Below are 54,180 nucleotides of genomic sequence, written 5' to 3'. Positions count from 1 at the left end.
GAGCTTTCCACCACCAGGGATGCCCCCGATGGTCATATCCGGTATTAGACCCCGTTTCCAGGGCTTGTCCCAGAGTGCAGGGCAGATTGCCCACGTGTTACTCACCCGTTCGCCACTAATCCCCTCCCGAAAGAGGTTCATCGTTCGACTTGCATGTGTTAAGCACGCCGCCAGCGTTCGTCCTGAGCCAGGATCAAACTCTCCGTGAATGCTTCCCCGTAATCGGGGCGAACACATCACGAGAGCGGAACCAGGAAGAGGAATAGTCTCCCCGGTCCACAGCGTCCTCGCTGTGTTATTCAAAGGAACCACGACCAACCGAACCGAAAATGATCCGGATGGACGGGGTTATCAACATATCTGGCGTTGACTTTTGGCACGCTGTTGAGTTCTCAAGGAACGGACGCTTCCTTCGTACTCACCCACAGAACACTCTCTGAGGCTTTCCTCCGGGCGCTTCCCTTCGGTTTTTCCAGCTTAGCAGATCCGATTTCCGTCTCCGCCACCCGCCGGACCGGGCTCCCGGGCCGTTCCTCCGCTTCCGCGAATTCCCTTTCCGGTGGTTCCGACTCTATCAGACCCTCTCGGGCCCGATTCCCAGTCGAACGGGATTGTCTTCCGGCCACCAGGCCGTTCCGACGAGTGAGACTTTAGCGGAATCACCATCCCCGACGCTAATCGGGGTGCGCCCATTCGAACGCGGATTCCTCATTTCGCAAAAGCGCACGGAAAGCGAGGCGACAGTACGTCGCTCGCTTGGAGTGGTTCTTGCGGGTTGGCTGTCCGGGGCCGACCTGGGTCGGTGCTCACGTCGGACAACCCGAAGGACTATACGGACCGGCGATTTGCGTGTCAACCCCGCTCCTGCGGCGTAGTCTCCAGGCATGACCACGCACGCGTGCACCTTCCAGTGGTGGGCCGCCTGACGGCGGCCGGCAGTCACGCGCGCATCCACGGCCGCCGCCTCGGCGGCCGTTCTCGTTCCTCCTCCGAGGAGCCCGGCCGGCCGGTCGCGGCGGCTCCTGCAGGAGAGGGAGAGGACCTATGAAGCGGACGTTCAGCGGGGTCAAGCCGACGGGGCATCTGACGCTCGGGAACTACCTCGGTGCCGTGCGCCGGTGGGTCGGGACGGACCAGCACCGGTCGGACGCGCTGTTCTGCGTCGTGGACCTGCACGCCCTGACCGTGCAGCACGATCCGGCGCGGGTTCGCAGGCTCAGCAGGCAGGCGGCCACGCTGCTGCTGGCGGCGGGCCTGGATCCGGAGCTGTGCACCGTGTTCGTGCAGAGTCATGTGGACGAACACGCCCGGCTCTCCTATCTGCTCGAGTGCACCGCCACGGACGGCGAGATGCGGCGGATGATCCAGTACAAGGAGAAGGGCGCACAGGCGAGGGCCGCGGGGGCGAGCGTGCGGCTCTCCCTGCTCACGTACCCGGTGCTGATGGCGGCGGACATCCTGGCGTACGCGACGGACGAGGTCCCCGTGGGCGACGACCAGGCACAGCACGTGGAGCTGACCCGCGATCTCGCGGTCCGGTTCAACCAGCGCTACGGGCACGTCTTCACGCTCCCCAGGACCGTGCATCCACGGGTGGCCGCACGGGTGATGGATCTGCAGGATCCGGCCTCGAAGATGGGCAAGTCCTCGGACGGCGGGGTGGGCACCGTCTACCTGCTGGACGACCCGGACGCGGTCCGGCGCAAGATCATGCGCGCGGTGACCGACAGCGGTCAGGACGTCGTCTACGACCGGGAGACCCGGCCCGGGGTGGCCAATCTGCTGGAGATCCTCGCCGCGTGTGAGAACGGGGAGCCGGAGGGTCTGGCCGGTGCGTACGAGTCCTACGGCGCGCTCAAGAAGGACACGGCCGAGGCGGTGGTGGAGCTGCTGAGGCCGCTGCGGGAGCGGCACGCGGAGCTGGCGGCCGACCCGGCGTACGTGGACGAGGTGCTGACGGCGGGAGCCGCGCGGGCCAGAGGGATCGCCCGTCCTCTGGTGGATCGCGCCTATCGGGCGATCGGGCTGCTTCCGCCCCGCTGACGGAAGGCCGCCCGGTAGTCGCGCGGGCTGGTGGCGAGGTGGCCGGCGAAGTGCTGGCGCATGGTCACCTCGCTGCCGAATCCCGTGCGGCGGGCGACCTCGGAAATGGGGTGGTCGGTGAGTTCGAGCAGTTTCCGGGCTGCGGCGACGCGCTGGGTGATCAGCCAGCGGAGAGGAGTGGTGCCGGTGGTGGCCTGGAAGTGACGGGCGAAGGAGCGCGGCGACATGCCCGTGCGGGCGGCGAGCGAGGCGACGGTGTGCGGCTCGGCGAGGTGGGCGAGGGCGTAGGCGCGGACGGCGGCGAGCGCGTCGGCGTCGCGATCCGCCCGGGGAGTGGGGTGCTCGATGAACTGGGCCTGGGTGCCCGTGCGGAAGGGGGCGGTGACCATCGAGCGGGCGATGGCGGCGGCCGCTTCGGCGCCGTGGGTGACGCGGACCAGATGGAGGCAGAGATCGATGCCGGCCGCGGTGCCGGCGGAGGTCCAGATGTTGCCGTCCTGGAGGAAGAGCGCGTCGGGAACGACGGCGACCCCGGGGTGGTGCTTGCGCAGGAGGTCGGTGAGGTTCCAGTGGGTGATCGCACGGCGGCCGTCGAGCAGGCCCGCCTGGGCGAGGGTGAAGGCCCCGCCGCAGAGGGCGGCGATCGGAGTGCCCCGGTCGTGCGCATGGCGGAGGGCGTCGAGGACCGGTGAGGGCGCGGGGGTGAGGTGGTCGTCGAGGCCGGGCACGACGACGAGGTCGGCGCGGCGGAGCCAGGCGAGGGTGCGGTCGGGGGTGAGGCTGAGGCCGCCGCGCATGGTCACCGGTGCGCGGTCCGCGGCGGCGCGGCGGAGTTCGAAGGCGGGCACGCCGCGTTCGGTGCGGTCGACGCCCCACACCTCGTTGATGACGGAGACGTCGAAAGCCCGGACGCCGGGGAAGGCGAGGAGGGCGATGCGCTGGGGTGCCGCTGCCGTCGAAGGCGCCATGTCTGGCAGTAAACCATCGGTCGCCGTCTTTTGTGCCTCTGTGGCGCCGTTCGGCGCCGGGGCAGCATGGCGGACATGGAGATCGCGGAGAACGCAGCGCTGGTCGTCGTGGACGTGCAGAAGGGGTTCGAGGAGGAGGAATTCTGGGGACGGCGGAACAACCCGGGGGCGGACGGGAACATCGCCTCACTGATCGACGCGTGGCGGGACGGCGGCCGCCCGATCGTGTACGTGCGGCATGACTCGTCGAGCGCGGGGTCCCCGCTGCGGCCCGGCCACCCGGGCAACGGGTTCAAGGACTACGTGGAGCGGAGACGAGGGACCGGCGACGGACCGGAGCTGCTGGTCACGAAGACCGTGAACTCGGCGTTCTACGGGACGCCGGATCTGGCGGAGTGGTTCGGCTCCCAGGGGGTGCGGCAGTTCGTGGTGGCCGGGATCCAGACCAACATGTGCGCGGAGACCACGGCGCGGATGGGCGGGAACCTGGGGTACGAGGTGCTGTTCGCGCTGGATGCGACGTACACCTTCGACCTCGAGGGGCCCTTCGGCTGGCGCCTGGGGGCCGACGAGCTGGCGCGGGCCACCGCCGTGTCGCTGCACGGCGGCGGGTTCGCGACGGTGGTGGCGACGGACGCGGTGGTGGCAGCCGCCGGGAAGTGAGCGCCGGCCGCGGGGCGTGCGGCCCGGTCGGACGTCGGGCAGCCTGGGAGACGGCCTGCCGCTCCCGCCCCGTCGCGGGGTTGGTCGGACCGCAGGCGTGAGGGGAGGTCCGCCCGAGCGGATGACCTCCTCGCTGCGGAGCGTGCGCCGTCCTCGCGTCGTGCGACGGGCCGTTGCCGGCAGCGGCTCCGCGGCCGCCGTACGTCAGCCGTTGCCGGAGGCGAGTTCGCGGCTGCGGTCGCGGGCCGCTTCGAGTGCGGCGATGAGGGCGGCGCGGACGCCGTGGTTCTCGAGTTCCCGGATGGCGTTGATGGTGGTGCCCGCGGGGGAGGTGACGGCTTCGCGGAGCTTCACCGGGTGCTCGCCGGAGTCGCGCAGCATCACCGCGGCCCCGATGGCGGCCTGGACGATCAGGTCGTGGGCCTGCGCGCGGGGCAGGCCGAGGAGGATGCCCGCGTCGGTCATGGCCTCGACCAGGAAGTAGAAGTAGGCCGGGCCGGAGCCGGAGAGGGCGGTGGCGGCGTCCTGCTGGGACTCGGGGACCCGAAGGGTCTTGCCCACTCCGCCGAAGATCTCCTCGGTGTGCGCCAGGTGCTCGGCGGTGGCGTGGCTGCCGCCCGAGATCACGGACATGCCCTCATCGACGAGGACGGGGGTGTTGGGCATGACGCGGACGACGGGGGTGTCGGGGGCGAGCCGGCTCTCGATGGTGGCGGTGGTGATACCGGCGGCGGCGCTGATCACCAGGCGGTCGGCGGAGACATGGGGGGCGAGCTCGTCGAGGAGCCGGTTCATGTCCTGGGGCTTGACGGCCAGGATCAGCGTGTCGGCGCGCTTGGCGGCGTCCGCGTTGGTGACGGCTTCGACGCCGTAGCGGGTGCGGAGCTCCTCGGCCCGGTCGGCCCGGCGGGTGGTCACCAGCAGGGCCGAAGCGGGCCAGCCGGCCCGGATCATGCCGCTGAGCAGGGCCTCGCCGATCTTGCCGGTGCCGAGGACTGCGACTGTCTGGGTCATGCGGGTCACCTCGCCGGGGGTGGTGCGCGTGCGTGTGGGGGTCGTCCGGGTCCGTGGCCGGTCGCTCCCGGTGTTTCCACGGACAGGGACATCCTCGCACCGGGCCCGCCGTGGTGTCGGCGCCGTCCGAGGAGCGGTCACGCGGTGCGGCGGCGGAGCGTGGCCGCGCCGAGGGAGAGGACGAGGAGCGCGCAGAGGGAGACGACGAGGACGTCGCGGACGAAGTCGGCGGTGACGTCGGCGTGGCGGAGGACCTCGTTCATGCCGTCGACGGCGTACGACATGGGCAGCACGTTCGAGATGCCCTCGAGGACGGGTTGCATGGTGTCCCGGGCGGTGAACAGGCCGCAGAGGAGGAGCTGGGGGAAGATCACGGCGGGCATGAACTGGACCGCCTGGAACTCGGACGCGGCGAAGGCGGAGACGAACAGGCCGAGGGCCGTGCCGAGCAGCGCGTCCAGCAGCGCGACGAGGAGCAGCAGCCAGGCCGAACCGACGACGTCGAGGCCGAGGAACCAGACCGAGAGCCCGGTCGCGAGGGCGGACTGGACGACGGCGAGCAGGCCGAAGGCCAGGGCGTAGCCGGCTATCAGGTCGGCCTTGCCGAGGGGCATGGCGAGCAGGCGTTCGAGGGTGCCGGAGGTGCGCTCGCGCAGCGTGGCGATCGAGGTGATCAGGAACATCGTGATCAGCGGGAAGATGCCGAGCAGCGAGGCGCCGATGGCGTCGAAGGTCTGCGGGCTGCCGTCGAAGACGTAGCGCAGCAGGAAGAGCATCAGGCACGGGACCAGGAGCATCAGGGCGATCGAGCGGGGATCGTGCCGCAGCTGCCGCAGGACCCGGGCGGCGGTGGCGAGGGTGCGGGACGGGGACAGCGCGGTACGCGGCTCCGGGGCGGCGGCGAGCCTGGGCGCGGGGGACGGGCCGGTGTTCATCGGGCCTGCTCCTTGAGTGCGTCGGCGGTGTCGACGAGGTGGAGGAAGGCCTCTTCGACGGTGGCGGTGTCGTTGCGGCGGCGGAGGGCCTCGGGGGTGTCGTCGGCGAGGAGTTCGCCCTGTCGCAGCAGGAGCAGGCCGTGGCAGCGCTCGGCCTCGTCCATGACGTGCGAGGAGACGAGGATGGTGGTGCCGCGTTCGGCGGCGATGCGGTGGAAGAGGTCCCACAGGTCGCGGCGCAGCACCGGGTCGAGGCCGACGGTGGGTTCGTCGAGGACGAGCAGTTCGGGCGTGCCGAGGAGGGCGACGGCGAGGGAGACGCGGCTGCGCTGCCCTCCGGAGAGCCTGCCCGCGAGCGAGCCGGCGTGGGCGGTGAGGTCCACGTCGGTGAGGGCCTGGGAGACGTGGCGCCGGCGGCGTTCGGCGGCGGCACGGCCCGGGTCGAGGACCGCGGCGAAGTAGGCGAGGTTCTGGCGGACGGTCAGGTCGTCGTAGACGGAGGGGGCCTGGGTGACATAGCCGATGCGGGAGCGCAGCGCGGCGTGGCCGGCGGGCCGGCCGAGGACGTCGAGGGTGCCGGTGACCTTGGCCTGGGTGCCGACGACGGCGCGCATCAGGGTGGACTTGCCGCAGCCGGAGGGACCGAGGAGTCCGGTGATCCGGCCAGGCGGCACGTCGAAGTCGAGGTTGCGCAGGACGGGTCGGGGGCCGCGGACGACGGTGAGGGAGCGGGCGTGGACGGCCGGTGCCGGAGTACCCACCGCGGATGGATTATTCATCACGCGATGAATAATCCATCCGGAGGGGGTGGCCGTCAAGGTGCCGTGTGGGGAGTCAGGACATGCCCGGCGTCAGCGGGATGACCCAGGGGCGACGGGCGGCGATCCGCAGCAGACCGACGGTGGAGCGGACGACCTGCTCCTTGACCCGGGCGGCCGGACGCCCCGTCAGAAAGCGGTCGCGCGGGGAGTCGTCCGCGCGGACGAACTGGACCAGCCCCTCCCGGCGGCCGAGACTGACGCACTGGGTCAGGAAGCCGTAGTCGAAGGTGCGCGGCTCCCGTCCGCGGAACTCGGAGATGATCGAGGCGGCGGCGTGCGAGCCCATGGGCATGGCGGTCGCGCAGGCCATGCGCAGCGCGCCGGCCCTGGCCGAACTCGCCGCGGCGGCGTCCCCCGCGACATACACCTCGGGGAACGCCGTCGAGCGCAGGGCGCCGTCGACCCGGACGCGGCCCGAGGGGTCCAGCGGGAGACCGGCCGCCGCGGCGAGCTCGGTGTTCGGGACCATCGAGGCCGCCCAGACCACCTCGTCGGCGTCGACCGAGTCGGGCTCCGCGATCCGCCGGCCCTGCTCGATCCGCACGCCCCGCGCCCTCAGCACGCCCAGGGCGTGGTCACGGGCGCGCGGCGTGAAGCCCGACCCGACCCGACCCTCCGAGTGCAGGCTCACGCGCCACTCGGGCCGGGACTCGGCCAGTTCGGCGGCGAGTTCGATTCCGGTCAGCCCGCCGCCGACGACCGCCACCGAGCCCGGGCCGTCCTGCAGCCGCTTGGACAGGCCGGCGGCGGTCTCGGCGGTGTGGGCGCGTTCTCCCGCGGGCGCGGTGCGGCTGCCCAGGGCGTAGACGAGCCGGTCGTACGGCAGCCTCCGGCCGTCGTCCGTCGTGACCGTGCGGGTGGCCGGGTCGATACCGGTGGCCCGTGCCGCGATGTGCTCGATCCCCGCCGGGCGGAGGAAGTGGGAGAGCGGGTGGCTCACGTCGGGGCGGACTCCCGCGGCCAGTTCGTGGAGCCGTACGCGCTCGGTGAACCGGTCGCTGGGGTCGACGAGGCTCACCCGGGCGTGCGGGGCCAGCCGGAGGGCGGCCATGAGCCCGGCGTAACCGGCGCCGAGGACGAGGACGTGGGGGCGATCGCCGCTGCTGTGTGTCGTCATACCCATGAGACGGCGCGGCTCCGCCGGATGTGACACGGGAGGGAACCGGATGTGACACGGGAGGGGAGAGGCCGTCGGCCGGACCGCCGGCGACCGGACCGCGGGGGCACGGCTCGCCGGAGCCCACGATGGACCGGACCGCGGGCGGCGCGGATCCGCCCGGTCACCTGCGCCTGGGTTTCCTCCGGGCCGCCGGGTTCCCGGTGCGGGCGCCGTGGCGCTTCTCGTACCGGGCGAGGGCCGTCTCGTACTCCCCGCGCCGCAGCTTCTCCCCCGGCGCCTCGGCGAGGGAGCGCAGGAAGTAGGCGAGCAGCACCCCGATGAAGCCGATCATCCGCAGGCTGCGCAGGGACTCCTCGCGGGCGGGGTCGGCCGGTCGGCGCGAGAAGCCCTCCCAGGTCTTGCGGAAGGCGACGGCGCTGCACACCGAGAACGTCACGATCACGAGCAGGTCCACGAAACCGCCGACCCGGGCGGTCTCCAGGCCCTGGTAGGCGAACCGCAGGACGAGGCACCCGGCGACCGCCGCCAGCAGCGATCCGGCCGCGACGGCGACGCGGCGGAGACCGTAGCCGCCGTCGTGGTCGACCCAGGTGGTGCCGAAGAACCGGATCTCCTCGGGCTTCGGCCCGGCTCCGGGGCGGGGAACGCCGCCCGGCCGGTTGTCGGGACCGGCCGCGGAGCCGGGTGTACGGCTGCGGCGGGGGCTGTCTTCGCGGGGCTCGCTCACGCACCCGATTATCCCCGGCCGCCCGGCGCCCGGGCGGGGCCCGTGACGTGCGGGCCCCGGCGCGGTCAGGCGCAGCGCACGGCGACGTAACCGTCGCTGCCCGTGTTCACATAGGCGTCGGACACGAACTGGCCGTTGCCGATGTTGTCCCACAGGTCCGACGTGCCGTACGGGCCCGTCACCCTCTCCCCCGGCTTCTGGCAGTGGACGGGCACCCGCGCGCCGTACGGCAGCACCCTGACGACCTGGTACCCGGTCCCCGGCCCGCTGCGGACGTTCACCCGGTAGCCGGGGGCGACCGGGTAGCGTCGTGCGGCGCGCGGCTCGGCGAGGGTCTCGGGCCCCGCCCCGTGCACGTTCTCGTTTCCTTCGACGGCCATGACGGCCTCCCCCCGTGGTCCGACGGACCTGCCCGCTGCTCGAGCCCGCAGGCTAGCAAGCCCCCGCCGGCTCGCACGCACCATCGACTAGGCTCCGTGCGTCGCGCTCGCGGGCCGAGAACACGGGGAAGCACGGGGAAACACGGGGGAACACGGGGGGTGGACGATGCCGCCGCTGCGCAGCACCGGGCCCGTCCCGGAAGCGGAACATCCTGAGTACGCCGGGCAGTACCGCCTGGAGCGGCGTCTGGGTTCGGGCGGTATGGGCGTCGTGCACCTGGCCGCTTCGGCGTCCGGACTGCGCCTCGCCGTCAAGGTGGTCCATCCGCAGCACGCCACGGACCCGGAGTTCAGGGCCCGTTTCCGGCAGGAGGTGGCCGCTGCCCGCAGGGTGAGCGGCGCCTTCACCGCGCCCGTCGTGGACGCCGACCCGGAGGCCGGGCGCCCCTGGATGGCGACGCTGTTCATCGAGGGGCCGACTCTCTCCGAACGCGTCAAGCGGAACGGCCCGTTGGGCCTCGACGAGCTGCGCAGGGTGGGCGCCGGGCTCGCGGAGGCGCTGCGCGACATCCACCGCGCGGGTGTCGTCCACCGCGACCTCAAACCGGGCAACGTGATGCTCGCGGCCGACGGGCCCAAAGTCATCGACTTCGGCATCTCCCGTCCCTCGGACAGCGATCTGCGCACGGAGACGGGGAAGCTGATCGGCACCCCGCCGTTCATGGCGCCGGAGCAGTTCCAGCGACCCCGGGACGTCGGGCCCGCGGCCGACCTGTTCGCGCTGGGCGCGGTACTCGTCCACGCGGCGACGGGACGGGGGCCGTTCGACTCCGGCAGCCCCTACGTCGTCGCCTACCAGGTCGTGCACAACGAGCCGGACCTGACCGGGGTGCCCGCGGAGCTGGTGCCGCTCCTGACCCGCTGTCTGGCCAAGGATCCCGCCGAGCGGCCGGCGCCCGACGAGGTGATGGCCGAACTGCGCACCCCGGTGGGGGAGGTGGCGACGGAGTCCCTCCGGCCTGGACGGGCGGCCCGTCGGGCGCCCGGCGAGTGGTCCGCGGGCGAGGGCCCCGGCCCCGCGCGGGCGGAAGGGCCGGATCGGGCGCCAGCTGGGACTCCGGGTCGGGCATCGGGTCGGGCACCGGGTCGGGCGCCAGCTGGGACTCCGGATCAGGCATCGGGTCGGGCACCGGGTGGGGCACCGGGTCGGGTGTCGTGGCCGCGCCGGCGCCTCGTGAGGTTCGCCGCCGTCGGCAGTCTCGTCGCCGGACTGCTGGCAGGCGCGTACGCCGGAATCCGCGTGGCGCCGGACGGCGGCGCCCGCCCCGCGGGTCCCCCGGCCGCCCGCCCTGGAGCGCCCGCCTTCGCTCCCTGGCAGACCACCCTCTCGCGGGGCCGGGACGCCCTGCGGACGCCCGCCTGCGCCGCCCAGGGCGACTCCCTGTACTGCACGGCGCCGGGCGTGGCGGCGACCCGCCTCGACGCGGCCGACGGAAGGCCGCTGTGGACGCGGCGGACCGACGGGGCCGGGGCCGGGGCGGGTGCAGAGGCGGAGGCGCAGGCGGCGGCAGAGGCTCAGGCTCAGGCGGAGGGGGGCACGTCCTACGAGGCCAGGGCCCCCGTGCTCTCCGCCGGGCTCCTGCACATCACCACGGCCGGCGGCAAGCGGCTCGAAGCCCTGGATCCCGAGTCGGGCACCACCCGCTGGACGGCGGCCGCCGGTTCGTACGCGACGGTCGCCCACGCCGGGGGGTGTGTCCTCCTCGCGGGAGCGGACGGGGACGTACGGGCCCTGGACGGTGCGACCGGCGAGGAACTGTGGCGGGCACGACGGGGTGCGCCGGGCACCCAGTGGGCGCCCGCCCCGGACGGTTCGGGAACCGTCTTCGCCGTCACTCCCGGCGCCGACGGAGACGGCACTCTGGTCCGGGCCGTCGGCACCCGTGACGGGCGGGTGCGCTGGGAGAAGCTCCTGGACGGCTCGCTGTCCCCGGTACCGTCGTCGCCTCCGGCGGAAGGCGCGCTGTTCCTCCTCGCGGCCGACACCGACGACTTCACCACCGCCGTCGTACGCCTGGACACCGCCACCCGCGAGGTCCACCGCGTCCCGCTGCCGGTCGACGTCGACCAGGCCCAGGCCGCGGTGTCCGGCGGCACGGTCTACCTGGTGGGTACGGGCGGCTCGTTGCTCGCCGTCGGCACCGAGGGCGGCAGCGGTGGTGGTGGTCAGCGCTGGCGGCTGGAGACGTATGCGGCCCGGTCCTCGCGGCCGCTCGTCGACGGCGGCCGGGTCTATCTGAGCGGTGCCGACGGGCGGCTCCTGGCCGTCGACGCGCGGCGCGGCGTGCAGCTCGGCCAGACGGATCCGCGGATGGGGGCGGGCCGCTTCACCCATGCGCCCGTCGTGCCGGCTCCCGTCGCCGCCCCCGGCAGGGTCTTCGCGACCGCTCCCGACGGGAGCGTGTTCGCCGTGGACGCGGCGGACCCGTCGCGCTGGTAGGTGGCCGGGGCCACGGAGCCCCGACGGTGCCGTCCAGGGCGCCGGAGTGACCCGGCCGCCGGGGTGACCAGTGCGCCGGGGTGACCCGGCCGGCGTCGGCGAGGCCGCCGGGGTGACCAGCGGCCGCGGAGCCCCGCCGGGACTTGCCCGCGGGGCCGCCGCGCCGGCCGGTGTCAGCCGAGCCTGTCCACGTCCCGCACCGCGCCCTTGTCCGCGCTCGTCGCCATCGCCGCGTACGCCCGCAGCGCAGCGGAGACCTTGCGCTCGCGGTTCCTCGGCGCGTAGACGCCGCCCAGGGCCTCGCGGCGGGCGGCGAGCGTGGCGTCGTCGACGAGGAGCTCGATGGAGCGGTTCGGGATGTCGATACGGATGCGGTCGCCGTCCTCGACGAGGGCGATCGCGCCGCCGGACGCGGCCTCCGGGGAGGCGTGGCCGATGGACAGGCCCGAGGTGCCGCCGGAGAAGCGGCCGTCGGTGATGAGCGCGCAGGCCTTGCCCAGGCCGCGGCCCTTCAGGAAGGAGGTCGGGTAGAGCATCTCCTGCATGCCGGGGCCGCCGCGCGGGCCCTCGTAGCGGATGACGACGACGTCGCCCTCCTTGACCACCTTGGAGAGGATCTTGTCGACCGCCTCCTCCTGCGACTCGCAGACGACGGCCGGGCCCTCGAAGGTCCAGATCGACTCGTCGACTCCCGCCGTCTTCACGACACAGCCGTCCTCGGCGATGTTGCCCTTGAGGACGGCGAGGCCGCCGTCCTTGGAGTAGGCGCTCTCGACCGAGCGGATGCAGCCGCCCTCGGCGTCGACGTCCAGCGAGTCCCAGCGCTCGGACTGCGAGAAGGCGGTGGCGGAGCGGACGCAGCCGGGGGCCGCGTGCCACAGCTCGACGGCCTCCGCGGAGGGGGAGCCGCCGCGCACGTCCCAGGTCTTGAGCCACTCGGCCAGCGACGCCGAGTGGACGGTGTGGACGTCCTCGTTCAGCAGCCCGCCCCGGTAGAGCTCGCCGAGGATGGCGGGGATGCCACCGGCCCGGTGGACGTCCTCCATGTAGTACGTGCCGCCCGGGGCGACGTTCGGCGCGACCTTGGCCAGGCACGGCACCCGGCGTGAGACGGCGTCGATGTCGGTCAGGTCGTAGTCGAGCTCGGCCTCCTGGGCGGCGGCGAGCAGGTGGAGGATCGTGTTGGTGGAGCCGCCCATGGCGATGTCGAGGGCCATGGCGTTCTCGAAGGCCTCACGGGTGGCGATGTTGCGCGGGAGGACGGACTCGTCGCCCTGCTCGTAGTAGCGCTTGGTGATCTCCACGACCGTGCGGCCCGCGTTCTCGTACAGCGCGCGGCGGGCGGTGTGGGTGGCGAGGACCGAGCCGTTGCCGGGCAGGGACAGGCCGATCGCCTCGGTCAGGCAGTTCATCGAGTTGGCCGTGAACATGCCCGAACAGGAGCCGCAGGTCGGGCAGGCGTTCTCCTCGATGCGCAGCACGTCCTCGTCCGAGACGTTCTCGTTGACCGAGTCCACGATGGCGTTGATCAGGTCGAGCTTGCGGACCGTGCCGTCGACCAGGGTGGCCTGGCCGGCCTCCATCGGTCCGCCCGAGACGAAGACCGCCGGGATGTTGAGGCGCATGGCGGCCATCAGCATGCCGGGGGTGATCTTGTCGCAGTTGGAGATGCAGATCAGGGCGTCGGCGCAGTGGGCCTCGACCATGTACTCCACGGAGTCCGCGATCAGGTCGCGCGACGGCAGCGAGTAGAGCATGCCGCCGTGGCCCATGGCGATGCCGTCGTCGACGGCGATGGTGTTGAACTCGCGCGGCACCGCGCCCGCCGCCAGGACGGCGTCCGAGACGATCCGGCCGACCGGGGCGAGGTGGGTGTGCCCGGGGACGAACTCCGTGAAGGAGTTGGCGACCGCGACGACCGGCTTGCCGATGTCCGCGCTCGCTACGCCCGAGGCCCTCATCAGGGCGCGGGCGCCCGCCATGTTGCGGCCGTGGGTGACTGTGCGGGACCTCAGCTCGGGCATCGTCGCTCGCTCCTTCAGACAGTTTGGCTCAGTCGAGCCTACGCCGATGCTCCAAGATCTGGACGACACGTCCGGATTACGGGATGACGGTCCGCCTTTCGGTCAACTCCGCCGCCGGGCCGTGCGCCCGCACTCCCACCACGGCGGACGGCGACGGCGGGAGGGCGCGGAGGCGCACGGCACCGGGGAGCGGCGAGCGGGCCCCCGGGCGTCCACCCGGCGCCCCTCCCGGGGGTCCGGTCAGGCCGCGGTCAGGCCGCTCAGGCCTCGGTCAGGCCCCGCTTGGCCCCGCTCAGGCCTCGGTCAGGTACCTCTGAAGCGTCGGCGCGACCATCGCGACGATCTCCTCCGGATCCACCGTGGCCAGCGGCTCCACCTGGATCACATACCGGAGCACGGCAATGCCGATCATGTGCGAGGCGGCCAGCTCGGCGCGAAGCTTCGGGTCCGGTACGTCCAGGTCCGCCGCGATCCGCTCCAGCATCCGCCGCAGGACGAAGCCGCGCAGCACCTTCGCCGCCGCCTCGTGCGTCAGGGCGGACCGGAGGATCGCGAGCAGCGGGGCGCGTGTGGCCGGGTTCTCCCACACCCCGATGAAGTAGCGGACCAGCCGCTCGCCCACGCCGTCCTTGCCCTCGCCGAGGATGGCGGGCACCACCAGCGCCGGCTCGAAGGAGACCTCGATGGCGGCGGCGAAGACCTCGTCCTTGGTGCCGAAGTAGTGGTGGACGAGAGCCGGATCGACCCCGGCGGCCTTGGCGATGCCCCGGACGGAGGTCTTGTCGTACCCGCGCTGGGCGAACTCCGTACGGGCCGCCTCCAGGATCCGCTCCCGGGCGGCGGGCCCGGTCTCGGCCGCCGCGCGGGCGGGCCTGCCGCGCCGTCTGGGCGCCCCGTCCGTCATGATCCGCCCGGGCCCGCCGCGCCCGGGGGGCCGCCCCGGGACGGCGCGTTCTCGGAGGCCAGGTGCAGCCGGGTGAAGGCCAGCGCCTCCGCGAGGTCGGCCTCGCGCTCCGCGGCCGACATCGCCCGCCGGGTGTTGACCTCGATCACCACATGGCCGTCGAAGCCGCTGCGGGCCAGGTGCTCCAGCAGCTCGGCGCACGGCTGGTCACCGCGACCCGGCACCAGGTGCTCGTCCTTCGCCGAGCCCTTGCCGTCCGCGAGGTGCACATGGCCGAGCCGGTCGCCCATGCGGTCCACCATGGCCAGGGTGTCGGTGCGGGACGTGGCCGTGTGCGAGAGGTCGATCGTGAAGTGCCGGTAGTCCTCTTTGGTGACGTCCCAGTCGGGGGCGTACGCGAGCATCTCGCGGTCCCGGTACCGCCAGGGGTACATGTTCTCGACGGCGAAGCGCACATCGGTCTCGTTCGCCATCCGCCAGATTCCGGAGACGAAGTCCCGGGCGTACTGCCGCTGCCAGCGGAACGGCGGATGGACGACCACGGTCGAGGCGCCCAGCTTCTCGGCGGCGGCCTGAGCTCGCTGGAGCTTCACCCAGGGGTCGGTCGACCACACGCGCTGGGTGATGAGCAGACACGGCGCGTGGACGGCCAGTACCGGTATCCCGTGGTAGTCCGAGAGCCGGCGCAGCGCCTCGATGTCCTGGCTGACGGGGTCGGTCCAGACCATGACCTCCACGCCATCGTAGCCGAGGCGCGCGGCGATCTCGAAGGCCGTCGCCGTCGACTCCGGATAGACCGAGGCCGTCGACAGGGCGACCTTCGCATCCGGGATGCGCACCACTGGTTCTGCCACGTGGGACAGATTACGGGCCCGCATCAGAGGGCGGGGAGGTGATCCAGCCTCCGCAGGATCACCCCCTCGCGGAGCGCCCAGGGGCAGATCTCCAGCTCGTCGACGCCGAAGAGGTCCATCGCGCCCTCCGCGACCAGTGCTCCCGCCAGCAGCTGGCCGGCCCGGCCCTCGGAGACACCGGGCAGGGTGCAGCGCTGCGCGGCCGTCATCGCGGCGAGCTTCGGAACCCATTCCTCCAGTGACGTCCGGCTCAGTTCCCGCTGGGTGTACGCGCCCTCCGCGGAGCGCGCGGCGCCCGCGATCCGGGCGAGCTGCTTGAAGGTCTTGGAGGTGGCGACGACGTGGTCGGGCCGTCCGAAGCGGGTGAACTCGCCGACCGTACGGGCGATCTGCGCCCGCACATGACGGCGCAGCGCGCGCACGTCCTCCGGGTCGGGCGGATCGCCGGGCAGCATCCCCGCGGTCAGCCGGCCGGCGCCGAGCGGCAGGCTGACCGCGATGTCCGGGTCCTCGTCGATCCCGTAGGCGATCTCCAGGGAGCCGCCTCCGATGTCGAGGACCAGCAGCTTCCCCGCCGACCACCCGAACCAGCGGCGGGCGGCCAGGAAGGTGAGCCGGGCCTCCTCGTCACCGGTGAGGACCTGCAGGTCGATCCCGGTCACCGCCTTCACCCGCGACAGGACCTCGTCGGCGTTGGCGGCCTCCCGCACGGCCGAGGTCGCGAACGGCAGCACGTCCTCGCAGCCCTTGTCCTCGGCCGCCTGCAGGGCGTCCTCGAGCGTGCAGATCAGCCGGTCGACGCCGTCGGGGTGGATGGCCCCGCCGCCGTCGAGCAGCTCCGCCAGGCGCAGTTCCGCCTTGTGGGAGTGGGCGGGCAGCGGCCGGGCGCCGGGGTGGGCGTCCACCACCAAAAGGTGCACTGTGTTCGAACCGACGTCGAGGACTCCGAGTCTCATGTACGGAACGCTACTGCGGCGACCCGCATACGCTGGAGTCGTGCCAAAGACGAAAAAGGCGAAGCAGGACAAAGCCCGGCCGAAGAAGCCCATGGCCGGCTCTCACCACCCGCCAAACGCCGCACCGGACGAGAAGAACCTGGACTTTCCGCGGGCCTGGGTCGAGTTCCCGGACCCCGCGGACGGCGAGCAGGTCTTCCGCTGCGACCTGACATGGCTGACCTCCCGCTGGAACTGCATCTTCGGCAGCGGCTGCCAGGGCATCCAGGCGGGCCGCGCGGACGACGGCTGCTGCACGCTCGGTGCGCACTTCTCCGACGAGGAGGACGAGGAGCGGGTCGCCGATCATGTGGCACGTCTCACGCCCGAGGTCTGGGAGTTCCACGACATCGGCCGCGCGTCCGGCTGGGCCGAGGTCAACGAGGACGGGGACCGGCAGACGCGGCGCTGGAAGGGCTCCTGCATCTTCCAGAACCGGCCGGGCTTCGCGGGCGGCGTGGGCTGCTCCCTGCACATCCTGGCGCTGAAGGAGGGCCGGGAGCCGCTGGAGACCAAGCCCGACGTGTGCTGGCAGCTGCCGATCCGCCGCACCTACGAGTGGATCGACCGGCCGGACGACACCCGGGTCCTCCAGGTGTCGATCGGCGAGTACGACCGCAGGGGCTGGGGCCCGGGGGGCCATGACCTGCACTGGTGGTGCACGTCGGCGACCTCGGCGCACGGGGCCGGCGACCCGGTCTACGTGACCTACCGGCCCGAACTGACGGAGCTGATGGGCAAGGCCGCCTACGACGTGCTCGTGGAGCTGTGCGAGACCCGGCTGGCCTCGCAGCTGCCCCTGGTGGCACCGCACCCGGCGGACCCCGCGCAGCCGGACACGGCGTAGCCGGCAGGGTGGGTGGTCCGCCGGGGGCACGGCGCCTCGCGCTCCCGCCACCGGGTGAAACGCTTCGTCATCCGGGCGTGGCCGGGGCCTCGCTCAGGGGCTCCGCCGAGGGCGGCGGCTCCGACGGCGGCGGGGGCTCCGACGACGGGGGCGGCTGGGTGGACGGCGGCGGCTCGGACGGCGGCGGAGGTTCCGTGGACGGCGGCGGCTCCGACGACGGCGGGGGCTCCGTGGACGGCGGCGGCTCCGACGACGGGGGCGGCTCCGACGAGGGGGGCTCCGACGGCTGCGGGGTCTGCGGTTTCTGCGGCGAGCCCTCGCCGCGCATCTGCAGGACCGTTCCGGCGGGGTCGATGCCGACACGGGCGCTCCACTGACCGGCCGGTTCCGCCGCACGGTCCACATGGACGCGGACGATGGCCGTCTCGCCCGGAGCCAGCGTGCCGGAGGTGCGGTCGGCATAGAGCCACGGCGCGTCCGTCCACAGGGACCAGGAGACCGGGGCGTCACCCGAGGCGGTGAGGGTGAGCATCACGGACTCTCCGTACGGCCGCGCGTCGACGGAGAGCCTGCCCGCGCCGTGGCCGGCCGCCCCGGCGGAGCCGGGCGGGAGACCGGGACTGATCACCTCGACGGTGACTCCCCCGGTCCCCGGGCCCGGCAGGCCGTCGGCGGCCCGGGAGCCCGGACCGTCCCGGTGCGCGTTGCCGGCGTTCTCGTACCGGTCGTACGGCACACCGTCCGCGGACCACGCGTCGTCGCCCTCGCTCGCGGAGACCGAGGAGCCGTCGTGCGCCTCGCCCGTCAGGGGGGCACCCCGGTAGGACGCCCAGAGGGCCAGCACGGGCGCGGCGACGACGGCCGCCACCACGGTGGTGGTGACGGCCCGGGCCCGGAGCCGGCTCCGCCGGGCGGCGTGGTCCTTGGGGTCCAGGGGGAAGCCGTCGCGTCCGAAGCGGGGCGCCGCGGTGCGGGCTCGCCGCGCGTGCAGCATCGCGGCGTGCGCCTCGGCGCGGGGGGCGGCGACCAGCGGAAGCGCAGCGGGTGTGGCGGCCGGCGTGACGGTCGAGCCCGGCCACGGTCCCCCGGCACCCGCCCGCTCGGCCGCGCGGCGGCAGCGCGGGCAGTCGTCGACGTGACGGACGAGTTCGCGCCGCAGCGCGGCGGAGAGCAGCACCCGGCGGTCCTCGGTGAGCCGGGCGACCGAGGGGCAGTTCCCGGTCTCGACGACGGCGAGGGCCGCACGGGTGCGCTCCACCTCGCAGGCGGCGGACGAGAGAAGTTCGCGGGCGGTGGCCGGCTCCATCCCGAGCACGGCGGCGACGTCACGGGGGCCGAGCCGGTGCCGCACCGCCAGTTCCAGCGCCTCGCGCTGCTCGGGGGTGGTGCCCGCGGCCTCCGGCCAGGCCAGCCGGGCGAGCTCCGCCCGGTGCCGCTCCTCGGTCTCCGGCGGCACCGGCGGCACCGGGGACGCCGGAGACGCTGGAGACGCTGGAGACGCCGGAGACTCGTGCCGGTCGTCCGGTGCAGAGGTCCCTTCGGAGCGCACCCCGGTTCGCACTCCGGTTCGCACTCCGGTCCGCGCCGCGTGCGTGCCCGTTCGCGCCGCGTGCGCTCCCGGGCCCTGGCGCCGGCGGCGCCGCTGCTCGCTCAGCCTGCGCAGGCAGGACCACCGGGCGAGCGCGTACAGCCAGGCCTTTCGGCGCTCCTCGTCGGCGGGGCCGCGTCCGTGATGCCGCTCGGCGACGGCCAGCACCTCCCCGAGCGCGGCCGTCGCGGCGCCGTGGTCGCAGAGCACGGACAGGCAGTAGGTGAACAGCCCGTCCAGATGGGGCTCGTACGGCGCGGGCGGGGTCTGCCCGATCGTCGGCCGGGGCGCACGGCTCGGTGCGCGGTGTGCGCCGGTGGTGTGCGCGGGGGGCTCCAGCATGCTGCTCGTCACTCGGCGACCGTAGGCAGGGGCTGGCACACCCTTCGCGCGACTTGAGCGCATTTAATCCATACGGGTGAAGCGATCCCTCAAAAGAGAACAGATGCATTTGCCACGGTGCGGGTGATTGTGCTTACCAACGTGGCCTATGCGCACCGCATGTGCGGCCGTCACCGGGCGGGCCGTCCTTCCCGACCCGTCCTCCCGACCCGTCCTCCGGCCCCGTCTCCCGCCCCGGCGTCCCGGTCCGGGCACCCCCGGGCGGGCTGTCGGTGCGCGGCGCTACGGTTTCCCGCATGGCTGCCCGTACGAAGACCTCCAAGGACCGGCCGTCCTACCGCTGCACCGAGTGCGGTTGGACGACCGCCAAATGGCTCGGCCGCTGCCCCGAATGCCAGGCGTGGGGCACGGTGGAGGAGTACGGGGCGCCCGCGGTCCGCACCACCGCCGTCGGCCGGGTCACCAACGCCGCCCTGCCCATCGGCCAGGTGGACGGCCGGCAGGCGACCGCCCGGACGACCGGCGTCGACGAACTGGACCGGGTGCTCGGCGGCGGGCTGGTGCCGGGCGCCGTGGTGCTCCTCGCGGGCGAGCCGGGCGTCGGCAAGTCCACGCTGCTGCTGGACGTCGCGGCGAAGGCGGCGAGCGACGACCACCGCACGCTCTATGTCACGGGCGAGGAGTCCGCGAGCCAGGTCCGGCTGCGCGCCGACCGGATCGGTGCGCTCGACGACCACCTCTACCTCGCCGCCGAGACGGACCTGTCCGCGGTCCTCGGCCATCTCGACGCGGTCAAGCCGTCCCTGCTGGTCCTGGACTCCGTCCAGACGGTGGCCTCCCCCGAGATCGACGGGGCACCGGGCGGGATGGCGCAGGTCCGGGAGGTCGCCGGTGCGCTGATCCGCGTCTCCAAGGAGCGGGGCATGTCCACGCTGCTGGTGGGGCACGTCACCAAGGACGGCGCGATCGCCGGTCCCCGTCTGCTGGAGCATCTCGTGGACGTGGTGCTGCACTTCGAGGGCGACCGGCACGCCCGGCTGCGTCTCGTACGGGGCGTCAAGAACCGCTACGGGGCCACGGACGAGGTCGGCTGCTTCGAGTTGCACGACGAGGGCATCACCGGACTCGCCGACCCCAGCGGGCTGTTCCTCACCCGGCGCGACGAGCCGGTACCGGGCACCTGCCTCACGGTGACCCTCGAAGGCCGCCGCCCGCTGGTCGCCGAGGTGCAGGCGCTGACCGTCGACTCGCAGATCCCCTCGCCCCGGCGCACCACCTCGGGGCTGGAGACGTCGCGGGTGTCGATGATGCTGGCCGTGCTGGAGCAGCGAGGCCGGATCAGCGCCCTGGGCAAAAGGGACATCTACAGCGCGACGGTCGGCGGCGTGAAGCTCTCCGAGCCCGCGGCGGACCTCGCGGTCGCCCTGGCGCTGGCCTCCGCCGCGAGTGACACCCCGCTGCCCAAGAACCTGGTGGCGATCGGCGAGGTGGGCCTCGCCGGCGAGGTGAGACGCGTCACGGGCGTCCAGCGGCGCCTGGCCGAGGCGCACCGTCTGGGCTTCACACACGCGCTGGTCCCGTCCGATCCGGGAAGGGTCCCGCCTGGTATGAAGGTCACGGAAGTCGCCGACATGGGGGACGCGCTGAGAGTGCTCCCGCGCGGGCGCAGAGCGGAGGCCCCACCGGCGGACGGCCCGCGCCGGTAGACTTTGCCCTGGTCTCGCCCGCCCGTACGAGCCGGAGGAGTGCAGTGGCAGCCAACGACCGGGGCTCAGCACCCGGAAAGTCCGGCGGAGGCCCCGGGGGATCCGGCACGGACGCGCTGATGCGCGCCTCGCTCAGTGCGGTCGCCCCGGGCACCGCCCTGCGTGACGGTCTCGAGCGCATTCTTCGGGGCAGCACGGGCGGCCTGATCGTCCTGGGAATGGACAAATCGGTTGAATCCATGTGCACGGGCGGCTTTGTGCTGGACGTGGAGTTCACCGCGACCCGGCTGCGCGAACTGTGCAAGCTCGACGGTGCGCTGATCCTCGACAAGGACATCACCAAGATCCACCGGGCCGGTGTGCAGCTCGTTCCCGACGCCTCGATCCCGACCGAGGAGACCGGCACCCGGCACCGCACCGCGGACCGCGTGTCCAAGCAGTGCGGCTTCCCCGTCGTCTCCGTGTCCCAGTCGATGCGTCTGATCGCGCTCTACGTGGACGGTGAGCGGCGGGTCCTGGAGGAGTCCGCGGCGATCCTGTCCCGGGCGAACCAGGCGCTGGCCACGCTGGAGCGCTACAAGCTCCGGCTGGACGAGGTCGCCGGCACGCTCTCGGCCCTGGAGATCGAGGACCTGGTGACGGTCCGCGATGTCACCGCGGTCGCGCAGCGGCTGGAGATGGTGCGCCGGATCGCCACGGAGATCGAGCAGTACGTGGTGGAGCTCGGCACCGACGGCCGGCTCCTGGCGCTCCAGCTCGACGAGTTGATCGCCGGCGTGGAACCGGAGCGCGGACTGGTCATCCGCGACTACGTCCCGGAGCCCACCGCCAAGCGCTCCCGTACGGTCGACGAGGCACTCGCCGAGCTCAACGACCTGACACACGCCGAGCTGCTGGAACTGCCCATCGTGGCACGCGCCCTGGGCTACAGCGGCTCGCCCGAGACCCTGGACTCCGCGGTCTCCCCGCGCGGTTACCGGCTCCTCGCCAAGGTGCCGCGGCTGCCCGGTGCGATCATCGAACGGCTCGTCGAGCACTTCGGCGGCCTCCAGAAGCTCCTGGCCGCCAGCGTCGACGACCTCCAGACGGTCGACGGCGTCGGCGAGGCCCGCGCCCGCAGCGTCCGCGAGGGGCTTTCGCGCCTCGCGGAGTCGTCCATCCTGGAGCGCTACGTCTGACGGCGGGGCGGGTGCGCGGCCACGACGGGCGGCGGCCGGACGCGGTGGCGGGTCAGCGTGACGCGGCCGCGAATCGCCGTACGGCCCTCACCGGTCCCGTCCGGGCTGGTGCCGCATCAGGCACTAGTCCGTCTCCAGCCGGAACGAGGCCGGGGCCACCGAAGCCCCCGGGAAGGCGACTTCCAGCAGGTACGAGCCCGGGGCGGCGGGAGTGGCCGGCGGGGTCGCACACCGCGGAGCGCTCCCGCGCCGGTCCCAGTCCACGGTGTGGGTCACGGTCCGGCCCGCCGGGACCTTCAGCAGCAGGGAGCCGCCGCCGGTCGGGCAGTCCTTCGAGGACCACACCTTGTCGTTCTCGCCGTCGTTGATCGCCGACACGGTCAGCACCGCTCTTCCGGGACCGAGATCGGTCTTGCAGGTGACCGCCGAGCTGTTGTGCACGGCGAGTTCGAACCGCGGGCGCTCTCCGGGCGCGTAGGCGGGCTTGACGCTGCGCACCGTCAACTCCACCGCTCCCGGAGCGCAGTCGGGAAGGGAGGAGCCCGCCGCAACCCGCTCGGCCGGGCCGGCGCCGCCTCCGTTGGCGGCGCCGCTGACCCCCGGGTCGCCGTTCTTGCCGTCACCGCCGTCCGTACCCGCGTTCGCGTCGCCGCCCGCGCCCGCGCCCGCGCCGGTGCCGTCGCCGGAACCCGTGCCGGTGCTGTCGCCGGAACCGCCCGACTCGTCGCGACCGCCGGGCTGTTCGCTGATCGCGGGACCCGAACCGCTGGGGCCGGGGGTGATGGAGGGCGCGGGCCCGGCGCCGCCCGGCTTGCCGTCGTCGCCCGTCCCGGCACCGGGATCGCCGGAGCTCACGGCCCATGCGATCAGCAGTGCGAGCAGCGCGAGCAGGAGCAGCGCGACCGCCCTCCGCCGCCAGTAGATGGAGGAGGGAAGGGGCCCGACCGGATTGCGCAGAGATCCCACGTACCGAACTGTACGAGAGATCGAGGAGCAACTCAGGCCCCACCCGCCGCTCGTGGCTCCCCAATGTACCGATCATCATCATGCGCCGCTGATTCCGGCTGCCTTGAGGGGCCCGGCCGGCACCCGCCCGGGCCGAGAACGCCGGTGACGTGCCCCGGCACCGCGCGGCGACCGGAACCCACTCCAGACGCCGCCGGCAGGTCCCGGGACGGGTCGTCGGCCGGACCCATGAACGCGATGCCGCGACCATCGGACAGCGGCCGCCCGATCCGGTCGCCGGCGCGGCGGCCGCGACCACCCGCCCGGACCGCCGAGGGCGGAGGGCCACCCGCCAGCCGCCGTCGCGGAAGCCGCTCCGTCGCGCAAGCGGCGCCGTCGCGAGCCTCCGTGGCACCCGTGGCATGCCCCCGGCGGGGGCCCACCGCCCCGGGCGGCCGGCGCGGCGATGGCCACCCGCACGGACCCTGCCCCTCGGCCTCAAGCCCCGGGGCCCGGGCCCCGGGTCCGACCGCAGGAAGTCCCCCGCGGGCCCGCCGACGAGGCGCCCGGCGCCCTGACGTCCGAGCCCGCACGAGCCCGGAAATGCACCGATCCGGACGCGCGGGTGTACTCCGACCCGGATCCCGGCGGGGGCGACCCGGAGCGCATACGCCGCTACCGGCGCTGAACATGCCAGGATCGGAGGTGCCATGACTGCGACCGAGATGCCCTCCTCCCTGACCGACGTCCCCTCCGTCCCGGACGGTGTGCCCGGCGCCGCCGAGGCCGCCGCCGGGCTCCACACCCCCGTACTCGCCTGGTTCGACCAGCACGCCCGTGACCTGCCCTGGCGCCGCCCAGAGGCCGGCGCGTGGGGCGTGATGGTCAGTGAGTTCATGCTGCAGCAGACCCCCGTCAGCCGGGTCCTCCCGGTCTACGAGCAGTGGCTGGCCCGCTGGCCGCGCCCCGCGGACCTGGCAGCCGAGGCTCCCGGCGAGGCTGTGCGCGCCTGGGGCCGACTGGGCTACCCGCGCCGGGCGCTGCGGCTGCACGGCGCCGCGGTCGCGATAACGGAGCGGCACGGCGGTGACGTACCCAGCGAGCACGCCCAGCTGCTCGCCCTGCCCGGCATCGGCGAGTACACGGCCGCCGCCGTGGCGTCGTTCGCGTACGGGCAGCGGCACCCGGTCCTGGACACCAACGTCCGCCGGGTGTTCGCCCGCGCCGTCACCGGCGTCCAGTACCCGCCGAACGCGACGACCGCGGCCGAGCGCCGGCTGGCCCGCGCGCTGCTCCCGGACGACGAGCCGAGGGCGGCCCGCTGGGCAGCCGCCTCCATGGAACTGGGTGCCCTCGTCTGCACCGCGCGCAACGAGGACTGCGGGCGCTGCCCCGTCGCCCACCTGTGCGCCTGGCGCCTCGCCGGCAAGCCGGCGCACGAGGGACCGCCACGGCGTGGCCAGACCTACGCCGGCACGGACCGGCAGGTGCGCGGCAAGCTCCTCGCGGTGCTCCGGGAGGCCGTGCGGCCCGTGCCGCGCGCCGTGCTCGACCGGGTCTGGGACGACCCGGTGCAGCGGGCCCGGGCACTGGACGGCCTGGTGTCGGACGGTTTGGTCGAACCTCTGGAGAACGACCGGTTCCGGTTGCCGCTGACCTGAGGAGTCGCCCCTGACCTGAAGAGTCGCCGCCGGCCTGGAGAGCCGCTGCCGGCCTGGAGAGTCGCCGCCGGGCTGGAGAGTCGCCTGAGGATCGGTGGCCGACCGCCCCTGTTACACAACCGATGGATGGCCGTGCGGCCTCCGACGGCTTCTCCGCACAGCCTCGTGACAACCGCTCCGTAGCTTCTCCCGAGTAAGTGAGACCACGGAGACACACGGCTTGTCACGGGGCTGGAACGGGGAACGGAGGCGGTCGGCATGGCGCACGCAGAGGTGCTCGGGTTCGAGGAGTACGTCCGTACGCGGCAGGAAGCGCTGCTGCGCAGCGCACGACGGCTCGTCCCCGACCCGGTCGACGCCCAGGACCTGCTGCAGACCGCGCTGGTGCGGACCTACGGCCGCTGGGACGGCATAGCCGACAAGTCCCTCGCCGACGCCTATCTGCGCCGCGTCATGATCAACACGCGTACGGAGTGGTGGCGCGCCCGCAAGCTGGAGGAGGTCCCCACCGAGCAGCTGCCGGACGCGAGCGTCGAGGACGTCACCGAGCAGCACGCGGACCGGGCGCTGCTCATGGACGTCCTGAAGGTGCTCGCACCCAAGCAGCGCAGCGTGGTCGTGCTGCGGCACTGGGAGCAGATGAGCACCGAGGAGACCGCCGCCGCGCTGGGAATGTCGACGGGTACCGTGAAGAGCACGCTGCACCGGGCGCTCGCCCGGCTCCGCCAGGAGCTGGAGAGCCGTGAGCTGGACGCCCGGATGTCGGAGCGTTCGGATCGCAGGAACCACTCGCACGCACGGCGTGAGGAACGGGGGCAGGAGCGTTGCGCGGCCTGATCAGGGGCGGCGGCCCCGGGGACGGGACCGGCCCGCGGGGCGGTCCTCCCCACCGGGGCCTCCTGCGGCCATGGGCGGCGAGTGGCACGGCGATGGCCGGCCTCGCCGCCCTCGGGCTGCTCGCGGTGGGCTGCTCCACCGGCGGCATGGGCCCCCGTGACGAGGGTCCGGCGCCCTCGGGCCCGGTGGCCCGGTCGCCGTCGACGACGGCACCGACCGCCACGGCCTCTTCGGTGAAGAAGGTCGACGCGGTCGCGCTGCTGAAGAGCGACCCCAAGGTCAGCAAGCGGGCCAAGGCGGACCTGCGGCCCTGCGCGGCCGACGCGTACGCGATCGACACCTCGTACGGGAGCGTCACGGGCAACGCGACCGCGCCGGACGTGGTGGTGAACCTGATGACGTGCGGGGATGCCGTGGGGATCGGCACGTATGTGTACCGGGCGACGAACGGGACGTACGAGAATGTCTTCGCGAAGGAGGAGCCCGCCGTCTACGCGACGATCGACCGGGGGGACCTCGTCGTCACCCAGCAGGTGTACGCCAAGGACGACCCGGTCACGTACCCGTCGGGCGAGATCGTGACCACCTACCGGTGGTCGGGGAGCACGTTCACCGAGCACGACCGGGTGCAGAACGAGTACAGCCGGGTGGTCGGCGGTGAGGAGGAAGCGCCTCCGACGTCGGCGCCGAGCGAGGACTGACAGCCGTATGAGCATCCGGCGCACGCGGCGCACGGCCGGGTCCCCACCGGCGGCGTACGCGTACCGGCCGGGGCACCTCCGGGCCGGAACGGGGCGCCTCCGGGCCGCGCCGGGGACCGGCCCGGCACCCCACCCGGCACCGGCCGGGAGCCCCGGTCGAGGACCGAACGGCAAGAGCCGAGGACCCGAGAGCCGAGGACCCGGGAACCGAGAACCCGGGAACGGAGGACCGGGGACCCGGGAACCGAGACCGAGAACCGAGAGAGCTGTGGGATGGCCGAGACACATGTGCTGTTCGTCGAGGACGACGACGTCATCCGCGAGGCCACCCAGCTGGCGCTGGAGCGTGCCGGCTTCACGGTGACGGCCATGCCGGACGGGCTGGCCGGTCTCGAGGCGTTCCGCGCGGACCGGCCCGACATCGCGCTGCTCGACGTGATGCTGCCCGGTCTCGACGGGGTCAGCCTGTGCCGCAGGATCCGGGACGAGTCCACCGTTCCCGTGATCATGCTGTCGGCCCGGGCGGACTCGATCGACGTGGTGCTCGGGCTGGAGGCCGGAGCCGACGACTACGTCACCAAGCCCTTCGACGGGGCCGTACTGGTCGCCCGGATCCGTGCCGTGCTGCGCCGCTTCGGCCACGCGGGCGGGGTCGCGGGCGACTCCGGCGAGCCGGGCCGGCCCGGCGAGCGCGGAGTGCTGACCTTCGGCGACCTGGAGGTCGACACGGAGGGCATGGAGGTGCGCCGGGCCGGCCTGCCGGTGGCACTCACGCCCACGGAGATGCGGCTGCTGCTGGAGTTCTCCTCCGCGCCCGGCACCGTGCTCTCCCGCGACAAGCTGCTGGAACGCGTCTGGGACTACGGCTGGGGCGGTGACACCCGGGTCGTGGACGTCCATGTGCAGCGGCTCCGCACGAAGATCGGGCAGGACCGGATCGAGACCGTCCGCGGTTTCGGCTACAAGCTCAAGGCATGAGGAGACCGGCCCTGCGCACCGGCGTCCGCTGGAAGATCAGCATCGCGATCGCGGCGGTCGGTGCGCTGATCGCGTTCACGCTGAGCCTGGTCGTGCACAACGCCGCCCGGGTGTCGATGCTGGAGAACTCGCGCGATCTGCAGATGAGCCGGCTGCTCCTGGCCCAGCGCATCTACGAGACCACGAAGCCGAGGACCGAGCCGAAGCTCGGCTCCAAGCTCAACGACCCGGAACTGCCGAGGCCGCTGCGGAGCCTGCTCGCCGACGGGCGGCAGGCCACCTATGTGCAGGGGGAGGGCCCGGCGCCCGACATCTGGGCGGCCGTGCCGCTCGGCAACGGCGACGTGCTGTCCCTGCACAGCCGGATACCCGACCGCAGCGCCGGCATCATGAAAGACCTCGACCGCGCCCTCGTGATCGGTTCGGTGTCGGTCGTCTTCGGCGGCTGTGCGCTGGGCGTACTCATCGGCGGGCAGCTCTCGCGCCGGCTGCGCAAGGCCGCCGCGGCGGCGGGCAGGGTGGCCCAGGGCAACACCGACGTACGGGTCCGGGAGGCCGTCGGCGGCGTCGTACGGGACGAGACCGACGAACTGGCGAGGGCGGTCGACGCACTGACCGACGCCCTCAACGAACGGATCGAGGCCGAACGCCGGGTCACCGCGGACATCGCGCACGAGCTGCGCACACCGGTGACCGGCCTGCTGACGGCGGCGGAACTGCTGCCGCCCGGCCGCCCCACCGAGCTGGTGCGGGACCGGGCACGGGCGATGCGCACCCTGGTCGAGGACGTGCTGGAGGTGGCGCGGCTGGACGGGGCGTCCGAGCGGGCCGAGCTCCAGGAGATCTCGCTGGGCGAGTTCGTCAGCCGCCGGGTCGCGGTACTGGACCCCGAGGTCAGGATCAGCGTCGTGCACGAGTCGTGGGTCAGTACGGATCCGAGGCGGCTGGAGCGGATACTGCTGAATCTGCTGAGCAACGCCGCCCGGTACGGCCGACCGCCGATCGAGGTCACGGTGGAGGGCCGGGTGGTCCGGGTCCGCGACCACGGTCCGGGCTTCCCGGAGGCGCTGCTGCGGGAGGGACCGAGCCGGTTCCGCACCGGCGCGCGCGACCGGGCGGGGACGGGCCACGGGCTGGGCCTCACCATCGCCGCCGGGCAGGCCCGTGTCCTCGGTGCCCGCCTCACCTTCCGCAACGTGGCTCCCGAAGGGGACGCGCCGCCGGTCGCCGCCGGAGGGGCGATCGCCGTCCTCTGGCTGCCGGAGCACGCGCCGACGAACACGGGCAGCTTCCCCAGGCCGGTGTTCCCGGACTGACCGTGCCCGTGCCTGTGCCCGGGCCCGTGCCCACCGGGCAGCGGGCGGCCGTCAGCGGGCAGCGGGCAGCGGCTGGGCGCGCGATGCCGCGGAACGCCGACGGCGACCCCGAGGGGAGGCGTGAAGCCGTCCTGGAGGTCGCCGTCGATCCGGTGCCGCAGGCCCGTCACGGCCCGCGGAGGTGAGCCTTACCCGCCCGGTGCGGGGAGCGTCAGAGGGTGACGCCCTGCGCGCGCAGGAAGTTCGCGGGGTTCAGCGCCGAGCCGTAGTTCGGGGTCGTGCGGATCTCGAAGTGCAGGTGCGGGCCGGACGAGTTCCCGGTGTTGCCGGACAGGGCGATGAGCTTGCCGGTGTTGACGGTCTGGCCGACGTTCACGTTGATCTTCGAGAGGTGGGCGTACTGGGAGTACTTGCCGTTGGCGTGCTTGATCACGACGGCGTTGCCGTAGGCCGAGCCGTCGCCCCCGCCGTTCGGGCCCGCCTTGACGACCACACCGCTGCTGACGGCCTTGACCGGGGTGCCGACCGGAACGGCGAAGTCCTGGCCGGAGTGCTTGTGGGACCACATGGCGCCGCCCTGGTTGAAGCTGGCGGTCAGGGTGTAGCCCGAGACCGGCTTGACCCAGGCGCCGGCCTTGGCCTTCTGCGCGGAGGGCTTCGCCTCGGCGGCGGCCGGGGCGCTCCGCACCGTGTCGGCGGACGCGACACCGGCACCGGCTCCGACGACCATCGCGGCGCCGAGTCCGGCGGCCATGACGGCACCACGGGTACGGAGCGCGGACGGACGGAAACGGGTGAGGGCGGTGCGCTTCGACATGCGGGGAGAACCTCCGGGCTGTGGGACATGAAGCGACCCGATGCCTGAGCACCGGGGCAGCACCTTGGTAACCCGCACTCCCCAGCCAGCTCAAACACCCCATCTACGACAACTCGTCGTAGAGCGACCCCTGTGAGCGGGACCCTTGACACCGCCGCATCGCCCGTCCGGCATTGTCCGAAATCTTTGGACGAAGGCGGGTTTATGCACACGTGGCGGGTGTACGGATGCGTTGTCCGGATCGGACCGCTGCCGTGCCGGGCCCGCACGGCCGCAAGACCCGCCCTCAAGGGCCCGAGCGCGGTGGCTCCGAGCCCCGAAGGTCCACTAACCCGCCTAGTAGGCGCGGAAATGCCTGTGCGCCTTGTCACGGCCGGTGGGACCTAGGGCCTTCCGTTTCAGGACCAAAGTCCCGCGCGGCGCGGGCGCGGGCGAACGCGGGCGGCGGCCGTGACCCGCCTTCGCCGGATCCTCGTCGGCGATCCCGCCGGTCCCGAGGCGAACACCCCTCCACCCCCGCCTCACCGGGCGCCGGACCCGATCGAGAAGGGTCGCGCACGCCTCCTTCACGTCCCCGGACCGCTCCGCCATCCTCCTGTGGCATGAGCAGACCCGTGATGAGCCTGAACCGACGCGGGCACCTCCGCCGCGACCGCCTTCGCCGCGACCGCCTCCGCCGCAGTGTCCTGCGCGCCCGGACCTGGCCGCTCGCCCTCGGCCTCGTCGCCGCTCTCGCCTGGAGCGGCGGCAGCGCACCGGCCGGGGCGGGGCCCTCCGACACCGGACTCAAGGGGGCGATCGACACGATCCTCGCCGACCCCCGCATGGACGGCGGTGCCGCGAGTGTCGTCGTCGCCGACGCCACCACCGGGGAGCGGCTCTACGAACGCGACGCCGGCGACCGGCTGATGCCCGCGTCCAACACGAAACTCGCCACGTCCGCGGCCGCCATGGCGCTGCTCGGCCCGGACTACCGGTTCCGTACCGACGTGCTGTCCACCGGCCGCCGCCACGGTCCGGTCCTGCACGGGGACCTGTACCTCCGCGGCGGCGGCGACCCCACCGCGCTGGCCTCCGACTACGGGCGCCTCGCCGCCCAGCTGCGGGAGTCGGGCATCCGCAGGGTCACCGGCCGTGTCGTCGCCGACGACACCCGCTTCGACACCCGGCGCCTGGGCCGGTCATGGGCCGCCGACGACGAGTCCTCCTACTACTCCGCCCAGATCTCGCCGCTGACCGTGGCTCCCGACACCGACTACGACTCCGGCACCGTCGTCGTGGAGGCGTCCCCCGGCGCCGCCCCCGGCGACAGGCCGAAGGTGAAGGTGACCCCGCCGACGGACTACGTACGGGTCGACGTCCGGGGCAGCACCGTGCCCGCCGGGCAGACCGACACCCTGGCCGTCGAGCGCGAGCACGGCACCAACACCGTCGTGGTGAGCGGGGACGTCCCGGTCGGCGGCTCCACCACCAAGGAGTGGGTCACCGTCTGGGAACCCACCGGCTACGCGGCGGCCGTCTTCGCCGACGCCCTGGCCGAGCAGGGCGTCCACGTCGCCAAAGCCCCCCGCCTGGGCCTGCCGACCCCGCCCGGCGCGAGGCTCCTCGCGACCCACGGCTCCATGCCGCTGCGGGAGCTGATGCTCCCGTTCATGAAGCTGTCCAACAACATGCACGCCGAGACGCTGACCAAGACGATCGGCTACGAGACGTCCGGACACGGCACCTGGGGCGCGGGGCTCAGCGCCATCGACGGCTACCTGAGGGAGGAGGGCGTCGAGGCGGCGAAGCTGCGCCAGGTCGACGGCTCCGGCCTGTCCCGGATGAACGTCTTCCCCGCCGACCAGATCGCCCGCCTGCTGCTCGCGGTCCGCGACGCGCCCTGGTACGCGGACTGGCACGCCTCCCTGCCCGTCGCCTGCGCCCCCGACCGCGCCGTCGGCGGCACGCTCCGCACCCGGATGTGCCGCACCCCGGCGGCACTCAACGCCCGCGCCAAGACGGGGTCCCTGACCGGTGCCTCGGCGCTCTCCGGGTACGTGGAGGACGCCGCCGGCCGGGAACTCGTCTTCGGCATCGTCCTCAACAACTACCTCGCGTCCTCCGTGAAGAGCATCGAGGACGCGATCGTGGTGACGCTGGCCGGGTCCGACACCGCCCGAGGCACGATCGCCGCGGCGGTCGCGCCGGGGCACCGGAACGCCCACCGGACGGCCCCCGCGGATCTCGAGTGCACCTGGCGGAAGCCGGACGTCTGCTGATCCGCCCGGCACCGCGCAAGGGGCTGCCCCGGACCCGAGGGTCCGGGGCAGCCCCTTGTCTCTCGCGCTCTAAGCGCTCAGAGCGCTCAGGCGTCCTTCGACAGGTTCGGCCCGCTGCCGCCCGCCGCCGACTCGATCGGCGGGACGTCCGGCAGAGCCGACTTCTCCTCACCGCGGAAGGTGAACTTCTTCTCCTCACCATCGCCCTCGGTGTCGACCACCACGATGTGACCGGGGCGCAGCTCGCCGAAGAGGATCTTCTCGGAGAGCAGGTCCTCGATCTCGCGCTGGATCGTCCGGCGCAGCGGGCGGGCGCCGAGGACCGGGTCGTAGCCCTTCTTCGCCAGCAGGAGCTTGGCCTCCTGGCTGAGCTCGATGCCCATGTCGCGGTCCTTCAGCCGCTCGTCCACCTTGGCGATCATCAGGTCGACGATCTGGATGATGTCGTCCTGGGAGAGCTGGTGGAAGACGACCGTGTCGTCGACACGGTTGAGGAACTCCGGCCGGAAGTGCTGCTTCAGCTCGTCGTTGACCTTGGCCTTCATCCGCTCGTAGCCGGTCTTGACGTCGCCCTGGGCCGCGAAGCCCAGGTTGAAGCCCTTGGAGATGTCCCGGGTCCCGAGGTTGGTCGTCATGATGATGACCGTGTTCTTGAAGTCCACGACCCGGCCCTGGGAGTCGGTCAGGCGACCGTCCTCCAGGATCTGGAGAAGGGAGTTGAAGATGTCCGGGTGGGCCTTCTCGACCTCGTCGAAGAGGACGACGGAGAACGGCTTGCGGCGCACCTTCTCGGTGAGCTGGCCGCCCTCCTCGTAACCCACGTATCCGGGCGGGGAACCGAAGAGGCGGGAGACCGTGTGCTTCTCGCTGAACTCCGACATGTCGAGGGAGATCAGCGCGTCCTCGTCGCCGAAGAGGAACTCGGCGAGCGTCTTGGACAGTTCGGTCTTACCGACACCGGACGGGCCGGCGAAGATGAACGAACCACCGGGACGCTTCGGGTCCTTCAGGCCGGCTCGGGTACGCCGGATCGCCTGGGACAGCGCCTTGATGGCGTCCTTCTGGCCGATGACGCGCTTGTGGAGCTCGTCCTCCATGCGGAGCAGACGGGAGGACTCCTCCTCCGTCAGCTTGAAGACCGGGATGCCGGTGGCCGTGGCCAGGACCTCGGCGATCAGCTCGCCGTCGACCTCGGCGACGACGTCCATGTCGCCGGCCTTCCACTCCTTCTCCCGCTTGGCCTTCGCCGCGAGCAGCTGCTTCTCCTTGTCGCGGAGGGAGGCCGCCTTCTCGAAGTCCTGGGAGTCGATCGCGGACTCCTTGTCCCGGCGGACACCGGCGATCTTCTCGTCGAACTCGCGAAGGTCCGGCGGGGCGGTCATCCGGCGGATGCGCATCCGGGAACCGGCCTCGTCGATCAGGTCGATCGCCTTGTCCGGCAGGAAGCGGTCCGAGATGTACCGGTCGGCCAGGGTCGCGGCCTGGACCAGCGCCTCGTCCGTGATGGAGACCCGGTGGTGCGCCTCGTAGCGGTCGCGCAGGCCCTTGAGGATCTCGATGGTGTGCGGCAGGGACGGCTCCGCGACCTGGATCGGCTGGAAGCGGCGCTCCAGCGCCGCGTCCTTCTCCAGGTGCTTGCGGTACTCGTCGAGCGTCGTCGCACCGATGGTCTGCAGCTCACCGCGGGCCAGCATCGGCTTCAGGATGGAGGCGGCGTCGATCGCGCCCTCGGCGGCACCCGCACCCACCAGGGTGTGGAGCTCGTCGATGAACAGGATGATGTCGCCGCGGGTGCGGATCTCCTTGAGGACCTTCTTCAGGCGCTCCTCGAAGTCACCGCGGTAGCGGGAGCCGGCGACCAGCGCGCCGAGGTCCAGGGTGTAGAGGTGCTTGTCCTTGAGGGTCTCGGGCACCTCGCCCTTGACGATGGCCTGCGCCAGGCCCTCCACCACGGCCGTCTTGCCGACGCCGGGCTCGCCGATGAGGACCGGGTTGTTCTTGGTGCGGCGGGACAGCACCTGCATGACCCGCTCGATCTCCTTCTCGCGCCCGATGACCGGGTCGAGCTTGGACTCGCGGGCCGCCTGGGTGAGGTTCCGGCCGAACTGGTCGAGGACCAGGGAGGTCGAGGGCGTGCCCTCGGCCGGACCGCCGGCGGTGGCGGCCTCCTTGCCCTGGTAGCCGGAGAGCAGCTGGATGACCTGCTGCCGCACCCGGTTGAGGTCGGCGCCCAGCTTCACCAGGACCTGGGCGGCCACGCCCTCGCCCTCGCGGATCAGGCCGAGCAGGATGTGCTCCGTGCCGATGTAGTTGTGGCCCAGCTGGAGAGCCTCCCGGAGCGACAGCTCCAGGACCTTCTTGGCACGAGGGGTGAAGGGGATGTGCCCGGACGGGGCCTGCTGACCCTGCCCGATGATCTCCTCCACCTGCTGGCGGACCGCCTCGAGCGAAATCCCGAGGCTCTCCAGGGCCTTAGCGGCGACACCCTCACCCTCGTGGATAAGGCCCAGGAGGATGTGCTCGGTGCCGATGTAGTTGTGGTTGAGCATCCGGGCTTCTTCCTGAGCCAGGACGACAACCCGCCGCGCGCGGTCGGTGAACCTCTCGAACATCGTTAATCGCTCCTCAGAGCGGTCAGTCAGTTAGGGGTCGATCCCCTCCCTGTCCTTCCGCAGCTTAGTCCCGCAAGCGGGGACCGCTCATTCCAACTGCCGACACCCGTCTCTGGCCTCCTGCCCCGAACGCCGACAAATGCTCCAACCCGATGGTGCGAGACGATGTTCCCGCAGGCCAGGCGGTTACCCGTGCCATCAGTACGCCGATGGCGAACGTGAGACCCCGAAGCCCGCGTGTCACCCGTCCCCACTAGGGATGTCTTACCCGTATGGACCGACACTCCATGCGGCGCGCGCCGGTTCCCTCAGCTACGGGCGAACACCCTTGCGCCCCCGAACACGCCCTTGCCACCTCCTCTCCACAACTCCGAGTGACGGCCGCCGGACGTTGCGTAACCGCCGGGTTCTCCCGGCAGTTCCCCGGGCATGGCCTTCACTCTCCCGGCACCCCGCGTGCCGTTCGATGGCGGCAGCGCGAGGTGGTACAAGAACGAGCTTGGCTGGGCTACGGCCGAAGGGCCACCGGTACGGCTGATCACCGGGCTGCGCTTCGACGTGCTGCGGCTGCCGGCGGACGCCGGAACGGCTCTGCTGCGGCGCGGCCTGCGTACCGGGCCGGTCGCGCGAGCGGGGGGCGCGATGCTGCTCCTGGTCGCCGCAGGCACCGCCGAGGAGCTGCCGGCGCTGCTCGACTGGCTGGAGTGGGGCGGGATCGGCCTGGAGCTGAGCGCTCTGGGGCAGGGCGGGTCTGTGCCCGCCCCGGCGCCGCCGGGGCACGCAGTCCCGGCCGGGGCGCCGCCGGGGGCCGCCGAGTGGCTGCGGCCCCCGAAAGCGGGGCGCGAGGTGGAACCGTCACTGCCGGCCTTCGGCGCCGTGGGGCGCGTCGGGACCGGACCCGGGGGCGACGGCGGCGCCCCCGATCTCGTACGGCTCGTGGACGCGGCGGCGAACGCCTGCCACCGGGCCCGCCTCGTGCGCACGTGTGCGGCGGGGCCGCATACGCGTGCTCAGCCGTTGGCCTTCTCGTAGGCCTCGCGGATCTCGGCGGGAACGCGGCCGCGGTCGTTGACGCTGTAGCCGTTCTCCTTGGCCCACTTCCGGATCTCGGCGGTGTCCTTGCTGCCCGTCGAGGACGCGGTACGGCCCTTTCCACGGCCGGCCGACGCGCGGCCACCGGTGCGCCGGCCGCCCTTGGTGTACGGCTCCAGCAGACCGCGGAGCTTGTCCGCATTGGCGGTGGTGAGGTCGATCTCGTAGGTCTTGCCGTCCAGAGCGAACGTCACGGTCTCGTCCGCCTCGCCGCCGTCGAGGTCATCGACAAGAAGGACCTGAACCTTCTGTGCCACCGGATTTCCTTTCATCGAAAATGCAGTACGCGGAAAGGAAACCGCTTTTCTCTGGAAAACACAAACCCTCGGCAGAGGTTCAGAACCCGGGGAACGCGGGAAACGTGCGCGATTCGGACATAGGGTTCGGCGGCGCGGCCGAGTCCCGCTTCGCTTGCCGCCGCGGCGGGATCACAGGTGCAGAAGCATCCGGCTGTTGCCCAAGGTGTTCGGCTTCACCCGTTCGAGACCGAGGAACTCCGCGACGCCCTCGTCATAGGAACGCAGCAGCTCGCTGTAGACATCTCCGTCGACCGGAGTCTCACCGATCTCCACGAACCCGTGCCTCGCGAAGAAGTCCACTTCGAAGGTCAGGCAGAATACCCGCCGCACACCCAGCCAGCGGGCGGTGTGCAGCAGCCTGCCCAGTACCCGATGGCCCACACCCTCGCCCCTGAACTGGGGGTCCACCGCGAGAGTCCGGACTTCCGCGAGGTCTTCCCACATCACGTGGAGGGCCCCGCAGCCGACCACCCGGGCGTCCGAGTCGCGTTCCGCGACCCAGAACTCCTGGATGTCCTCGTAAAGCGTCACGGTCGCTTTGTCGAGCAGGATGCCGTCGCTCACGTACGGGTCCACGAGTCGGCGCACCGCCGGCACATCGCCGGTCCTGGCCCGGCGGACGGTGACGGCATTTGCTGCGGCATTGGGGAGCGACTGCGCTGACGACATGAGCGGACGCTATCGCCCCGCCCCGTCCGCTCCGTCGGCGCCCTCGGCGTCCCGTTCGGGAGAACCCCCCGCCGCCCCTTGTGAAGACCCGTCCCGCTCCGGTTCCGCAGCCTCTGCCGCGGGGTCGCGCTGAACGACGCGGATCGCGTCCCGCAGCGCCTGGCGCTGCTCCGGCGACATCATGCCGAAGAAGGCGACAAGGGCCGCGGCGGGGTTGTCGCTCTTCGACCAGGCTTCGTTCATCAGTGCGGCGGAGTAGGCGGCCCGGGTGGAGACCGCGGTATATCGATAGGCGCGGCCTTCGACTTCCCTGCGCACCCAGCCCTTCTGATGGAGATTGTCCATTACGGTCATGACCGTGGTGTAGGCGATGGACCGTTCCTGCTGGAGATCCTCCAGCACTTCGCGCACCGTCACCGGGCGGTTCCATTGCCAGATGCGCGTCATGACGGCGTCTTCGAGCTCTCCCAATTGGCGGGGCACATCGCCACCATAGTCGGAGATGTCGTAATGACTGGCTATTGACGTACTTCGGGTACGAAAAAGGACGTACGGCCGGGATGAGCCGTACGTCCTGCGGGGGCCGCGCGGAGCGCCGTCAGGCCTCGGTCGGGCGGTCCGACGGGGCGGGGCCGCGGGCGGCCTCCGCGCGGGCGATCGCCGCGTCCACGGCGGCGTCCTCCTTGGCCTTGTTGGGGCCGCCCTGGCTCTTCACGATCGTGACGACGAGGGCGGTGAAGAACGCGGCCATCACGACCGGGGGCAGAAGCGCGGCGACGTAGTCCATGCCCCCAGGGTAGCTATCCGGCGGCCCGCTTCTCCGGCGGGGGCGCCGGGCGCCGGCGCGGCGGGAAGACCTCGCCCGGGGTGGGGATGGGACGGTCCGGGCGGGGGGCCGGACGGGCGGGCTTCGGGGTCGACGGGCGCGGCTCCTGCTTGTCTCCGGCGGAGGCGCGGCCACCGGGCAGCGCGTGCAGCCGGACGCGCGACGGGGCCGCCGCGGGCTCCCGGGCCCCCTGCCGGGAGGGTACGGACTCCTCCGCCACGCCCCGGGAGCGCTCCGGGAGGGCGCCGTGGCGCGGCGCACGGTGCAGGGAGCGAAGCGCCGCGAGGTCCTCGGGGGCGAGCTCGTGGCCGGCGGCCAGGGCCTCCTGGAGGAGTTCCAGATAGCCGCTCGCGGAGCCGGGAAGGGCGTCGCGGTACCGCGCCAGGTCGGCGAGCAGGAACACCCGCAGCCGGCCCGCCTCGCGGACGGCCTCGTCCACGGACTGCGCGAGCCGCAGGTATTCCTGGGCGGCGGGGGAGCCGGAAGCTTCACCCCGGCCGGAGCGACGGGACTGGTCGGGATTGAGGGCGATGGCGAGAGCGCGGCGGAGCACACGCAGTTCGTCCGCACTGAACGCCATGCCGCCGCGGGATCCGTGTGGCGTGGGCATGGACCGACGATACGCGCTAATCGGACAAAATTCGTTTAACGTCTCATTTCCGGCGCGGCGTGCACGGCGTGCGCGGCCTGCATGGCGTGCACGGCGTCGTCACGGTGCCCGGCGCCTCGGTGTTCGGCGCCTCGCCGGCCGGGCCGTCGCGGACGTGGTGCCCGGCGGCGACGCGCACCCGCCGGGTACCGCCCTGGCGCGGGCGACCCGTGGGCGCCTCGCCCGCCCGCCGCACCGGCGGGTCACATCCGCGAGACGTTCCGCTCGTAGACCAGCCTGAGTCCGATCAGCGTCAGCCACGGCTCGTGCTCGTCGATCGCGGAGGACTCGCCGAGGACCATCGGGGCCAGACCGCCGGTGGCGATCACCGTCACGTCCTCCGGGTCGTCGGCCAGCTCGCGCTTCATGCGCTGCACGACGCCGTCGACCTGGCCGGCGAAGCCGTAGACGATGCCCGCCTGCATGGCCTCGACCGTGTTCTTGCCGATCACGCTGCGCGGGCGGGCCAGCTCGATCTTGCGGAGCTGGGCACCCTTGACGCCCAGGGCCTCGACCGAGATCTCGATGCCGGGGGCGATGACACCGCCCGCGTACTCACCGCGGGCGCTCACCGCGTCGAACGTCGTCGCCGTACCGAAGTCGACGACGATCGCCGGGCCCCCGTACAGCTCGACGGCGGCGACCGCGTTGATGATGCGGTCCGCCCCGACCTCCTTCGGGTTGTCCATCAGGATCGGCACGCCGGTCTTGATCCCGGGCTCGACCAGCACGGCGGGCACGTCGCCGTAGTAGCGGCGGGTGACCTCGCGGAGCTCGTGGAGCACGGACGGCACGGTGGCGCAGATCGCGATGCCCTCGATGCCGTCGCCCAGCTCCTCGCCGAGCAGCGGGTGCATGCCCATCAGGCCGTTGAGGAGCACGGCCAGTTCGTCGGCCGTGCGGCGGGGATCGGTGGAGACGCGCCAGTGCTCGACGATGTCCTCGCCGTCGAACAGGCCGAGGACGGTGTGGGTGTTCCCGACGTCGATGGTGAGCAGCATCGGATCAGACCTCGGCCTCTCGCAGGTCGAGACCGATGTCGAGGATCGCGGAGGAGTGGGTGAGCGCCCCGACCGCGAGGTAGTCCACGCCCGTCTCGGCGTAGGCCCGCGCGTTCGCCAGGGTGAGCCGGCCGGAGGACTCCAGCACCGCCCGCTTCCCGACGATCGCGACGGCCTCGGCGGTCTCGACGGGCGTGAAGTTGTCCAGGAGGATCAGGTCCGCGCCGGCGTCCAGGACCTCGCGGACCTGGTGGAGGGTGTCCACCTCGACCTCGACGGGCAGGTCCGGCGTGCCCAGGGCGGCCAGGGTCTCCCGTACGGCCTTGAACGCCTGGGCCACCCCGCCCGCGGCGATCACGTGGTTGTCCTTGACGAGGGCCGCGTCGGACAGCGACATCCGGTGGTTGACGCCGCCGCCGCAGCGCACCGCGTACTTCTCCAGGGCGCGCAGGCCCGGCGTCGTCTTCCGGGTGTCGCGCACCCGGGCGCCGGTGCCCTCGAGCACGTCGGACCACGCCCGGGTGGCGGTGGCGATGCCCGAAAGACGGCACAGCAGGTTCAGGGCGCTGCGCTCGCCCGTGAGCAGGTCCCGGGTGCGGGCGGTGACGGACAGGAGCCTCTGGCCCGGCTCGACGCGGTCGCCGTCCTCGACATGGCGCTCGACCTCGAACTCGTCGGTGCAGACGATCGAGAGGACCGCCTCGGCGACGCGCAGGCCCGCGACGACACCGGCCTCGCGGGCGGTGAAGTCGCCGGTGGCCACCGCGTCCTCGGGGACGGTGGCGACGGTGGTCACGTCGACGCCGCCGTCCAGGTCCTCCTCGACGGCGAGGTGCGCGATGTCCTCGACCTGTACGGGATCGAGGCCGGACTCGGCGAGGAGCCCGGCGAGGGCGGGGTCCAGGCCGCACTCGTAGACCTCGTCGACCTCGTCGACCTCGTCGCCGCAGCCGCAGTCGTCACCGCAGCCCTGCGCTTCGGCGGCGCGGGCGCCGATCTGGATCAGCGGGACGTCCACGGGCTCCGGACGTTCTTCGGGCGTGCTCACTGTTGCGGCTCCCTGTCGGCGGTGGGGGTGGGGGTGGGACGGGCGGGCGGGAACGCCTCGGTCGCCGTGCGGCGTACGACGAGGCGGCGGTCGGGGGTGAGACGCACGACGATATGGCGGCGCCACCCGGCGTCGTCCCGCCCGGGGTGGTCCTCGCGCCAGTGGCAGCCGCGGGTCTCGGTGCGCTCGCGGGCGGCGGCGACCAGCACCCGGGCGACGAGCAGCAGGTTGGTGGCCTCCCAGGACTCGACGCCGGGCTCGGCGGCCTTGGCGGCGGCGTCCGTGGCGCCGCACTCGTGCCGCGCGGACAGGTGCAGGGCCTCCAGGGCGTCCGCCGCCTGCTCCAGGCTCGCCGCGGAGCGCAGCACTCCGGCTCCGTCCGTCATGATCCGCTGGATCTCGTGCCGGGCCTCGGGCACGAGGAGTGGCACGGGACCCCGGGAGCCGCCCTCCGCCTGGGCTGCGGGGGCGGGCGCCGGTGCCCCGCCCGCGGGAGGCGGTGGACCGCCGGGACCGCCCGGCGGGACGGGACGGGCGGCCCCGGCCGCGCGGGCCCCGGCGATCGTCCCGGCGATGCGCTCCGCGAAGACGAGGCCCTCCAGGAGGGAGTTGGAGGCCAGCCGGTTGGCGCCGTGGACGCCGGTGCAGGCCACCTCGCCGCAGGCGTACAGACCGGGGACGGTGGTACGGCCGTGGAGGTCGGTGCGGACGCCGCCCGAGGCGTAGTGGGCGGCCGGGGCCACCGGGACCGGCTCGGTGACCGGGTCGATGCCGTGGGCACGGCAGGCGGCGAGGATGGTGGGGAACCGGTTCTCCCACATCTCGGCGCCGAAGTGCCGGGCGTCCAGGAACATGTGGTCGGCGCCCTGCTCCTGCATGCGGCGCATGATGCCCTTGGCGACGATGTCCCGGGGGGCGAGCTCGGCCAGCTCGTGCTGCCCCACCATGAAGCGGGTGCCGGCCGCGTCGACGAGGTGGGCGCCCTCGCCGCGCACCGCCTCGGACACCAGCGGCTGCTGGCCCTCGGAGTCCGGGCCGAGCCAGAGGACCGTCGGGTGGAACTGGACGAACTCGAGGTCGCTCACCTCGGCCCCGGCGCGCAGCGCGAGCGCCACCCCGTCACCGGTGGACACCGGCGGATTGGTGGTGGCGGAGAAGACCTGGCCCATACCGCCGGTCGCCAGGACCACCGCGGGGGCGTGCACCGCGCCGACGCCGTCGTGCTGGCCCTCGCCCATGACGTGCAGGGTGATGCCGGCCGTACGGCCCTCGGCGTCCGTCAGCAGGTCGAGCACCAGCGCGTGCTCGATGACGCGTACCGCGCCCTCGCGTATCGCCGTGACCAGCGCGCGGGAGATCTCGGCGCCGGTGGCGTCGCCTCCCGCGTGGGCGATCCGGCGGCGGTGGTGGCCGCCCTCGCGGGTCAGCGCGATACCGCCCGCGTCGTCGGTGTCGAAGCGCGCTCCGGTCGCGATCAGCCGCCGCACCGCGTCCGGGCCCTCCGTGACGAGCGCGCGCACGGCCTCCTCGTCGCACAGCCCGGCGCCCGCGACGAGCGTGTCGTCGAGATGCTGCTCGGGGGTGTCGCCCTCGCCGAGCGCCGCGGCGATACCGCCCTGGGCCCAGCGGGTGGACCCGTCGTCCAGCAGCGCCTTGGTGACCACGACGGTGCGCAGGCCCTCGGCCGTGCAGCGCAGTGCCGCCGTGAGGCCGGCGACGCCGGAGCCGACCACGACGACGTCCGCGTCGATGGCCCAGCCCGGGGCCGGGGCGTCGAGCCGTATACCGGTGCTCGTCACGGGGCGGCTCCGAAGGTCAGGGTGATGTTGTCGATCAGCCGGGTCGTGCCGACCCGCGCGGCTACCGCCATGATCGCCTCGCCGCTGTGGTCGTCGGCGACCTCGGAGAAGTCGGCCGGGTCGACCAGGGCGAGGTAGTCGAGTTCGAGGAGCGACGAGGACGCGGCGGCCTCGTCGAGGACGGCGCGCGCCGCGGCCCGCACGGCGTCGGCACCGCCGCCGGGCTGGGCCGCCGCGACCGCGTGGGCTCGCGGCCGCCGGGCCTCGCCGAGCGCGGACAGCGCGGCGGCACGGGCGCTGGAGGCGGGCGCGGACTCGGCACGGGCACGCAGGGCGGCCTGGGCGGCGAGCCGGTCGCGGGCGGCGAACAGGGCCCTGGACAGCGCGAGGGCGGTGGGGCGCTCCTCCGGTGAGAGGTAGCGGTTGCGGCTGGAGAGGGCGAGGCCGTCCGGCTCCCGCACGGTCGGCACCCCGACGATCTGCACCGGGAAGTCCAGGTCCCGGACCATCCGGCGGATCAGGGCCAGCTGCTGGGCGTCCTTCTGCCCGTACAGCGCCACGTCGGGGCGGGTGAGGTGCAGCAGCTTGGCGACGACGGTCAGCATCCCGTCGAAGTGGCCCGGCCGGGAGGCGCCCTCGAGCAGCTCCCCCATGGGGCCTGCGGTGATCCGGACCTGGGGCCCACCGTCCGGGTACACCTCGTCCGCGGACGGGGCGAAGACGGCGTCGGCGCCTGCCTCTGCGGCGGTCTTCAGGTCCGCTTCGAGGGTGCGCGGGTAGCGGTCGAGGTCCTCGCCGGCGCCGAACTGCAGGGGGTTCACGAACACCGTGACGACGACCTGGCCCTCCGGCCCGACCAATGAGCGGGCCGCGCGGATCAGGGTGGCGTGGCCGTCGTGCAGGGCGCCCATGGTCATGACGACGGCGCGGCGCGCGGTGGCCGCCGGCGGGAGGGCGCCGAGTTCCGCGGCGGTACGCAGATGGGTGATCATCGGCCGGTCTCCCCGTCCGCGGCGTCCGGGCCGCCCGGATCACCCGGATCGCCCGGACCATCCGGACGGTCCGGACCGTCCGCGCGGCCTCGACCGTCCGCGCGGCCCCCGCGGTCGGCTCCGCCGGGGGCGTCTCGGCCGTCGGGGGCGTCCGCGAGTACCACCAGCAGGTCCTCGGCGAGCTCGGGCTTGAGCACTCCGTGGGCGAGGGCGCGGTCCGCGGTCGTACGGGCCATGGCCAGATAGCCGGCGACCATCCCCGGGGCGTGTTTGCGCAGCTCGGCCACGTGGGCCGCGACGGTCCCGGCGTCACCGCGGGAGACCGGCCCGGTCAGCGCGGCGTCGCCGGAGCGCAGGGCGTTGTCGAGCGCGGCCCCGAGCAGCGGGCCGAGCATCCGGTCGGGGGCCGAGACCCCGGCGGTGCGCAGCAGCTCCATGGCCTGGGCGACGAGGGTGACCAGGTGGTTCGCGCCGAGGGCGAGGCCCGCGTGGTACAGCGGGCGGTCGGCCTCCGCGATCCACTCGGGCTCGCCGCCCATCTCGATGACGAGGGCCTCCGCGGCGAGCCTCAGCTCCTCGGGGGCGGTGACGCCGAAGGAGCAGCCGGCCAGCCGCTGGACGTCCACGGAGGTGCCCGTGAAGGTCATGGCGGGGTGCAGGGCGAGCGGGAGCGCCCCGGCCCGGCGGGCGGGGTCGAGGACGGCCGCGCCGTACCGGCCCGAGGTGTGCACGAGCAGCTGGCCGGGGCGCACGGCGCCGGTCTCGGCGAGGCCCTCGGCCAGTCGGGGCAGCACGTCGTCGGGGACGGTCAGCAGCACCAGTTCGGCCCGCGCGAGCACCTCGGCGGGGGTGACGAGCGGTACGTCCGGCAGCATCGAGGCGGCCCGGCGCACGGAGGCGTCGGAGACACCGGAGACGGCCACCGGGCGATGGCCGGCGAGCTGGAGGGATGCGGCGAGGGCCGGGCCGACCCGGCCGGCACCCACGACACCCACGGTGAGGCGCGCCGGACGGTCCTTGGGGTCGGCCGGCTCCCGTGCCGGTGGTGGTGCTGGCGATGGTGCGTTCACGCGCGGCCTTCCGTTCCAGTCCGCAGGGGGTACCGGACGATTCCTCGCCATGCTACGCCAGCGTTTCGACGCGGCTTCCGCTTGTCCACAGCCTGTGGAGACGACACCGGCCACAGCCCGGCGGAACCTGTGGACAACGGCATGGCACCACCGGGTCTGGGCGATGATCGCAGCATGACTCAGAACGCGGAGCGGACGCTGCCCGTCGATGCCCCGGTGGCGGACGCCGGCACGGAGGGGGCGGCCGGAGCGGACCCGGCCGGCGCCCGGGTACGGCGCACGGACGGGATCGGGGACGCCGAGCGCCACCGCAGCCTGGCTGCCTGGCGGGGCTCGGCGCGGCGGCTGTGGCACGGCTCCGCGGACGGCAGGCTCGGCGAGCGGCTCACGGCCCTGGCGGCCGACGCGGGTGCCGTCCACGACCTGGACGAGCATGTGGACCTGTACGGCGACGGGGTCGTCGCCGAACTGGAGCGACGCGTGGCGGCGCTGCTCGGCTTCCCGGCGGCGGCCTTCTTCCCCACCGGCACGATGGCGCAGCAGGTGGCGCTGCGCTGCTGGGCCGGACGCACCGGGAACCGCACGGTCGCGCTGCATCCGCTCGCCCATCCCGAGGTCCACGAGCGGGGCGCGCTGGGGGCGGTCGGCGGGCTGCGCACGGTCCACCCGACCCGGGAGCCGCGGCTGCCGACGGCCGACGAGATACGCGGCCTGGACGAGCCGTTCGGCACGCTGATGCTGGAGCTGCCGCTGCGGGACGCCGGATTCGTACTGCCGCAGTGGGACGAACTCGTGGAGGTCGTCGAGGCGGCGCGCGAGATGGAGGCGGTGGTGCATTTCGACGGCGCGCGGCTCTGGGAATGCGCCCCGCATTTCGGCCGCGCACTGGACGAGATCGCCGGACTCGCGGACAGCGTGTACGTCTCGTTCTACAAGTCCCTCGCGGGCCTTTCGGGCGCGGTGCTGGCCGGGCCCGAGTCCCTGGTGGCGGAGGCACGCGCCTGGCGCCACCGCTACGGCGGGCAGGTCTTCCAGCAGTACCCGGCGGCGCTTTCGGCGCTGCTCGGCCTGGAGCGGGAGTTGCCGAGACTGCCGGCGTACGTGGCCCATGCGAGGACCGTCGCGGCGGCGCTGGCGGCCGGGCTGGCGGAGGAGCCGGGCGTGCCCTGGTTCCGGGTGCACCCGGAACCGCCGCACACCCACCAGTTCCAGGTGTGGCTCCCCTTCGACGCCGCCCCGCTGGACGAGGCCGGCCTGCGGCAGGCGGAGGAGACGGGCGTGACCCTCTTCCGCCACTGGTTCCCGGCCCGGTCCGGTCCCCCGGGAGTCAGCGCCACGGAGGTGACCGTGTCCGCACCGGGGCTGTCGTGGACCGCGGACGACGTCAGGGCGGCCGTCGCGGACTTCATGGCGCGGGTGCCGGGCGGTGCCGGGCGGGGTCGCCGCTGACCGGCGGGGCACTCGTGCTCACCCGCCGGCGTCACGGCGACGGACGCGCTGGTGGTGGTGCGTGGGGTGGCGCCGGTGGTGGTGGCGCCGGTGGTGGTGGCGCCGGTGGTGGTGGCGGTGGTGCCGGTGGTGCCGGTCGCGGCACGGCGGAGTGCGGCCGCCTGGCGCCGGGGCACCTCCCCCTGGCAGACCCTGCGCCCGAGGCCGCGATCACCGGATGATGCGTCGACGACATCCGGTTCCGTATCGGGCGCGGGCAGGCGGCCGGAGCGCAGTGCCTCGGCACGCAGACGCTCCAACCCGCCCGCCGAGCCGGTGCGGCGCAATGTTGACCTCCAGGTTGAACATTCCGAGCTCGGTCTGGAAATCACGGCTGGCAATCCGGTCGAGCACCTCGGCATTCATCATCCGGGGCAGGCCGTCGGAGCCCGCGAGATTGAGTTCGATCTCCAGCCCCATCAGATTCCGGGGGCGGTCGAACCTCTTCTCCGCCAGGAGTCTCCCCAGTCCCGCGAGGCACTGCTGGAGCTTTCTCCGGGCGGCGGCTCGTACGCCCGCCGCGTCCCGCCTGTCGCCGCGCAGACCGTCGGCCATCGCGACCAACCCGGTCAGGACGCGGCCCCGCCCCCCGCGCGGACCAGGCCGCTCTCGTAGGCGAGCACCACGACCTGCACCCGGTCCCGCAGCCCCAGCTTGGTCAGGATGCGGCCCACATGGGTCTTCACCGTCGCCTCGGAGAGGACCAGCCGGGCGGCGATCTCGCCGTTCGACAGGCCCTGCGCGACGAGCAGCATGACCTCGCGCTCCCGGTCGGTGAGCCGCTCCAGCTCCTTCTGCTGCGGCTCCTTCCCGTGGGAGGGCAGCATCGGCGAGAACCGGTCGAGCAGCCGACGCGTCGTGGACGGGGCGACCACCGCGTCCCCGCTGTGCACGGAACGGATGGCGCCGAGCAGTTCGGCCGGGGGCACGTCCTTCAGCATGAAGCCGCTGGCGCCCGCCTTGAGTCCCGAGAAGGCGTACTCGTCGAGGTCGAAGGTGGTCAGGATCAGCACCTTCGGCGGATCGGGCTGGGCGCAGATCCGGCTGGTCGCCTCCACCCCGTCCAGCCGGGGCATACGGACGTCCATCAGCACCACGTCGACCGCCGTGGCGCGGAGGATCTCGATGGCCTCGGCCCCGTCGCCGGCCTCGGCGACGACCTCCATATCGGGCTGGGCGGCGAGCACCATCCGGAAGCCGGTGCGCAGCAGCACCTGGTCGTCGACGAGCATCACGCGGATGGTCATGGGCGGGTCCTTGTCTTGTGGCCGGGCGGGCGGGACGGGTGTACGGGCGGGATTCGGGGGCGGGCGGGACGGGCCGGGCGTACGGGCGGTGTGGCCGGACCGGATCGGATCGGATCGGACAAAATCGGACCGGACCGCAGACGGGTTCGACGGGACGGAAGGGCCGCAGCCGAGGACGGGTGGCGGCGGGCTGGCTAGTGGGCGGGTTTGAGGGGCAGCAGCACGCTGATCCGGAATCCACCCCCCGGCCGTGGACCGGCGTCGAGCGTGCCGCCGACCATGCCGACGCGCTCCCGCATGCCGATGAGGCCGTGGCCCTTGCCGTCCGCGCCGCCGTCCTCGTACAGCTCGTGGGCCGCGCCGCGGCCGTCGTCCTCGACGAGGAGTCCGAGGCCGTCGTCGAAGTAGACCAGCCGGACGCTCGCCCCGGCGTCCGGGCCACCGTGCTTGCGGGTGTTGGTGAGGGCCTCCTGGACGATCCGGTAGGCGGTGAGCTCCACACCGCTCGGCAGCGGCCGCGGGGTGCCCTCGATCCGGAAGTCGACGGTCAGGCCCGCGCCGCGCACCTGCTCCACCAGTTCCTTGATCTGCTCGACGTCCGGCTGCGGCACGTACTCCCCGCTCTCGGGTGCGTCGCCGGTGCGCAGGACGCCCAGCAGCCGGCGCATCTCGGCGAGCGCCTGACGGCCTGTGGAGGAGATCGTCTCCAGTGCCTGCCGGGCCTGGTCCGGTGCGGCGTCCAGCACATAGGCGGCGCCGTCGGCCTGTACGACCATCACCGAGACGTTGTGCGCGACGACGTCGTGGAGCTCGCGCGCGATCCGGGCGCGCTCGGCCGCCACCGCGACCTTGGACTGCGCCTCGCGCTCCTTCTCCAGCCGGGTCGCCCGCTCCTCGAGCTGGGCGAAATAGGCGCGCCGGGTGCGCAGGGAGTCGCCGAGCACCCAGGCGAGGGCGAACGGAACGGTCATGACGACCGTGAAGAAGATCTTCGTCCCCGCGCTCATGCCCGGCTCCGGCCAGCGGATCTGGGCGAGCGTGGCGGCGCACAGCCCGCCCGCGAGCGCGAGGTGGGAGGCCCAGCGCTGCCCGTCGTGCGCGGCGACCGTGTAGATGAGCACGAGCATCGCGAAGTCCGCCGGGTTGGGTCCGACGTCCAGTACCAGCTGGGCGATACCGACGCCCGCGACCAGCAGCAGCATCCGCTCCGGCACCCGGCGGCGCAGCGCGACGGCCAGGCAGAGGAGCAGTACGACGACGGCGGGCGCCAGGCGCGGCTCCACCCCGACGTGCTCCTGGACGACCCACAGCACGGAGAACCCGAAGAGCACCACAGCCCAGAAGCTGTCGACGCCCGTCGGGTGTCTGCGGAGAAGATCATAGAGGCGCTGCACGTAACCCAGCGTAGGCAGTCCGCAAAGCCGCCCGGGTCAACCGGAGGGGCGATCCGGTCCCGGTGCGGCTACTCCCCAAGGTGGAGACTGGGGCGCGTGACGTATCAGGCGGCGAACGAGGCGGAGCGCACCGGCGGCGCGGAGTGGGTCCCCTGGCGGGAGGCCGCGGAGCGGGCGCTGTACGGGCCGCGGGGCTTCTACCGGAGGCCCGAGGGACCGGCGGGGCACTTCCGTACGTCCGTGCACGCCTCACCGCTGTACGCCGCCGCGGTGGCGCGGCTGCTGCGGGAGACCGCGGAGGACCTGCCGGCCGCGGTCGCGGAGGTCGCGCTGGTCGACATCGGCGCGGGCCGCGGCGAACTGCTGGCCGGAGTGCTGGCGGCGCTGCCGGACGGTTTCCCGGTGCGCGCCTACGCCGTCGAACGGGCGGCCAGGCCCGCGGGGCTCGACCCGCGGATCGAGTGGGGCGAGCGGCCGCCCGCCGGGGTCAGCGGGCTGCTGTTCGCGAACGAGTGGCTGGACAACGTACCGGTGGACGTCGCCGAGGTCGACGACGCGGGTGTCCCCCGCTACGTCCTGGTCAGGGCCGACGGCGAGGAACGCCTCGGGGATCCGGTGGCCGGGGCCGACGCCGCATGGCTGGCCCGCTGGTGGCCGCCCGCCGGCCCGGGCACGCGCGCCGAGATCGGGCGGCCCAGGGACGCGGCCTGGGCGGCGGCCGTGGCGTGCCTGGACGTGGGGCTCGCGGTCGCCGTGGACTACGCCCACCGTGCCGGGGATCGTCCGCCCTTCGGGACGCTGACCGGGTTCAGGGGTGGGCGCGAGGTCCGGCCCGTCCCGGACGGCGGCTGCGACATCACGGCGCATGTGGCCCTCGACGCCTGCGCCGGGCCGGGAGCCGAGCTGGTGAGCCAGCGCGAGGCCCTGCGCCGTCTCGGCGTCTTCGGCGCCCGGCCGCCGCTCGCCCTGGCCTCGACCGACCCCACGGCCTACGTACGCGCGCTGGCCTCGGCGGGCGAGGCCGCCGAACTCACGGCCCCGGGCGGCCTGGGCGACTTCGTCTGGCTCCTCCAGCCGGTACCGGCGCGCTGAGGGACCGGCGATACCGGGGAGCACCGGGGAGCTCCTTACGGCGCGGCCCCGCCGTGCGTACCAGAGCCGTACGTATCAGAACCGTACGTGCCAGAGCCATACGCACCAGAGCCGTACGCACCAGAGCCGTGGCGGGCACGGGCCGGCCTCCGGGCGGGTCCCGGCCACGCACCCGTACCGGTCCCCGGACGGGGCTCCGGTCGCCGGCCCATGCGAGGGATACTGTCGCCCATGACGGAGACGACGATCGGCATCGGCGGCGCGGCGGAGAGCACCGACATGGTGCTGAACATCGGGCCGCAGCATCCCTCCACGCACGGTGTGCTGCGTCTCCGGCTGGTCCTGGACGGCGAGCGCGTCGAGCGGGCCGAGCCGGTGATCGGCTATATGCACCGCGGCGCGGAGAAGCTCTTCGAGGCGCGCGACTACCGTCAGATCGTCATGCTGGCCAACCGCCACGACTGGCTGTCCGCCTTCTCGAACGAACTCGGCGTCGTCATGGCCGTCGAGCGGATGCTCGGCATGGAGGTCCCGGAGCGCGCCGTATGGCTGCGCACGCTCCTCGCGGAGCTGAACCGGGTACTCAACCACCTCATGTTCCTGGGGTCGTATCCCCTCGAACTCGGTGGAATCACCCCGATCTTCCACGCATTCCGCGAGCGGGAGGACCTCCAGCACGTGATGGAGGAGATCTCCGGCGGCCGGATGCACTACATGTTCAACCGCGTCGGCGGTCTCAAGGAGGACCTGCCCGCCGGCTGGACCGGGCGGGCGAGGAGCGCGATCGCCGAGGTCCGGTCACGGATGGACGTCTACGACCGGCTCGTCCTCGGCAACGAGATCTTCCGGGGCCGCACCCGCGGGGTGGGCGTGCTGACCGAGCGGACGGCGCACGCGTACGGCGTCTCGGGCCCGCTCGCCCGCGCCTCCGGCGTCGACTTCGACCTGCGGCGCGACGAGCCGTACCTGGCCTACGGCGAACTCCGGGAGACCCTCGAGGTGGTCACCCGCACCGAGGGCGACTGCCTGGCCCGGTTCGAGTGCCTGCTGTGGCAGACGCACAACTCGCTGGAGCTCGCGGACGCCTGCCTGGACCGGCTCGCCGAGCTGCCGCCCGGGCCGGTCAACCAGCGGCTGCCCAAGGTGCTCAAGGCCCCCGAGGGCGCCACCTACGCCTGGACCGAGAACCCGCTGGGCATCAACGGCTACTACCTGGTCTCCAAGGGGGAGAAGACCCCGTACCGGCTCAAGCTGCGCTCGGCGTCGTACAACAACATCCAGGCGCTCACCGAGCTGCTGCCCGGCACCCTGGTCTCCGACATGGTGGCGATTCTGGGATCGATGTTCTTCGTGGTGGGGGACATCGACAAGTAGGCCGCCGGGCGGACGGCGCGCAGGGCGCCGGACCGGCAGCCGGCGTCCGGGCCCGCGCAGGCGTGGCCCTCATGGCCGTGGCGGCCGCATGCCCCGGTGCGCTCACGGGCGGCGCACCCCGAACCCCGGCCTGGACCGGCCCGGACCGGACTGGCCTGGACCGGCGCGGACCGGCGCGGACCGGCCTGGCCCGGACCGGCCCGGCCTGGATGGCCCGGACCCGACGGGAATGCCGGGCGGCGGGAGCCGCGCGGCGCCCTTGACCGGCCGCAGCCCGGAGCCGCGCCCCGGGGTCGCCGCTCCGGTCAGGAGATCGCGCTGCGCAACTGCACGACGTCCAGCTGCTCCGTCTCGTCGTGCGCGGTCAGGTCGATGACCTCGCCCACGGCGCGTTCCTCGGTGCGCCTGCGCTGAGCCAGCGCCTCCTCGCCGACCACATCGGCGAGATCCTCGTCCTGGACCGAGGCGAGCCGTGCCGGCTCGAGGGCCGCGACGGGCTTCTTCTTACGGCTGCCGCCCCCGGTGTTCGCGGCCGGTCCGGCGGACCCGGCCGGTCCCGCGGCCTCTTCGGCGCCCTCCGGGGCCTTCGCCCCCTGCGTGCCGAAGAAGTCGAAACCGCCCTGCGGTCGTGCGGGCCGGCGCTGCCCGGAGTAGGGCACGATCGCCGCGGCGACCGGCACCCGCGTGGCGGGGGCGGCGGACGACGGGTGGGCGTGCTGCGCTCCCCCGGCGGCCGCCGCGTGCTTCCCCTTCGGCTCGTCCGCCTCTCGGGCCCGCGAGGCGATATCGCGCTCGCGGGCCTCCTCGACGGTGCGCCTCGCCCGCTGTTCGGCGGCCCGGCGCGGCAGCTCGTCCAGCGCCTTGGCCGCCCGCAGATAGGCGGACGGCGTCGGCGTGGAGCCCGCCGGGGGGAGCTCCTTGGGCGAGCCGGCCTCGATCGCGAGCTGCCTGCGGCCCTCCAGCGCGCTGGCTCGCTCGGTCTCCGCGTTCGCGTAACGGCGGAGCAGCGCGGCATGCTCATTGCGCAGGCCGGCCAGCTCGACCCGCTTGGCGCGCAGCTTGGCGTCGAGCTTGGTGCGCAGTTCGCGGGACTCGTCGAGATCGGACTCCAGCTCCGCTATACGTTCCTCCGTCTTCCACGCGTCACTGGCGCGGAGACGGGTGAGCTCGGCGACGCGGCGGCCCGCGTACCGGTCCCAACTGCGCATGAGGACCGCACCGGTGACCGCCGCGGCGGCTGCGGCCGCGACCAGGGTGCGGAGCAGGACCGGATCGGAGAGCAGCCAGGCGCCCAAAGCACAAAGGACCGAGGCTCCGGCGACCGCGGAGGGCGGGAGGAGCCTGTGCAGAGGTGGGGAATGGCGGTGGCGTCCACGTGGCATGGCCTGAAATTTACCGTGCGTAGGTGACGATTGGGGGGTCGGACCGGCAATCTCTTCGCATCGGGACACCTCGCTTTCGATGTACCGGGCACTCGGCCGCATTCCGCGCCCCGTCCCGGTTCGCTGCGGGCCTTCGGACCTCGCGCGCGCCAAGGACGGATTGCGGAAGTCCACTTACGTCCGGCGGTGCCGGCCCCGCGGGCCGGGTCCCTTTCGAAACCCGCCGCGGCCCGGCGGTCGAGCCGTCGCCGCTACCGGCGACGCCGGCCCGTCACGGCAGGGCAGACCCCGCCGCGTGGGTCACGTGTTCCCGAGCAGCTTCCTGGACGCCAGGTACTCCCTCGCCACCTCCTGCGGCTTCGCCCTCTCGGCATCCACCTTCCGGTTCAGCCCGACCAGGTCCTCGGTCGTCAGCACCCGGGTGAGCCGGCCGAGCGCGTCGGCTATCTCCGGAGATCCGGCGTCCTCGGCGTTGACCACGGGCAGCACGTTGTCGGCGTTCTGGAGCTTCCTGTCGTCCTCCAGCAGCACCAGACCGTAGCTCTCCAGCGTGGCGTCGGTCGTGGTGGTCAGGACCAGCTGGTCCTCGCCGTCCTTGACCGCCTGTTTGGCCTGCGGCGTTCCGACGCCCTTCGGGTCCACGCCCGTGACGTCGATGCCGTACGTCTTCTTCAGCCCCGGCGCGCAGAACGGGCGCACCTCGCACTCGTCCCCGGCCGCGATCCTGACCTTGATCTTCGACCTGCCAAGATCGGAAAGCGACTTGAGGTTGTTCTTCTCGGCGAATTCCCTGCTCACCGCGAACGCGTTCTGGTCGACCGCCTCCCCGGGGGGCAGCACCTTCAACCCGCGGGGGGTCGCGAGCTTCTCCAGAGCGGCCACCGTGGCGGCGACATCGCCGGACGCGACGGGCTTCTCCTCCGGGGCCTTCGGCCCGTTCTCCTTGGCGTTGAGGAATTCGGCGATCGTGGCCGCGTATTCCGGTACGACGTCGATCTCGCCCTTCTCCAGCGACGGTTCGTACAACTCGCGGTTCTTCACCGTGGTGACGGAGACGTCGTATCCGGCGTCGCGCAGTACCTGGGCGTAGAGCTCGGCGAGCACCTTGGACTCGGTGAAGGCTGCCGCCCCCACCACGAGGGGGCCCTTGCCTTCACCGCTCGCGCCGCCGCTCGATGCGGCGCCGTCCTTCTCCCGTTCCAGGCTGTCACCGCCGCAGGCGGCGAGCGAGCCCGCCAGCGCCATGACGCCCAGTACCGCTCCCGCGAGGCGCGAGGTCTTGCCCATCAGGTTCACCATCCAAGGAGTGAGTCGTCACACGGTCCTCCGGAGCGGACTGACCATGCGGTCCACCGCAACCAGCACGGCCTCCACCAGGAGGGCGAGCCCGGCCACGAGCACGGCGCCCGCGACCACTTGCGGAGTGTCGTACGTGTTGAACCCGGCCGTGATGATGCGGCCGAGGCCGCCCTGCCCGACCATCGCCGCGATCGTGGCGGTGGCGACCACCTGGACCGCGGCGGACCGCAGCCCGGTCATCACCATCGGATAGGCGAGGGGCAGTTCGACCCTGGCGAACAGCTGCCCGCCCGACATCCCCATGCCCCGTGCCGCCTCGACCACCGACCGGTCCACCTCCCGCATGCCCACATAGGCGTTGGTGAGCAGCGGCGGAACGGCGAACAGCACCAAGGCGATGATCGTCGGGAGGTATCCGGCACCGCGCAGCGGCGTGACCATGAACAGCGCGAGCACCGCGAACACGGGAACCGCCCGCCCCACGTTCGAGATGTTCACGGCCAGGGCGCCACCGCGTCCGGTATGCCCCAGCCAGAGCGCGAGCGGCAGGGCGACGGCACAGGCCAGGGCCAGGGCGAGCCCGCTGACGTACAGATGCTCACCCAGCCGGTGCCAGGCTCCGCCCTCCCCGGACCAGTTGGCGCCGTCGGTGAGCCACGCCCAGGTCCTGGCCGGCACGTCCATCAGTGGGCCTCCCGGCTGCCGGCCGTACGTATACGGGTCCAGGGCGTGAGCAGCCGCTGCACGCCGAGCAGCAGCAGGTCCGCGGCGACCGCGAGGAGCACGCAGAGCACGGATGCGGTCAGTACCTGTGCCTTGAAGAAGCTGGGCAGCGCGTCCTCGATGAGATTGCCCAGGCCGCCGCGGCCGACGATCGAGCCGACGGTGGTGAGCGCGACCGTGGAGACGGTCGCGATCCGCAGCCCGGCCATCACGGCGGGCAGGGCGAGCGGGAGCTCGACCTCCCACAGCAGCCGGGCCGGTCCGTACCCCATGCCGCGGGCGGCTTCACGGGTCTCCGCGGGGACCGCCTCCAGCCCCGCCACGATGTTCCGCACCAGGATCGTCAGCGAGTAGAGCACCAGGCCGGTGACGACCAGGGCGGCGGAAAGTCCGAAGAAGGGCAGCAGCAGCGAGAACATGGCCAGCGACGGGATCGTGTAGAGCACCGTCGTCAGCCCCAGGACCGGTCCGGCGAACCGGGGGCGGCCGCGCGCGAGAAGCGCCAGCGGAAAGGCCACGACGAGCCCGATCGCGACCGAGGCGACCGTGATCTGGACGTGCTGCGCCGTGGCGTCGACCAGCTCCTGACTGCGGGAGCGGAGGTACTCGCCGCAGATCCAGTCGTTGGCGACCAGGCAGTCCCGGCCCGCCATCTCCCCACCCCCGTCCTCGTGTCCGGCCTGTTCGACGGCTTGCCGAACAAGGAACGACCCTAAACCCCGCCACCGACAGTCGTCAGAGGAGCCGGCGCTCGCCGAGGAGCGGGGGAGCGGACCGTCGCCGAGGAGCCGGCGGTCACGGAGCAGCGGACCTCACCGAGCAGCGGATCGTCACCGAGGGACTCCGCGTTCCGGCGGTACCGCCCCCGCGCAGGGCCCGCCGCCACCCGTCACAATGGGGAACCATGATCCGATTCGAGCACGTGACCAAGCGGTACCCGGACGGCACGACCGCTGTGGACGACCTCTCCTTCGAGGTCGCCGCGGGTGAACTGGTCAC

General features: G+C 73.0%; 48 protein-coding genes, 1 rRNA gene and 1 pseudogene (2 of these 50 running past the window's edge). 17 read left to right on the top strand and 33 right to left on the bottom strand.

What is annotated here, in order from left to right; genetic code table 11:
• A 16S ribosomal RNA gene (locus DDW44_RS17090) occupies nucleotides 1–209 on the bottom strand; it reaches 1,309 nt to the left of the window's first position.
• An 835-nt stretch (nucleotides 210–1,044) separates the two neighbouring features.
• Between DDW44_RS17090 and trpS the strand changes: the two genes are divergently transcribed.
• Nucleotides 1,045–2,043 (top strand): tryptophan--tRNA ligase, encoded by a 999-nt coding sequence (gene trpS, locus DDW44_RS17080; RefSeq protein ID WP_108906982.1) that lies wholly within the window; start codon nucleotides 1,045–1,047, stop codon nucleotides 2,041–2,043.
• Here trpS and DDW44_RS17075 read toward each other — a convergent pair.
• The gene (locus DDW44_RS17075) at nucleotides 2,010–3,011 is read right to left on the bottom strand and encodes a GlxA family transcriptional regulator (RefSeq protein WP_108906981.1); all 1,002 of its coding nucleotides are present in this window, start codon (nucleotides 3,009–3,011) and stop codon (nucleotides 2,010–2,012) included. The genes trpS and DDW44_RS17075 overlap by 34 nt on opposite strands.
• A 75-nt stretch (nucleotides 3,012–3,086) precedes the next feature.
• Here DDW44_RS17075 and DDW44_RS17070 point away from each other — a divergent pair, with 75 nt between their 5' ends.
• A complete protein-coding gene (locus DDW44_RS17070) occupies nucleotides 3,087–3,674 on the top strand; it encodes a cysteine hydrolase family protein (protein WP_170811813.1) in 588 nt (195 codons plus the stop codon).
• Nucleotides 3,675–3,878: 204 nt separating this feature from the next.
• Here the strand turns inward: DDW44_RS17070 and proC are convergent, their stop codons facing one another.
• The 6 genes from proC to DDW44_RS17040 form a co-directional block, all read right to left on the bottom strand.
• A complete protein-coding gene (proC, locus tag DDW44_RS17065) occupies nucleotides 3,879–4,688 on the bottom strand; it encodes a pyrroline-5-carboxylate reductase (RefSeq protein ID WP_017949683.1) in 810 nt (269 codons plus the stop codon).
• A 137-nt stretch (nucleotides 4,689–4,825) separates the two neighbouring features.
• Nucleotides 4,826–5,623: an ABC transporter permease gene (locus DDW44_RS17060; RefSeq protein WP_018892517.1), complete on the bottom strand. Its 798-nt coding sequence runs from the start codon at nucleotides 5,621–5,623 to the stop codon at nucleotides 4,826–4,828.
• Nucleotides 5,620–6,402, bottom strand: coding sequence for an ABC transporter ATP-binding protein (locus tag DDW44_RS17055; protein ID WP_108906979.1), 783 nt, complete (start codon nucleotides 6,400–6,402; stop codon nucleotides 5,620–5,622). The genes DDW44_RS17060 and DDW44_RS17055 overlap by 4 nt, the downstream gene beginning before the upstream one ends.
• A 55-nt stretch (nucleotides 6,403–6,457) precedes the next feature.
• Entirely contained in the window at nucleotides 6,458–7,561 is a 1,104-nt protein-coding gene (locus DDW44_RS17050) for an NAD(P)/FAD-dependent oxidoreductase (protein ID WP_108908864.1), read from the bottom strand.
• Nucleotides 7,562–7,724: 163 nt separating this feature from the next.
• Nucleotides 7,725–8,291, bottom strand: a complete 567-nt coding sequence (locus DDW44_RS17045; protein ID WP_018892514.1) for a hypothetical protein — start codon at nucleotides 8,289–8,291, stop codon at nucleotides 7,725–7,727.
• A gap of 65 nt (nucleotides 8,292–8,356) precedes the next feature.
• A complete protein-coding gene (locus DDW44_RS17040; protein ID WP_017949688.1) occupies nucleotides 8,357–8,671 on the bottom strand; it encodes an SH3 domain-containing protein in 315 nt (104 codons plus the stop codon).
• Nucleotides 8,672–8,837: 166 nt separating this feature from the next.
• On the opposite strand from DDW44_RS17040, the gene DDW44_RS17035 reads away from it, so the two are divergent.
• Nucleotides 8,838–11,171, top strand: a complete 2,334-nt coding sequence (locus DDW44_RS17035) for a protein kinase domain-containing protein (RefSeq protein ID WP_108906978.1) — start codon at nucleotides 8,838–8,840, stop codon at nucleotides 11,169–11,171.
• 173 nt (nucleotides 11,172–11,344) lie between these two features.
• On the opposite strand, the gene ilvD is transcribed toward DDW44_RS17035, so the two are convergent.
• From ilvD to DDW44_RS17015, 4 genes are all read right to left on the bottom strand, one after another.
• On the bottom strand, nucleotides 11,345–13,195 hold the full coding sequence (ilvD, locus tag DDW44_RS17030; RefSeq protein ID WP_017949690.1) for a dihydroxy-acid dehydratase: 1,851 nt from the start codon (nucleotides 13,193–13,195) through the stop codon (nucleotides 11,345–11,347).
• A gap of 292 nt (nucleotides 13,196–13,487) precedes the next feature.
• On the bottom strand, nucleotides 13,488–14,099 hold the full coding sequence (locus DDW44_RS17025) for a TetR/AcrR family transcriptional regulator (protein ID WP_018892512.1): 612 nt from the start codon (nucleotides 14,097–14,099) through the stop codon (nucleotides 13,488–13,490).
• Entirely contained in the window at nucleotides 14,096–14,953 is an 858-nt protein-coding gene (locus DDW44_RS17020) for a sugar phosphate isomerase/epimerase family protein (protein WP_051077674.1), read from the bottom strand. Before DDW44_RS17020 ends, DDW44_RS17025 begins: the two co-directional genes overlap by 4 nt.
• 23 nt (nucleotides 14,954–14,976) lie before the next feature.
• On the bottom strand, nucleotides 14,977–15,909 hold the full coding sequence (locus DDW44_RS17015) for a Ppx/GppA family phosphatase (RefSeq protein WP_026165554.1): 933 nt from the start codon (nucleotides 15,907–15,909) through the stop codon (nucleotides 14,977–14,979).
• A gap of 91 nt (nucleotides 15,910–16,000) precedes the next feature.
• Between DDW44_RS17015 and DDW44_RS17010 the strand changes: the two genes are divergently transcribed.
• A complete protein-coding gene (locus DDW44_RS17010) occupies nucleotides 16,001–16,795 on the top strand; it encodes a DUF3109 family protein (protein ID WP_108906977.1) in 795 nt (264 codons plus the stop codon).
• A gap of 67 nt (nucleotides 16,796–16,862) precedes the next feature.
• Here the strand turns inward: DDW44_RS17010 and DDW44_RS17005 are convergent, their stop codons facing one another.
• A complete protein-coding gene (locus tag DDW44_RS17005) occupies nucleotides 16,863–18,725 on the bottom strand; it encodes a BACON domain-containing protein (RefSeq protein ID WP_108906976.1) in 1,863 nt (620 codons plus the stop codon).
• Nucleotides 18,726–19,021: 296 nt separating this feature from the next.
• Here DDW44_RS17005 and radA point away from each other — a divergent pair, with 296 nt between their 5' ends.
• Nucleotides 19,022–20,431: a DNA repair protein RadA gene (gene radA, locus DDW44_RS17000; RefSeq protein ID WP_108906975.1), complete on the top strand. Its 1,410-nt coding sequence runs from the start codon at nucleotides 19,022–19,024 to the stop codon at nucleotides 20,429–20,431.
• A gap of 44 nt (nucleotides 20,432–20,475) precedes the next feature.
• Nucleotides 20,476–21,609 carry a DNA integrity scanning diadenylate cyclase DisA gene (disA, locus tag DDW44_RS16995; RefSeq protein WP_017949697.1) on the top strand — a complete coding sequence of 378 codons (1,134 nt, stop codon included), beginning with the start codon at nucleotides 20,476–20,478 and terminating at the stop codon, nucleotides 21,607–21,609.
• Between the two features lie 123 nt (nucleotides 21,610–21,732).
• On the opposite strand, the gene DDW44_RS16990 is transcribed toward disA, so the two are convergent.
• Entirely contained in the window at nucleotides 21,733–22,575 is an 843-nt protein-coding gene (locus tag DDW44_RS16990) for a hypothetical protein (RefSeq protein WP_108906974.1), read from the bottom strand.
• A gap of 689 nt (nucleotides 22,576–23,264) precedes the next feature.
• Here DDW44_RS16990 and DDW44_RS16985 point away from each other — a divergent pair.
• The 5 genes from DDW44_RS16985 to cseC all read left to right on the top strand — a co-directional run bounded on the left by DDW44_RS16985 (nucleotide 23,265) and on the right by cseC (nucleotide 28,047).
• Entirely contained in the window at nucleotides 23,265–24,215 is a 951-nt protein-coding gene (locus tag DDW44_RS16985) for an HhH-GPD family protein (protein WP_108906973.1), read from the top strand.
• A 258-nt stretch (nucleotides 24,216–24,473) separates the two neighbouring features.
• On the top strand, nucleotides 24,474–25,052 hold the full coding sequence (locus DDW44_RS16980) for a SigE family RNA polymerase sigma factor (protein ID WP_027733666.1): 579 nt from the start codon (nucleotides 24,474–24,476) through the stop codon (nucleotides 25,050–25,052).
• A gap of 92 nt (nucleotides 25,053–25,144) precedes the next feature.
• Complete coding sequence (locus DDW44_RS16975; protein ID WP_108906972.1) at nucleotides 25,145–25,753, top strand: hypothetical protein; 609 nt, start codon at nucleotides 25,145–25,147, stop codon at nucleotides 25,751–25,753.
• Between the two features lie 273 nt (nucleotides 25,754–26,026).
• Entirely contained in the window at nucleotides 26,027–26,731 is a 705-nt protein-coding gene (gene cseB / locus DDW44_RS16970) for a two-component system response regulator CseB (protein WP_017949702.1), read from the top strand.
• Nucleotides 26,728–28,047, top strand: coding sequence for a two-component system sensor histidine kinase CseC (gene cseC, locus DDW44_RS16965; RefSeq protein WP_108906971.1), 1,320 nt, complete (start codon nucleotides 26,728–26,730; stop codon nucleotides 28,045–28,047). The genes cseB and cseC overlap by 4 nt, the downstream gene beginning before the upstream one ends.
• 211 nt (nucleotides 28,048–28,258) lie before the next feature.
• Here cseC and DDW44_RS16960 read toward each other — a convergent pair whose 3' ends face one another.
• Nucleotides 28,259–28,864, bottom strand: coding sequence for a M23 family metallopeptidase (locus DDW44_RS16960; protein WP_108906970.1), 606 nt, complete (start codon nucleotides 28,862–28,864; stop codon nucleotides 28,259–28,261).
• A 617-nt stretch (nucleotides 28,865–29,481) separates the two neighbouring features.
• Between DDW44_RS16960 and dacB the strand changes: the two genes are divergently transcribed.
• Nucleotides 29,482–31,125, top strand: coding sequence for a D-alanyl-D-alanine carboxypeptidase/D-alanyl-D-alanine endopeptidase (dacB, locus tag DDW44_RS16950; RefSeq protein ID WP_108906968.1), 1,644 nt, complete (start codon nucleotides 29,482–29,484; stop codon nucleotides 31,123–31,125).
• An 86-nt stretch (nucleotides 31,126–31,211) separates the two neighbouring features.
• Here dacB and DDW44_RS16945 read toward each other — a convergent pair whose 3' ends face one another.
• Nucleotides 31,212–33,737 carry an ATP-dependent Clp protease ATP-binding subunit gene (locus DDW44_RS16945; RefSeq protein WP_108906967.1) on the bottom strand — a complete coding sequence of 842 codons (2,526 nt, stop codon included), beginning with the start codon at nucleotides 33,735–33,737 and terminating at the stop codon, nucleotides 31,212–31,214.
• Between the two features lie 429 nt (nucleotides 33,738–34,166).
• Here DDW44_RS16945 and DDW44_RS16935 point away from each other — a divergent pair, with 429 nt between their 5' ends.
• Nucleotides 34,167–34,769 (top strand): SCO3374 family protein, encoded by a 603-nt coding sequence (locus DDW44_RS16935; RefSeq protein WP_108906966.1) that lies wholly within the window; start codon nucleotides 34,167–34,169, stop codon nucleotides 34,767–34,769.
• Here the strand turns inward: DDW44_RS16935 and DDW44_RS16930 are convergent.
• The 10 genes from DDW44_RS16930 to DDW44_RS16885 form a co-directional block, all read right to left on the bottom strand.
• Complete coding sequence (locus DDW44_RS16930) at nucleotides 34,748–35,086, bottom strand: histone-like nucleoid-structuring protein Lsr2 (protein WP_017949710.1); 339 nt, start codon at nucleotides 35,084–35,086, stop codon at nucleotides 34,748–34,750. The two genes, DDW44_RS16935 and DDW44_RS16930, sit on opposite strands and share 22 nt — an antisense overlap.
• Before the next feature lie 171 nt (nucleotides 35,087–35,257).
• Nucleotides 35,258–35,797 (bottom strand): amino-acid N-acetyltransferase, encoded by a 540-nt coding sequence (locus tag DDW44_RS16925; RefSeq protein ID WP_078503590.1) that lies wholly within the window; start codon nucleotides 35,795–35,797, stop codon nucleotides 35,258–35,260.
• Nucleotides 35,798–35,806: 9 nt separating this feature from the next.
• Complete coding sequence (locus tag DDW44_RS16920; protein ID WP_027733673.1) at nucleotides 35,807–36,280, bottom strand: BlaI/MecI/CopY family transcriptional regulator; 474 nt, start codon at nucleotides 36,278–36,280, stop codon at nucleotides 35,807–35,809.
• Between the two features lie 115 nt (nucleotides 36,281–36,395).
• Nucleotides 36,396–36,584 (bottom strand): hypothetical protein, encoded by a 189-nt coding sequence (locus tag DDW44_RS16915; protein ID WP_017949713.1) that lies wholly within the window; start codon nucleotides 36,582–36,584, stop codon nucleotides 36,396–36,398.
• A 13-nt stretch (nucleotides 36,585–36,597) separates the two neighbouring features.
• On the bottom strand, nucleotides 36,598–37,233 hold the full coding sequence (locus tag DDW44_RS16910; RefSeq protein ID WP_244224054.1) for a hypothetical protein: 636 nt from the start codon (nucleotides 37,231–37,233) through the stop codon (nucleotides 36,598–36,600).
• Between the two features lie 242 nt (nucleotides 37,234–37,475).
• Nucleotides 37,476–38,273, bottom strand: a complete 798-nt coding sequence (locus DDW44_RS16905; RefSeq protein ID WP_017949716.1) for a type III pantothenate kinase — start codon at nucleotides 38,271–38,273, stop codon at nucleotides 37,476–37,478.
• Between the two features lie 4 nt (nucleotides 38,274–38,277).
• Nucleotides 38,278–39,321 (bottom strand): carboxylating nicotinate-nucleotide diphosphorylase, encoded by a 1,044-nt coding sequence (gene nadC / locus DDW44_RS16900; RefSeq protein WP_108906964.1) that lies wholly within the window; start codon nucleotides 39,319–39,321, stop codon nucleotides 38,278–38,280.
• Nucleotides 39,318–41,120, bottom strand: coding sequence for an L-aspartate oxidase (locus tag DDW44_RS16895; RefSeq protein ID WP_108906963.1), 1,803 nt, complete (start codon nucleotides 41,118–41,120; stop codon nucleotides 39,318–39,320). Before DDW44_RS16895 ends, nadC begins: the two co-directional genes overlap by 4 nt.
• A complete protein-coding gene (panC, locus tag DDW44_RS16890) occupies nucleotides 41,117–42,112 on the bottom strand; it encodes a pantoate--beta-alanine ligase (protein ID WP_108906962.1) in 996 nt (331 codons plus the stop codon). The genes DDW44_RS16895 and panC overlap by 4 nt, the downstream gene beginning before the upstream one ends.
• Entirely contained in the window at nucleotides 42,109–43,182 is a 1,074-nt protein-coding gene (locus tag DDW44_RS16885) for a Rossmann-like and DUF2520 domain-containing protein (RefSeq protein ID WP_108906961.1), read from the bottom strand. Before DDW44_RS16885 ends, panC begins: the two co-directional genes overlap by 4 nt.
• 174 nt (nucleotides 43,183–43,356) lie before the next feature.
• On the opposite strand from DDW44_RS16885, the gene DDW44_RS16880 reads away from it, so the two are divergent.
• Nucleotides 43,357–44,631, top strand: coding sequence for a threonine aldolase family protein (locus tag DDW44_RS16880; RefSeq protein WP_240800422.1), 1,275 nt, complete (start codon nucleotides 43,357–43,359; stop codon nucleotides 44,629–44,631).
• A gap of 297 nt (nucleotides 44,632–44,928) precedes the next feature.
• On the opposite strand, the pseudogene DDW44_RS16870 reads toward DDW44_RS16880, so the two are convergent.
• The 3 genes and pseudogenes from DDW44_RS16870 to DDW44_RS16860 all read right to left on the bottom strand — a co-directional run.
• Nucleotides 44,929–45,225: pseudogene (locus tag DDW44_RS16870) on the bottom strand (glutamate--cysteine ligase); the annotation flags it as partial.
• A 14-nt stretch (nucleotides 45,226–45,239) separates the two neighbouring features.
• The gene (locus DDW44_RS16865; RefSeq protein ID WP_108906959.1) at nucleotides 45,240–45,917 is read right to left on the bottom strand and encodes a response regulator transcription factor; all 678 of its coding nucleotides are present in this window, start codon (nucleotides 45,915–45,917) and stop codon (nucleotides 45,240–45,242) included.
• 194 nt (nucleotides 45,918–46,111) lie between these two features.
• A complete protein-coding gene (locus DDW44_RS16860) occupies nucleotides 46,112–47,311 on the bottom strand; it encodes a sensor histidine kinase (RefSeq protein ID WP_026165556.1) in 1,200 nt (399 codons plus the stop codon).
• 96 nt (nucleotides 47,312–47,407) lie between these two features.
• On the opposite strand from DDW44_RS16860, the gene DDW44_RS16855 reads away from it, so the two are divergent.
• Together DDW44_RS16855 and DDW44_RS16845 are read left to right on the top strand one after the other, a co-directional pair.
• The gene (locus DDW44_RS16855) at nucleotides 47,408–48,403 is read left to right on the top strand and encodes an SAM-dependent methyltransferase (protein ID WP_108906958.1); all 996 of its coding nucleotides are present in this window, start codon (nucleotides 47,408–47,410) and stop codon (nucleotides 48,401–48,403) included.
• A 231-nt stretch (nucleotides 48,404–48,634) separates the two neighbouring features.
• Entirely contained in the window at nucleotides 48,635–49,777 is a 1,143-nt protein-coding gene (locus DDW44_RS16845; RefSeq protein ID WP_017949725.1) for an NADH-quinone oxidoreductase subunit D, read from the top strand.
• A 305-nt stretch (nucleotides 49,778–50,082) separates the two neighbouring features.
• Here the strand turns inward: DDW44_RS16845 and DDW44_RS16840 are convergent, their stop codons facing one another.
• From DDW44_RS16840 to DDW44_RS16825, 4 genes are all read right to left on the bottom strand, one after another.
• Entirely contained in the window at nucleotides 50,083–51,159 is a 1,077-nt protein-coding gene (locus DDW44_RS16840; protein WP_026282046.1) for a coiled-coil domain-containing protein, read from the bottom strand.
• Between the two features lie 300 nt (nucleotides 51,160–51,459).
• Entirely contained in the window at nucleotides 51,460–52,446 is a 987-nt protein-coding gene (locus DDW44_RS16835) for an ABC transporter substrate-binding protein (RefSeq protein ID WP_108908862.1), read from the bottom strand.
• Nucleotides 52,447–52,473: 27 nt separating this feature from the next.
• Nucleotides 52,474–53,142, bottom strand: a complete 669-nt coding sequence (locus DDW44_RS16830) for an ABC transporter permease (RefSeq protein ID WP_108906956.1) — start codon at nucleotides 53,140–53,142, stop codon at nucleotides 52,474–52,476.
• Nucleotides 53,142–53,834 (bottom strand): ABC transporter permease, encoded by a 693-nt coding sequence (locus DDW44_RS16825; protein ID WP_017949729.1) that lies wholly within the window; start codon nucleotides 53,832–53,834, stop codon nucleotides 53,142–53,144. The genes DDW44_RS16830 and DDW44_RS16825 overlap by 1 nt, the downstream gene beginning before the upstream one ends.
• A gap of 251 nt (nucleotides 53,835–54,085) precedes the next feature.
• Here DDW44_RS16825 and DDW44_RS16820 point away from each other — a divergent pair, with 251 nt between their 5' ends.
• Nucleotides 54,086–54,180, top strand: the start of a protein-coding gene (locus DDW44_RS16820) for an ABC transporter ATP-binding protein (protein ID WP_108906955.1). Its footprint extends 1,051 nt past the window's final position; only the first 95 of its 1,146 coding nucleotides appear in the window; its start codon is at nucleotides 54,086–54,088; its stop codon lies off the right edge, out of view.

This window comes from Streptomyces tirandamycinicus, assembly GCF_003097515.1.
In the GTDB taxonomy this organism is placed as follows: domain Bacteria; phylum Actinomycetota; class Actinomycetes; order Streptomycetales; family Streptomycetaceae; genus Streptomyces; species Streptomyces tirandamycinicus.
The sequence above is the reverse complement of the archived record's forward strand: the minus strand, read 5'-3'. Positions and strand labels throughout refer to the sequence as shown.

What these genes read in the sequence shown, in the direction of transcription:
- trpS (WP_108906982.1), top strand. Translation starts at nt 1,045, where the DNA reads ATGAAGCGGACGTTCAGCGGGGTCAAGCCGACGGGGCATCTGACGCTC.
- DDW44_RS17075 (WP_108906981.1), bottom strand. Translation starts at nt 3,011, where the DNA reads ATGGCGCCTTCGACGGCAGCGGCACCCCAGCGCATCGCCCTCCTCGCC.
- DDW44_RS17070 (WP_170811813.1), top strand. Translation starts at nt 3,087, where the DNA reads ATGGAGATCGCGGAGAACGCAGCGCTGGTCGTCGTGGACGTGCAGAAG.
- proC (WP_017949683.1), bottom strand. Translation starts at nt 4,688, where the DNA reads ATGACCCAGACAGTCGCAGTCCTCGGCACCGGCAAGATCGGCGAGGCC.
- DDW44_RS17060 (WP_018892517.1), bottom strand. Translation starts at nt 5,623, where the DNA reads ATGAACACCGGCCCGTCCCCCGCGCCCAGGCTCGCCGCCGCCCCGGAG.
- DDW44_RS17055 (WP_108906979.1), bottom strand. Translation starts at nt 6,402, where the DNA reads ATGAATAATCCATCCGCGGTGGGTACTCCGGCACCGGCCGTCCACGCC.
- DDW44_RS17050 (WP_108908864.1), bottom strand. Translation starts at nt 7,561, where the DNA reads ATGACGACACACAGCAGCGGCGATCGCCCCCACGTCCTCGTCCTCGGC.
- DDW44_RS17040 (WP_017949688.1), bottom strand. Translation starts at nt 8,671, where the DNA reads ATGGCCGTCGAAGGAAACGAGAACGTGCACGGGGCGGGGCCCGAGACC.
- DDW44_RS17035 (WP_108906978.1), top strand. Translation starts at nt 8,838, where the DNA reads ATGCCGCCGCTGCGCAGCACCGGGCCCGTCCCGGAAGCGGAACATCCT.
- ilvD (WP_017949690.1), bottom strand. Translation starts at nt 13,195, where the DNA reads ATGCCCGAGCTGAGGTCCCGCACAGTCACCCACGGCCGCAACATGGCG.
- DDW44_RS17025 (WP_018892512.1), bottom strand. Translation starts at nt 14,099, where the DNA reads ATGACGGACGGGGCGCCCAGACGGCGCGGCAGGCCCGCCCGCGCGGCG.
- DDW44_RS17015 (WP_026165554.1), bottom strand. Translation starts at nt 15,909, where the DNA reads ATGAGACTCGGAGTCCTCGACGTCGGTTCGAACACAGTGCACCTTTTG.
- DDW44_RS17010 (WP_108906977.1), top strand. Translation starts at nt 16,001, where the DNA reads ATGGCCGGCTCTCACCACCCGCCAAACGCCGCACCGGACGAGAAGAAC.
- DDW44_RS17005 (WP_108906976.1), bottom strand. Translation starts at nt 18,725, where the DNA reads ATGCTGGAGCCCCCCGCGCACACCACCGGCGCACACCGCGCACCGAGC.
- radA (WP_108906975.1), top strand. Translation starts at nt 19,022, where the DNA reads ATGGCTGCCCGTACGAAGACCTCCAAGGACCGGCCGTCCTACCGCTGC.
- DDW44_RS16985 (WP_108906973.1), top strand. Translation starts at nt 23,265, where the DNA reads ATGACTGCGACCGAGATGCCCTCCTCCCTGACCGACGTCCCCTCCGTC.
- DDW44_RS16980 (WP_027733666.1), top strand. Translation starts at nt 24,474, where the DNA reads ATGGCGCACGCAGAGGTGCTCGGGTTCGAGGAGTACGTCCGTACGCGG.
- DDW44_RS16975 (WP_108906972.1), top strand. Translation starts at nt 25,145, where the DNA reads ATGGCCGGCCTCGCCGCCCTCGGGCTGCTCGCGGTGGGCTGCTCCACC.
- cseB (WP_017949702.1), top strand. Translation starts at nt 26,027, where the DNA reads ATGGCCGAGACACATGTGCTGTTCGTCGAGGACGACGACGTCATCCGC.
- cseC (WP_108906971.1), top strand. Translation starts at nt 26,728, where the DNA reads ATGAGGAGACCGGCCCTGCGCACCGGCGTCCGCTGGAAGATCAGCATC.
- DDW44_RS16960 (WP_108906970.1), bottom strand. Translation starts at nt 28,864, where the DNA reads ATGTCGAAGCGCACCGCCCTCACCCGTTTCCGTCCGTCCGCGCTCCGT.
- dacB (WP_108906968.1), top strand. Translation starts at nt 29,482, where the DNA reads ATGAGCCTGAACCGACGCGGGCACCTCCGCCGCGACCGCCTTCGCCGC.
- DDW44_RS16945 (WP_108906967.1), bottom strand. Translation starts at nt 33,737, where the DNA reads ATGTTCGAGAGGTTCACCGACCGCGCGCGGCGGGTTGTCGTCCTGGCT.
- DDW44_RS16935 (WP_108906966.1), top strand. Translation starts at nt 34,167, where the DNA reads ATGGCCTTCACTCTCCCGGCACCCCGCGTGCCGTTCGATGGCGGCAGC.
- DDW44_RS16925 (WP_078503590.1), bottom strand. Translation starts at nt 35,797, where the DNA reads ATGTCGTCAGCGCAGTCGCTCCCCAATGCCGCAGCAAATGCCGTCACC.
- DDW44_RS16915 (WP_017949713.1), bottom strand. Translation starts at nt 36,584, where the DNA reads ATGGACTACGTCGCCGCGCTTCTGCCCCCGGTCGTGATGGCCGCGTTC.
- DDW44_RS16910 (WP_244224054.1), bottom strand. Translation starts at nt 37,233, where the DNA reads ATGCCCACGCCACACGGATCCCGCGGCGGCATGGCGTTCAGTGCGGAC.
- DDW44_RS16905 (WP_017949716.1), bottom strand. Translation starts at nt 38,273, where the DNA reads ATGCTGCTCACCATCGACGTCGGGAACACCCACACCGTCCTCGGCCTG.
- panC (WP_108906962.1), bottom strand. Translation starts at nt 42,112, where the DNA reads ATGATCACCCATCTGCGTACCGCCGCGGAACTCGGCGCCCTCCCGCCG.
- DDW44_RS16880 (WP_240800422.1), top strand. Translation starts at nt 43,357, where the DNA reads ATGACTCAGAACGCGGAGCGGACGCTGCCCGTCGATGCCCCGGTGGCG.
- DDW44_RS16865 (WP_108906959.1), bottom strand. Translation starts at nt 45,917, where the DNA reads ATGACCATCCGCGTGATGCTCGTCGACGACCAGGTGCTGCTGCGCACC.
- DDW44_RS16845 (WP_017949725.1), top strand. Translation starts at nt 48,635, where the DNA reads ATGACGGAGACGACGATCGGCATCGGCGGCGCGGCGGAGAGCACCGAC.
- DDW44_RS16840 (WP_026282046.1), bottom strand. Translation starts at nt 51,159, where the DNA reads ATGCCACGTGGACGCCACCGCCATTCCCCACCTCTGCACAGGCTCCTC.
- DDW44_RS16835 (WP_108908862.1), bottom strand. Translation starts at nt 52,446, where the DNA reads ATGGGCAAGACCTCGCGCCTCGCGGGAGCGGTACTGGGCGTCATGGCG.
- DDW44_RS16830 (WP_108906956.1), bottom strand. Translation starts at nt 53,142, where the DNA reads ATGGACGTGCCGGCCAGGACCTGGGCGTGGCTCACCGACGGCGCCAAC.
- DDW44_RS16825 (WP_017949729.1), bottom strand. Translation starts at nt 53,834, where the DNA reads ATGGCGGGCCGGGACTGCCTGGTCGCCAACGACTGGATCTGCGGCGAG.